The sequence below is a fragment of the Weizmannia sp. FSL K6-3076 genome (assembly GCF_038007245.1).
Lineage (GTDB): Bacteria > Bacillota > Bacilli > Bacillales > Bacillaceae_C > Weizmannia > Weizmannia faecalis.
In genome coordinates, this window is record NZ_JBBOWU010000001.1 from 115,344 (window position 1) to 173,014 (window position 57,671).

The 57,671-nt window shown below is 40.6% G+C and carries 47 protein-coding genes and 4 pseudogenes (2 of these 51 cut by a window edge); 33 read left to right on the forward strand and 18 right to left on the reverse strand.

The window, feature by feature from the left end; all coding sequences use genetic code 11:
• The 4 genes from glmS to NSS95_RS00660 all read left to right on the forward strand — a co-directional run.
• Positions 1 to 1,057, forward strand: partial view of a glutamine--fructose-6-phosphate transaminase (isomerizing) gene (glmS, locus tag NSS95_RS00645; protein WP_035182814.1) — the 3' portion only. It extends 746 nt beyond the left edge of the window; the window shows 1,057 of its 1,803 coding nt (coding positions 747-1,803); the start codon falls outside the window, past its left edge; its stop codon occupies positions 1,055 to 1,057.
• Between the two features lie 1,205 nt (positions 1,058 to 2,262).
• Complete coding sequence (locus NSS95_RS00650) at positions 2,263 to 2,688, forward strand: hypothetical protein (protein ID WP_026683805.1); 426 nt, start codon at positions 2,263 to 2,265, stop codon at positions 2,686 to 2,688.
• A gap of 92 nt (positions 2,689 to 2,780) precedes the next feature.
• The gene (locus NSS95_RS00655; RefSeq protein WP_061565106.1) at positions 2,781 to 3,302 is read left to right on the forward strand and encodes a ClbS/DfsB family four-helix bundle protein; all 522 of its coding nucleotides are present in this window, start codon (positions 2,781 to 2,783) and stop codon (positions 3,300 to 3,302) included.
• A 184-nt stretch (positions 3,303 to 3,486) separates the two neighbouring features.
• Positions 3,487 to 4,239: an acyl-[acyl-carrier-protein] thioesterase gene (locus NSS95_RS00660; protein WP_061566279.1), complete on the forward strand. Its 753-nt coding sequence runs from the start codon at positions 3,487 to 3,489 to the stop codon at positions 4,237 to 4,239.
• A 195-nt stretch (positions 4,240 to 4,434) separates the two neighbouring features.
• Here the strand turns inward: NSS95_RS00660 and NSS95_RS00665 are convergent, their stop codons facing one another.
• From NSS95_RS00665 to NSS95_RS00685, 5 genes are all read right to left on the reverse strand, one after another.
• Positions 4,435 to 5,298: a hypothetical protein gene (locus tag NSS95_RS00665; protein ID WP_035182809.1), complete on the reverse strand. Its 864-nt coding sequence runs from the start codon at positions 5,296 to 5,298 to the stop codon at positions 4,435 to 4,437.
• On the reverse strand, positions 5,295 to 6,221 hold the full coding sequence (locus NSS95_RS00670; RefSeq protein WP_104851081.1) for a WD40/YVTN/BNR-like repeat-containing protein: 927 nt from the start codon (positions 6,219 to 6,221) through the stop codon (positions 5,295 to 5,297). Before NSS95_RS00670 ends, NSS95_RS00665 begins: the two co-directional genes overlap by 4 nt.
• Positions 6,222 to 6,848: 627 nt before the next feature.
• Positions 6,849 to 8,060, reverse strand: a complete 1,212-nt coding sequence (locus NSS95_RS00675) for an MFS transporter (protein WP_014096450.1) — start codon at positions 8,058 to 8,060, stop codon at positions 6,849 to 6,851.
• A gap of 92 nt (positions 8,061 to 8,152) precedes the next feature.
• Entirely contained in the window at positions 8,153 to 8,788 is a 636-nt protein-coding gene (locus tag NSS95_RS00680) for a glycine-rich domain-containing protein-like (RefSeq protein WP_104851082.1), read from the reverse strand.
• A gap of 640 nt (positions 8,789 to 9,428) precedes the next feature.
• Complete coding sequence (locus tag NSS95_RS00685; protein ID WP_340713723.1) at positions 9,429 to 10,571, reverse strand: MFS transporter; 1,143 nt, start codon at positions 10,569 to 10,571, stop codon at positions 9,429 to 9,431.
• A 197-nt stretch (positions 10,572 to 10,768) separates the two neighbouring features.
• On the opposite strand from NSS95_RS00685, the gene NSS95_RS00690 reads away from it, so the two are divergent.
• Positions 10,769 to 11,617: a LysR family transcriptional regulator gene (locus NSS95_RS00690; RefSeq protein WP_104851083.1), complete on the forward strand. Its 849-nt coding sequence runs from the start codon at positions 10,769 to 10,771 to the stop codon at positions 11,615 to 11,617.
• 134 nt (positions 11,618 to 11,751) lie between these two features.
• On the opposite strand, the gene NSS95_RS00695 is transcribed toward NSS95_RS00690, so the two are convergent.
• Positions 11,752 to 13,437, reverse strand: coding sequence for an IS1634 family transposase (locus NSS95_RS00695; RefSeq protein WP_340713724.1), 1,686 nt, complete (start codon positions 13,435 to 13,437; stop codon positions 11,752 to 11,754).
• A gap of 228 nt (positions 13,438 to 13,665) precedes the next feature.
• Here NSS95_RS00695 and NSS95_RS00700 point away from each other — a divergent pair.
• Positions 13,666 to 13,904 (forward strand): annotated as a pseudogene (locus NSS95_RS00700) (hypothetical protein); the annotation flags it as partial.
• 127 nt (positions 13,905 to 14,031) lie between these two features.
• On the opposite strand, the gene NSS95_RS00705 reads toward NSS95_RS00700, so the two are convergent.
• Positions 14,032 to 14,763: an NAD-dependent protein deacylase gene (locus tag NSS95_RS00705; protein WP_014096447.1), complete on the reverse strand. Its 732-nt coding sequence runs from the start codon at positions 14,761 to 14,763 to the stop codon at positions 14,032 to 14,034.
• A 349-nt stretch (positions 14,764 to 15,112) separates the two neighbouring features.
• Between NSS95_RS00705 and NSS95_RS00710 the strand changes: the two genes are divergently transcribed.
• Positions 15,113 to 16,846: a methyl-accepting chemotaxis protein gene (locus NSS95_RS00710; protein ID WP_340713725.1), complete on the forward strand. Its 1,734-nt coding sequence runs from the start codon at positions 15,113 to 15,115 to the stop codon at positions 16,844 to 16,846.
• 54 nt (positions 16,847 to 16,900) lie between these two features.
• Here the strand turns inward: NSS95_RS00710 and NSS95_RS00715 are convergent.
• Positions 16,901 to 17,194: pseudogene (locus NSS95_RS00715) on the reverse strand (HAAS signaling domain-containing protein); the annotation flags it as partial.
• Positions 17,187 to 17,510: a PadR family transcriptional regulator gene (locus NSS95_RS00720; protein ID WP_014096443.1), complete on the reverse strand. Its 324-nt coding sequence runs from the start codon at positions 17,508 to 17,510 to the stop codon at positions 17,187 to 17,189. The pseudogene NSS95_RS00715 and the gene NSS95_RS00720, both read right to left, overlap by 8 nt.
• A 340-nt stretch (positions 17,511 to 17,850) precedes the next feature.
• On the opposite strand from NSS95_RS00720, the gene NSS95_RS00725 reads away from it, so the two are divergent.
• Positions 17,851 to 19,605, forward strand: a complete 1,755-nt coding sequence (locus tag NSS95_RS00725; RefSeq protein WP_340713726.1) for a methyl-accepting chemotaxis protein — start codon at positions 17,851 to 17,853, stop codon at positions 19,603 to 19,605.
• Positions 19,606 to 19,778: 173 nt separating this feature from the next.
• Here the strand turns inward: NSS95_RS00725 and NSS95_RS00730 are convergent, their stop codons facing one another.
• Together NSS95_RS00730 and NSS95_RS00735 are read right to left on the reverse strand one after the other, a co-directional pair.
• Positions 19,779 to 21,185, reverse strand: a complete 1,407-nt coding sequence (locus tag NSS95_RS00730) for an MFS transporter (protein ID WP_328229323.1) — start codon at positions 21,183 to 21,185, stop codon at positions 19,779 to 19,781.
• 66 nt (positions 21,186 to 21,251) lie between these two features.
• Complete coding sequence (locus NSS95_RS00735) at positions 21,252 to 21,821, reverse strand: cysteine hydrolase (RefSeq protein ID WP_014096440.1); 570 nt, start codon at positions 21,819 to 21,821, stop codon at positions 21,252 to 21,254.
• Positions 21,822 to 21,923: 102 nt separating this feature from the next.
• Here NSS95_RS00735 and NSS95_RS00740 point away from each other — a divergent pair, with 102 nt between their 5' ends.
• Positions 21,924 to 22,535: a TetR/AcrR family transcriptional regulator gene (locus NSS95_RS00740; RefSeq protein WP_225620934.1), complete on the forward strand. Its 612-nt coding sequence runs from the start codon at positions 21,924 to 21,926 to the stop codon at positions 22,533 to 22,535.
• 148 nt (positions 22,536 to 22,683) lie between these two features.
• Here the strand turns inward: NSS95_RS00740 and NSS95_RS00745 are convergent, their stop codons facing one another.
• Complete coding sequence (locus NSS95_RS00745) at positions 22,684 to 23,142, reverse strand: hypothetical protein (RefSeq protein WP_026104499.1); 459 nt, start codon at positions 23,140 to 23,142, stop codon at positions 22,684 to 22,686.
• Between the two features lie 5 nt (positions 23,143 to 23,147).
• Complete coding sequence (locus NSS95_RS00750) at positions 23,148 to 23,936, reverse strand: hypothetical protein (RefSeq protein WP_026104498.1); 789 nt, start codon at positions 23,934 to 23,936, stop codon at positions 23,148 to 23,150.
• A 586-nt stretch (positions 23,937 to 24,522) separates the two neighbouring features.
• Between NSS95_RS00750 and NSS95_RS00755 the strand changes: the two genes are divergently transcribed.
• The 6 genes from NSS95_RS00755 (at position 24,523) to NSS95_RS00780 (ending at position 29,480) form a co-directional block, all read left to right on the forward strand.
• On the forward strand, positions 24,523 to 25,689 hold the full coding sequence (locus NSS95_RS00755; RefSeq protein ID WP_014096437.1) for an MFS transporter: 1,167 nt from the start codon (positions 24,523 to 24,525) through the stop codon (positions 25,687 to 25,689).
• Between the two features lie 26 nt (positions 25,690 to 25,715).
• Positions 25,716 to 26,618 (forward strand): ATP-grasp domain-containing protein, encoded by a 903-nt coding sequence (locus NSS95_RS00760; protein WP_014096436.1) that lies wholly within the window; start codon positions 25,716 to 25,718, stop codon positions 26,616 to 26,618.
• A gap of 61 nt (positions 26,619 to 26,679) precedes the next feature.
• Positions 26,680 to 26,904, forward strand: a complete 225-nt coding sequence (locus NSS95_RS00765) for a hypothetical protein (protein WP_046721642.1) — start codon at positions 26,680 to 26,682, stop codon at positions 26,902 to 26,904.
• A 15-nt stretch (positions 26,905 to 26,919) separates the two neighbouring features.
• The gene (locus tag NSS95_RS00770) at positions 26,920 to 28,008 is read left to right on the forward strand and encodes an ArsR/SmtB family transcription factor (protein ID WP_014096435.1); all 1,089 of its coding nucleotides are present in this window, start codon (positions 26,920 to 26,922) and stop codon (positions 28,006 to 28,008) included.
• Positions 28,009 to 28,188: 180 nt separating this feature from the next.
• Positions 28,189 to 28,488 carry a YkvR family protein gene (locus NSS95_RS00775; protein ID WP_026104497.1) on the forward strand — a complete coding sequence of 100 codons (300 nt, stop codon included), beginning with the start codon at positions 28,189 to 28,191 and terminating at the stop codon, positions 28,486 to 28,488.
• A complete protein-coding gene (locus tag NSS95_RS00780; protein ID WP_061577476.1) occupies positions 28,485 to 29,480 on the forward strand; it encodes an LLM class flavin-dependent oxidoreductase in 996 nt (331 codons plus the stop codon). Before NSS95_RS00775 ends, NSS95_RS00780 begins: the two co-directional genes overlap by 4 nt.
• Before the next feature lie 1,254 nt (positions 29,481 to 30,734).
• On the opposite strand, the gene NSS95_RS00785 is transcribed toward NSS95_RS00780, so the two are convergent.
• Positions 30,735 to 31,964, reverse strand: a complete 1,230-nt coding sequence (locus tag NSS95_RS00785) for an MFS transporter (RefSeq protein WP_014096432.1) — start codon at positions 31,962 to 31,964, stop codon at positions 30,735 to 30,737.
• A gap of 355 nt (positions 31,965 to 32,319) precedes the next feature.
• On the opposite strand from NSS95_RS00785, the gene NSS95_RS00790 reads away from it, so the two are divergent.
• The 3 genes from NSS95_RS00790 to NSS95_RS00800 all read left to right on the forward strand — a co-directional run bounded on the left by NSS95_RS00790 (position 32,320) and on the right by NSS95_RS00800 (position 35,694).
• Entirely contained in the window at positions 32,320 to 32,859 is a 540-nt protein-coding gene (locus NSS95_RS00790; RefSeq protein ID WP_017550282.1) for a GNAT family N-acetyltransferase, read from the forward strand.
• Between the two features lie 315 nt (positions 32,860 to 33,174).
• Positions 33,175 to 33,663, forward strand: coding sequence for a GNAT family N-acetyltransferase (locus NSS95_RS00795; protein WP_014096428.1), 489 nt, complete (start codon positions 33,175 to 33,177; stop codon positions 33,661 to 33,663).
• A 720-nt stretch (positions 33,664 to 34,383) separates the two neighbouring features.
• A complete protein-coding gene (locus NSS95_RS00800) occupies positions 34,384 to 35,694 on the forward strand; it encodes a transposase family protein (protein WP_013858128.1) in 1,311 nt (436 codons plus the stop codon).
• A 164-nt stretch (positions 35,695 to 35,858) separates the two neighbouring features.
• On the opposite strand, the gene NSS95_RS00805 is transcribed toward NSS95_RS00800, so the two are convergent.
• Together NSS95_RS00805 and NSS95_RS00810 are read right to left on the reverse strand one after the other, a co-directional pair.
• A complete protein-coding gene (locus NSS95_RS00805) occupies positions 35,859 to 36,170 on the reverse strand; it encodes an NUDIX hydrolase (protein WP_237340698.1) in 312 nt (103 codons plus the stop codon).
• 618 nt (positions 36,171 to 36,788) lie between these two features.
• Positions 36,789 to 38,474, reverse strand: coding sequence for an IS1634 family transposase (locus tag NSS95_RS00810; protein ID WP_013858307.1), 1,686 nt, complete (start codon positions 38,472 to 38,474; stop codon positions 36,789 to 36,791).
• Between the two features lie 334 nt (positions 38,475 to 38,808).
• Between NSS95_RS00810 and NSS95_RS00815 the strand changes: the two genes are divergently transcribed.
• The 6 genes and pseudogenes from NSS95_RS00815 to NSS95_RS00840 all read left to right on the forward strand — a co-directional run.
• Positions 38,809 to 39,429, forward strand: a complete 621-nt coding sequence (locus tag NSS95_RS00815) for a hypothetical protein (protein ID WP_017550280.1) — start codon at positions 38,809 to 38,811, stop codon at positions 39,427 to 39,429.
• A 212-nt stretch (positions 39,430 to 39,641) separates the two neighbouring features.
• Positions 39,642 to 40,910, forward strand: a complete 1,269-nt coding sequence (locus NSS95_RS00820) for an MDR family MFS transporter (RefSeq protein ID WP_014096424.1) — start codon at positions 39,642 to 39,644, stop codon at positions 40,908 to 40,910.
• A 197-nt stretch (positions 40,911 to 41,107) separates the two neighbouring features.
• A complete protein-coding gene (locus tag NSS95_RS00825; RefSeq protein ID WP_014096423.1) occupies positions 41,108 to 41,548 on the forward strand; it encodes a GNAT family N-acetyltransferase in 441 nt (146 codons plus the stop codon).
• Positions 41,549 to 41,760: 212 nt separating this feature from the next.
• Positions 41,761 to 42,552 carry a lipid II flippase Amj family protein gene (locus NSS95_RS00830; protein ID WP_110133730.1) on the forward strand — a complete coding sequence of 264 codons (792 nt, stop codon included), beginning with the start codon at positions 41,761 to 41,763 and terminating at the stop codon, positions 42,550 to 42,552.
• Positions 42,553 to 42,747: 195 nt separating this feature from the next.
• Positions 42,748 to 43,488, forward strand: a complete 741-nt coding sequence (locus NSS95_RS00835; RefSeq protein ID WP_110133731.1) for a CPBP family intramembrane glutamic endopeptidase — start codon at positions 42,748 to 42,750, stop codon at positions 43,486 to 43,488.
• 319 nt (positions 43,489 to 43,807) lie between these two features.
• Positions 43,808 to 44,092 (forward strand): annotated as a pseudogene (locus NSS95_RS00840) (helix-turn-helix domain-containing protein); the annotation flags it as partial.
• A gap of 232 nt (positions 44,093 to 44,324) precedes the next feature.
• Here the strand turns inward: NSS95_RS00840 and NSS95_RS00845 are convergent.
• Positions 44,325 to 45,662, reverse strand: coding sequence for an IS1380 family transposase (locus NSS95_RS00845; protein ID WP_110133732.1), 1,338 nt, complete (start codon positions 45,660 to 45,662; stop codon positions 44,325 to 44,327).
• Between the two features lie 104 nt (positions 45,663 to 45,766).
• Here NSS95_RS00845 and NSS95_RS00850 point away from each other — a divergent pair.
• The 6 genes and pseudogenes from NSS95_RS00850 to ltrA form a co-directional block, all read left to right on the forward strand.
• Positions 45,767 to 46,609 (forward strand): annotated as a pseudogene (locus NSS95_RS00850) (RNA-guided endonuclease InsQ/TnpB family protein); the annotation flags it as partial.
• Between the two features lie 160 nt (positions 46,610 to 46,769).
• Positions 46,770 to 48,059: a hydroxymethylglutaryl-CoA reductase, degradative gene (locus tag NSS95_RS00855; protein ID WP_110134280.1), complete on the forward strand. Its 1,290-nt coding sequence runs from the start codon at positions 46,770 to 46,772 to the stop codon at positions 48,057 to 48,059.
• A gap of 151 nt (positions 48,060 to 48,210) precedes the next feature.
• On the forward strand, positions 48,211 to 48,405 hold the full coding sequence (locus NSS95_RS00860; RefSeq protein WP_041846703.1) for a hypothetical protein: 195 nt from the start codon (positions 48,211 to 48,213) through the stop codon (positions 48,403 to 48,405).
• The gene (gene tnpB / locus NSS95_RS00865; protein WP_328229421.1) at positions 48,402 to 48,755 is read left to right on the forward strand and encodes an IS66 family insertion sequence element accessory protein TnpB; all 354 of its coding nucleotides are present in this window, start codon (positions 48,402 to 48,404) and stop codon (positions 48,753 to 48,755) included. Before NSS95_RS00860 ends, tnpB begins: the two co-directional genes overlap by 4 nt.
• Before the next feature lie 90 nt (positions 48,756 to 48,845).
• Positions 48,846 to 50,417 (forward strand): IS66 family transposase, encoded by a 1,572-nt coding sequence (tnpC, locus tag NSS95_RS00870; protein ID WP_429890911.1) that lies wholly within the window; start codon positions 48,846 to 48,848, stop codon positions 50,415 to 50,417.
• A gap of 736 nt (positions 50,418 to 51,153) precedes the next feature.
• Positions 51,154 to 52,563 (forward strand): group II intron reverse transcriptase/maturase, encoded by a 1,410-nt coding sequence (ltrA, locus tag NSS95_RS00875; protein WP_017552042.1) that lies wholly within the window; start codon positions 51,154 to 51,156, stop codon positions 52,561 to 52,563.
• A gap of 67 nt (positions 52,564 to 52,630) precedes the next feature.
• Here the strand turns inward: ltrA and NSS95_RS00880 are convergent, their stop codons facing one another.
• On the reverse strand, positions 52,631 to 53,815 hold the full coding sequence (locus tag NSS95_RS00880; protein WP_017552043.1) for a hydroxymethylglutaryl-CoA synthase: 1,185 nt from the start codon (positions 53,813 to 53,815) through the stop codon (positions 52,631 to 52,633).
• Positions 53,816 to 53,958: 143 nt separating this feature from the next.
• On the opposite strand from NSS95_RS00880, the gene NSS95_RS00885 reads away from it, so the two are divergent.
• From NSS95_RS00885 to NSS95_RS00895, 3 genes are all read left to right on the forward strand, one after another.
• A complete protein-coding gene (locus NSS95_RS00885) occupies positions 53,959 to 55,374 on the forward strand; it encodes an ISLre2-like element ISBco6 family transposase (protein WP_048339805.1) in 1,416 nt (471 codons plus the stop codon).
• Positions 55,375 to 55,828: 454 nt separating this feature from the next.
• Entirely contained in the window at positions 55,829 to 57,349 is a 1,521-nt protein-coding gene (locus tag NSS95_RS00890) for an IS5-like element ISBco3 family transposase (protein ID WP_046722045.1), read from the forward strand.
• A gap of 146 nt (positions 57,350 to 57,495) precedes the next feature.
• On the forward strand, positions 57,496 to 57,671 hold the 5' portion of the coding sequence (locus NSS95_RS00895) for an acetyl-CoA C-acetyltransferase (RefSeq protein WP_014096414.1). The gene runs 1,003 nt beyond the window's last position; only the first 176 of its 1,179 coding nucleotides appear in the window; the start codon lies at positions 57,496 to 57,498; its stop codon lies off the right edge, out of view.

A 57,671-nucleotide genomic window follows, 5' to 3' on the forward strand; every position in this document is an offset into this window, starting at 1 on the left:
GCATTATATGCTGAAAGAAATCGATGAGCAGCCGCTCGTGATGCGGAAAATTATCCAGGCTTACCAGGATATCAACGGCAAATTGTCTGTTGACAGCCAAATTATCGATGCCGTAACCGAAGCTGACCGGCTTTATATTATCGCATGCGGCACGAGCTACCATGCCGGCCTTGTTGGCAAGCAGCTCATTGAGAAGCTGGCGAAAATTCCAGTTGAAGTCCATGTATCCAGTGAATTTGTTTACAATATGCCGCTTTTGTCAGAAAAACCGCTGTTCATTTTTATTTCGCAAAGCGGGGAGACAGCCGACAGCCGTGCCGTGCTTGTAAAAGTGAAAGAATTGGGTTACAAGACGCTGACGATGACCAATGTGCCGGGCTCGACTTTGTCCCGTGAAGCGGATTATACCCTATTGCTTCATGCAGGACCGGAAATTGCGGTTGCTTCGACAAAGGCATATACGGCGCAAATTGCCGTCCTTGCGATCCTTGCTGATGTAGCGGCAAAATCGCGTGGTTTCAGCGAAGACTTCGACCTGGTACATGAACTCGGCCTTGTGGCAAATGCGATGGAAGTGCTGTGTGGTTCAAAAGAAGAAATTGAACAAATGGCATATGACTACTTGACGGTCACCCGCAATTGCTTCTTCATCGGCCGTTCGATGGACTACTTTGTCTGCCTTGAAGGCGCACTGAAGCTGAAGGAAATCTCTTATATTCAAGCGGAAGGTTTTGCAGGGGGCGAACTCAAACACGGCACAATTGCCCTGATTGAGGACGGTACACCGGTTGTCGCGCTTGCTACGCAAAAAGACGTCAACTGGAGCATCCGCGGCAATGTCAAGGAAGTTGTCACCCGCGGGGCCAACCCTTGCGTGATCTCGATGAAAGGCCTGAATGAGGAAGGCGACCGTTTCGTCATTCCTCATGTACACGAATTATTGACACCTCTTATCTCAGTTGTACCATTGCAGTTGCTTGCGTATTACGCAGCACTGCACCGCGGCTGCGACGTCGACAAGCCGAGAAATTTGGCCAAATCGGTCACAGTCGAATAAACAAAAAAGCCCGGGGAAGCCAGAATGACTGGTTTTCCTGGGCTTTTTGTTTAATCAAATGATTGATTGAAGGGATGATACAAGGTAAAACAAGGCGATTTTATTGGCCCGGCTTCTTTGGATGAGGCCTTGTATCTCCCTGTTAAAAAGTCCGTCCCCTGCAAAAAAGTTGGTACCCGCTGTTAAATAGTTGGTACCTGACCGGCAGGAGACCAGGCCAATTCAGCAGGCAAATATGGTTGTTTTCCGGGTCATTTTCAACCCTAATTCAATAGAAAGACAAACTCGGGCTCGATCCAAAACGGGTCCAGTTTTTCTTTTGTACAGCGGCCCCAATCCTTTGTCCCGCATGGGCTCCGCCGTTCTCTAATCCTATAGCGTTAGAAGCTCCACTGTATGGAATTGGGCGATTCTCAGTCCTTTTTCATGTGGTTCCCAGCCAGCTCAGTTCCGTCATTTCTCCAATATTTTTTCTCTAATCAGGGAAGAACTTTTTGACATTTCCAGACTATGCTGAACAACTCAGCAACCTAATTTCTGGTAAAAATCAGGCGTTTTGGGAACCAACTTTTTAACATTGCCAGCGGTCATCAAAATGCGGTTGGAGCCTTGGGGGAGTAAGAGGAAAGGGGGATTTTGGCGGGGAAGGACTTTTTTACAGGGGAATAAATAGTAATATATATCTAAAATATCAAAAAATAGGTACCAATAATATTATTTTATGGTAAAATTTGTTGTGGTACTTCAAGTATCTTTTCAGGATCCGCAGCATTTGCTGCTGAGAAACCGAGTGAAACCACATCTTCTGTAGTACAACAAAGTCAGGCAACTCAAGCTCAAGCTTCATCTCTTGCAGTAGATCCTGGTATTCAATCTATTAACGGTCAGATGTCTACTCAATCAGAACCAACTTACATAAATAAGAAGGCTTTAAGATGGGCAATTGATAGTACTACTCCTATTACTAATCTAGTAGGTAAATATTTTGGTAAAACAGCTGTGAAAAAAGTAGGAAGCGTTATGCATAGTCATGTAAAACCTGCTCTACGTAAATTAGAAGCTTTAGATAAGGTAAACTAAAAGAAACTTTAATACGATGCTATGAAGGGACCACTTGGAGCTACAGCTGCAAGATTTGGTGCTAAAGCCATTGTAAAAGTGATTCAAATCTTTAGTCTCGTTTAAAAAAAGATAGGAGAATAAGTATGGATGCTAAAAATACCTCGCAAGTGATTGAAAATTTGGAGAACCAGGTAGAAAGATTAGATAAAGAAGTTTATAACTTAAATTCTAAGGTTGAACTTTTAGAAGGCCTTTTAATAAAAATTATTGAAAATCAAAAAATATCTCCTAATTTATTATTAGATATTGATTGCATTGCTGTAAAAAAAGATTTAAGTGGTGAAGAGCGAGCTGAGATTTCATTTTTCCTTCTCAAAGTTCAAAAAGAGTATATGCAAGAAGGTAAAGTTCCAAATTTAGAAGAATTTCATTCTGGATTATGTAATGTACTAGGTGTTACTCAAAATGAAAAAGAAGAATATCCAATTGAAATCTCAAAACAATTGCTTCAGAAGTATGACAAAATAGGTGAATTTCCAGTTGCAAAAGAAATTTTATCTAAAAGTTGAAATACCGAAATCTATTCTCACCCCTTGTTCTACAAGGGTTTAAAGCAAAAATAAAAGCATGAACACTCAAAACTCGGTAAGGGGTGTTACGATTGCCAAAATATGAGAGTAAAAAAGCCTTGATTGATGAAATTACTAAGAGTGCAAAGTTATTTATTGATGAATTCCGTTCTATTAATAATCTTAATAAAGATGTATTTGTAAACGGAGTGGATAGAACGCCATCCCAGATGATTGCTTACCAACTGGGATGGTTAAATTTAATATTATCATGGGAACAAGATAACAAAGAGGGAAAAAATGTAATAACACCTGCGCCAGATTATAAATGGAATAACCTAGGGGGGCTTTATCAGAGCTTTTATGATAAATATGCAAATGATTCGATTGAAACGTTAATTGAACTGTTTAATCAGGATGTTCATAAAATCATTCAATTGGTTGAAAGCTATAATGACCAAGAATTATTTGAGCAAGGCGGCAGACAGTGGGCGTCTTCAACACCATCCAATTGGCCAATTTGGAAGTGGATTCATATCAATACAGTAGCGCCATTTAAAACGTTTAGAACTAAAATTAGAAAATGGAAAAAGATAAAGGGATATAATTTTTAATGGATTTGCAGGATCAAATAAATTTAGAGACCTTTCGCAGCCGAAAGGGTACAAAAGGAGTGACTTGAAGTAGCCGGTATAACCTATCGAGAAAAATTTTCCACATACGGTAAAGCGCTGTCTCTGCTCGTTTTCGAACGAATATGGTAAAATAAGGGCAGCTTATTTTAAGGGAGTTTTCAATATGGCGAACGGATCATCTCTATATAAAGGACAGTATCATATAGAACTTAGGGATGTTGACTTTACAAAGAAGTTAAAGCTAAGTGCATTGTTCAGCTTGTTTCAAGACATTGCCAGTCTCGCTGCCGAGGATCTTGGTTATGGTATTGAAACATTGGAGAAGAAGTATAAGGTGGCATGGATTTTAACCCGCATTCGCGTGGATATCCTGCGCCATCCTACTTGGGATGAAAACATCACGATTGAAACTTGGCCGCTTCAACCAAGCAAGATTGATTTTGACCGCGACTTTCTTGTCAAAGATCACACCGGAGCGGTCATCATAAAAGCGGCATCAAAATGGGTCGTCATGGGTTTAAACGATCGGAAAATTAAACGAACAGAATCAATTAACATCCACTACCCTGAAAACCGTACGGAACGCGCTATTGAAGGGAAATTTGGGAAGTTCAAAGATTTTGGCGGATTAGAACCCGCTTATCAAAAAGTCATTGGATACAGTGATATCGATTTTAACGGCCATCTCAATAACTCCAAATATGTCGATTACATCATGGATTGCTTTCTTCCGGATTTTCACAAAAGGCACCCCATTCATACAATAGAGATCAATTTCAATCAAGAAGCCTTGCCGGGAGATTCCATTACACTATACAAAGATATTTCCAAAATGGACGAGCACGAGCTTTATGTTGAGGGGATCAATCAAACCGATCATCATACCATTTTTAAATCGCACATCACGATTCATTAAGGGGCTCTCAATCAGGGTCCAAGTACAGAAATTCCTTTAGATCATGGTGTCTGTGTTGTCTTATTTTTCAAAAGGATGAACCAATTGGCCATAACCAAGTTAATTAAGTCTGGCAGAACGAGTTTTATTGTTAAAGTTTGGTTTCAGAAATGACCGAATCCTATTGAGATTCGGTTATAATCGTTAGCCATATCATCACTTTTGCGATTGATCATGCAGAATGATTGGTTTATTATCTCGCATCGTCGCTTGATATAAACTTATGTCGCCGGTTTTCGGCACTCCAGATAATGCGGGAACGACAAAATTATCATTGAGTGAAATCGTCCAAACCGCCTGCTTTTGTTTCTCTAAAACGATGGCAAGCGTACCAAATTGTTTGATATGGCGCCAATCAAAAAATTCTGTACGCCCGCCCACAATAACCGTTATCCCTTTTGTATCGCTTACCACTTTGGTATTTTTTCCTTGCCACTTGCCTTGGATTTCCGACCCGACATAATAATAGGAACGACCATCTGACCGGTCACCGTATGTCGCAATGAATTGCTCGATCTTTCCGTCAGCTGTCTTATAAGTCACTGCGGCGATATCGTTGGCGAGCCATTTGACCTTAAACACCCCGTCTGTCTTATAGGGCAGTCTTTCTTTTGGCCGCGCAAGGATACCGAAATAAGACCTTAGATAGACGGCGTCGCCGGACTTCGTCTTTTCTTTGATCGACACCACATGTTTGTAATCGGGCGAGAGGCTTGTGATATTTTTTATTTCCTTGTTACTCGCAACAAGCAAGCCTCCACTTGCAAGGATGAAGACGACAGCCAAGCCACTGATAGCCCAAAGCCATATTTTTGAAGGTTTCAGGAGAAGTATAATGGCCAGCGCTAAAAAGATGAAGCAAAGGATATTGATGAAGTAAAAGAGCCTGTCATCGACATACTCCGCTTGAAATCTTTCATGCGCATATAGGCAGCCCATTTGCAAACAAAAGAAACCAACGGCGAAAAGAAGCAGCATCCACCCGGTCACTTTGATATATAATCCTTTTACCTGGCTCATTCGCCTACCTCCGTCGAAAACTCCCATGTCAACCCATTATCTTTTGATATGAACTTGCCTTTAACTTTTCCACCCTTATAATCGCCATTGGGACCTTGATTAACAAGTAGGACCAGGTGATCGCCTTCTTTTTTGGGGATTTCAGCCGTCACAAAGATCTTATGATACTTTGCCGGTATATTTATTTCCGCCCTCTTCCACGATTTTCCGCCGTCTTGCGTCACATGGAAATCCGGTTCCTCAGGATCAATCGTCCCATAAGACATAAATCCGGTTGATTCATCGATAAATCCACCGTCAGAAAGCAGCCGCGAATCCCCTGTAAAGCCGGTGATATGCCAAGTCTTACCGCCATCATAGGTTAAATAAGCATTTGAACCTTCTTGTGACATGGTCCGATAGCCGGTAAGAATCACATAACCGAAACGATCATTCAGAAACGCGACTTTTCGAATTCGTATGCCGGGAAAGTCTTTTTCAACAACCGCGCGCTGCCACGTTTTGCCTTGGTCAAGCGTATAAATGAGTAACGTTTCCTTATCTTCTGATTCATCTGAATAGAGGAATGCCGCCCGTTTTGCCGTGAGAACATAGCTATTTTCGATGAGTTCTTGTTCATTGCCGTTATATTCCCCCTTAAATAACTGATCTTTTTTTACCGGGACGGTGACCCAATGGCCGCCCTTATCAAACGTAATCTTAAGCTGATTGTTTGTTAACGCATAGCCATTCTTTTCATCCATATAATGCGGCTGAAGTGGCGTTGTTTGTTTAGGCTTTAATGGCGCGCCGTCGCCGTATTGTTCATCAATCGTTTGATCAAATGGAGGAGAGGGCAATCGCTGGGACTTATAGAACGAGATTGTCATGATGATGAAACCAATGATGATCACTCCGGCCACCATAAAGACGAATTTTTTCATCTTATACACCTTCATTTTTTAATAGTCCGAAGGCTTAAAAAGCGTCAAACATAAGAACGCTTTGTAAGTGTTTAGTACTTAAAATAAGCGGCCGAATTCGGTTAATCGCGGTCACTTATTCTTGGTATCAGATAAACAAAAATACGATCATTTTCAAACCGCGCCTGCAATTTTCAATCGGGTCAATTCGGTAGAAAAGAATTTGTATGTTAAGCCTTTGCCAGTTTTTTTCTTCTGAATTACGAAAGTAAAATAGAAGCTTAAAATAAAAAGGTGCCTCGAACCTCTGGTATAATTAGGTTTGACAAAAACTACTAAACCAGAAAGAGGAACCTTTAAGGTGAATTATATCACTTCTGTCTTGAAAATCAAATGTGTTTTTTATTTAAAGAAGAATACAAATTTTAGTCGGTTTCCCTCAATTTTGTAGTTTTTGAAAAAATGGAGTTGCGGAATATAGTCAAGAAAAAAGAAACTCTGCCCAAAATTAACCCTGGATCCTCTTTAGAGTAATAAGGGGGATGGCAACGATTCGTAAAATATATGGTCATTTTGGTGTTTTCTGCCGATAACCATGTTACCGGCAGCGTTTTTGGTGGCTTTCTCCAAAGAGTTTGACATATTCTCCTAAAGGTTTTTTGTTATATTCTCTATCGGGATATCTGATTTTATCTTAAATGAAGAATAAAACAAGGTAATCCGTAAGATGGCCATAACGGCGATTATCATACAAGTTATAAATATCCCAAAGGTTTCTATTAATCCCCAAGAAATGATCATAAAAGAAAGGGTGCCTAGATCTGCTGATGCCTCCATCACGCCCATTACTTTACCTTTTTCATATTGGGGGATCGCTTTAAAGGTTTCAGCTGAGAGCAAATTATTTATTACGGGGTTTCCCATCGTCATAATGGCAAATCCAACTATAAAGAATATCCAGTTTAAGGAGGCTCCCATCATAACAATGCCCCCACATACCAAAAAGACAGTTAGAAAATACAAAAATACCTTTGAAGCGAATAAAAGACTGGATCTTGATAATATCATATTGGATAAAATCACAAAAACACCACCAACGAGCCAAAAAATCGATATTTCAAAGTCAGCTACTTTAAAATGTCCTTCCAAAATATACACCGAAAGGCTCGTCATTACGGGACCAATCATGCCACCTAGTAAATGTGAGAAAAAGTAAATCCGCAGTATTTTATCTTTTAAAGTCCTTTTCAAATATGCTAAGGAAAACCATGCAGTATCATGCGAGTGTTCGATTTGAATTTTTTCATCAAACCTCATGATTAAAAACGCGCACACGAGAAAAGAAGCAGAGTCTATGAGAATGGCGTACGAACTTAAAATACCAAAAATGAGTGGCCCGATAGTAAAACCTACAGTCTTACAAGTTGTAGTAAACGTGTTTTTCTTGCTTATTGCCCTTGCTAATCCTATGTTTGGATCTTTAATTGTCAAATCTCTAAACCATACTTCAAGACACAGATTAGCAAAATGCCCAAGTGATTGGGATAAGATCATCAAAGGGAATAAAAAAATAATAAAATGTTTAAATGATAGTAATGAAAATAATGTTATCATAACAAAGCAATTAAGAAAAAAGGAAGTAAATATCATCTTTTTAGAAGATACTTTGTCTATAAAATGTCCGCTTACAATGGTAGATATTATTCCCGCAATCGTTTCTGTAAGGTACAAACTTCCGGCATAAAGGAATGAGCCTGTTAGATTGAGGGCAAAAATGGGAAGACCGGTCCATGTTATTGCGGTACCTAGCGTATTAATGGTATCAACAAGTATTAATCTGTTTACTGCGTTGTTTAACATATTGGCACCCCCAAAAAATGCTTTTATGGCCAAAGGCAAGCCTAAATTAAAATAGGCTTGCCTTATAAACAATCGTTTGCTGACTTTTCACCTTAAATCTGAACCTTGGCTTGTTCAGTTTTTAATGGTTCGTTTAAGCAAGTCTTTTTTTCTTGTTCACCTTTCAACGGTTCATTATAGCAGGTTGCAGCTTTCAACGGTTCATTATAGCAGGTTCCAGCTTTCAATGGTTCATTGTAGCAGGTCGCAGCTTTCAACGGTTCATTGTAGCAGGTTCCAGCTTTCAATGGTTCATTATAGCAAGTCTTTACTTCAGCATTCGTGCTATTTTTGGCTAGTTCTTTAACTTTATCTGATAACGGTATATTATAGTCTTCTTTAAATTCAACGGACCATTTTTTCAAAGACTCCCTATATATATTCAATAAATGAGGAAGCTCAGATTCTTCTTTGCCATAACCAGGATTATGATCTAAAATACAACCAAAGTAATCCATGCAATCATTATAATATTTCTGTGGATGAAGAATATGAAGGTGCCACATTTCGTCAATATCATACGTAGGGCAGATTGAGGTGTAAGGATATTTTTTCACTAAATATAGGAATTTCAAGTATCTGTTTTTTATACATGTAAGTTCCTCTTCTGATAACCTACTTAAAACCCCATCACTCCTCCTAGCCGCCTCGATTAAGTCCACGCTCACATTTGGAAAATGTTTGCTCATATACTTTACCTCCCATATTTTATTTCCTACATCACTATAACTATGAGGGCTTACCGAAATTTATGTGTATGTTCATCAAATAAATGTCAACCTTATAGGACTTGCCTTAAAGGGAGATACTTATCTGCTCAAAAGTAACGGAGAGCTTTTTGTACCAAATAATTCCAATGGTCTCCGTGTCCCATTTTACATATTGAAACTATTTGCCGACAGCTTTCCTTACACATTATATTCGCGAAAAGTAGCCGAAATCCTTCTTTAATCTGTAATTTTTGCTTATTCAACAGGTCCTAAATAGCCAGTCCCGGATTCAACAGGAAAACAGTCCGATTTGGCAGGCAAAATTCAATTGAAAACCAAATTCAAACTGGATCCAAAACGGGTTCAGTTTTTCTTTTGACCAGTGTAATTTCTATCCTCGATGCAGATTAGGAGGGGAATTGAAAAAGTTTTTTAAGACTGTCGGTGAATGACATTGCATTGGCATTCATCATGATCTGGACCCAAGAAAAAGGTCATTTACGACATAAGACCATTTTATTAAGAAAGGTTGCGGGGTTGATCCTTTTCTAAGAGGAGGCAAGAAAGACCATCCTTTTTCGTTTTCAAGATGGTCTTTTTTAATCAAAATTCAATTTTTCTATCCCTTTCTTTTTGTTGATAAAATCACCAATTGTCCTAGTAAAGCCACTAGCACAAGACAGCCGGCTGCAAATGGAAGTTGGGAAGGTGTCAATCCAGCTACCATAACAACCCCTCCAAGCGCAGACCCTACTGAGCTCCCTAAATAATTGGCGGAACTGTTTAAAGCGACAACAGCGGGTCCGTGTTTAGGCTGTAGCTCGAGTAATACATGCTGTTGAGGGGCTAGTGAAGCCCATCCCATTGCACCCCAAATAAAGAAGGGTAGAAACATTAGAATAGGAACTCTAAGACCTAACGGCAGACTGAACATGGCTAATGCTAATAGAATTAATATACCGCCCGTAATCCAGCCTGGACGTCCTATTCGATCAATAAGAGTACCAATGAATAAGCTGCCGACAACACCACCAATGCCCCACGCCCAAAGATATGGTGTAACAGAATGGATTCCATCCAAGTTCTGCAAGATTGGAGCGATATACGTATAAAGCCCCAAACTTGCAATGCCTGTCACAAAAGTAATGCCAACCGTTGCTGTTACTCTTCCATTGGCCAGCATTGCAAGACGTTGCCGTAATGACGGTGGGGGCGAAGCTGGAATGTTTGGAAACCAGATGACAATCCCAATCATAGCAATGAGACCAAGTATCGTAATGAGCCATAACGTCCCATCCCAACCTGCATGCGCAGCAACTATCAATCCGAGTGGAACCCCCACGACCGTCCCCATGCTCATACCGCCTAATGTCATACCTAAGGCACGTCCGCGCTTCTTATCGGAAACAAGAGATGAAGCGGTTGCCGTGGCAAGCGGAGAATAAAGACCAGCTCCGATCCCTGCAATGGCACGAGCAATAAGCAGAAAGAGAAAATTCGGTGCCAGTGCACTGCCCGCATTGCCTAATGAGAACACCGCAAGTGCCAGTACCAATATGCTACGTGTTGGTTTTCCGGCCAATAATGTTGCGAAAATCGGAGCGGCGAGCGCAAAGCAAAGTGTGAAGATGGTCACAGCCTGTCCCGTCTGCGAATCGATGATTTTAAATGTTGCCCCGATATCGGGTAACAAACCAGCCATTACATAGGCATCAAACCCAAGCGTAAACATCCCTATGGTAAGAAGAAATACCCTCCTCATGTTACCCCTCCTCAAATCTTCTATTATATACTTGTTAAATATTTAACTATTTGGATATTTCTTCGTATAGGATAAACCAATATGTTACAATGAATGGGTCCCTATATGTGCAAGATTACTACAAGGACAGGATAAAAGGAATAATCATTGTGTTAGATGGATATAACAAATAGTTATAACGGAATAAGGTGAAGTGAATGAATACGGAGTGGCTGCAAAGTTTTGTGGAGGCTGCGAAACAAAAAAGTTTATCTAAAGCCGCAAAATCCAACAACATCTCTCAACCAGCATTGAGCAAGCATATACGAAATTTGGAAAATGAACTTGGCGTCGTGTTGTTTCATAGAACGTCAACCGGCATTGAACTAACGGAGGCTGGTCAACATTTCCGCACCCGGATTTTACCAGTCATAGATGAGCTAGCTTCGATTCGTCAAGAATTACGACAGTTTTCCCGGACGGCACCAATAGCGATAGGAAGTCTACCTAGTTTGGCCACTTATTATTTACCCTCGAGAATTAAGGAGTTACGTTCTTTGGATCAGCCAACAACATTAATGATTCAAAACACTTCAGATGAACTTGTACAATCATTAGAGGAAGGAAGACTTGACGTTGTCTTAATCGATACCCTGAGTACAAAGGAATCGTTGTGGAGTTGGGAATTGTTTACGGAGCCTTATTATGCGGTGTTTCCCATAGACCACCGTCTTCGATCACGAAAAACGGTTCAGCTTGTTGATCTATGCAAAGAACCCCTCATTGTTCATCAAGCTCCTTGTGATACAAGAAGGCGGATTAAAGAACAAATGGATTCGCTGGGTTACAAGCCTAATATCATTAGTGAAGTAGCTTTTGGTGATTTTATTTTTGGAGCCGTAATGGCTGGAATGGGCATCACAATTGTTCCTGAAATAAGTGCTAAACATATCGATCATCAACAACTTTTCGCTTTGCCGATTATAGATTTTGGGAAAAAGAGGTCAATTTCACTGGCTACTAAAAATGCTAAACTTGGATTAAAACCCACATTTCGCATGTCTTAAATAAAATTCATTCTAATTTTTGAATGAACTATATTTAAATGGTTTGGTGGGATGATATCTTCTTATTTTTGAGGAATTTTCGATAAAGTTCTATTGAATTCGACATTCTTTTCATGAATTCCTCCTGTTGTGTGTTATTCGCCTTTGTTTTCGACATTTTTTGACACGTATATTGATACATCATACCCGCATAATTCAATGATTTTTTTGGCTTGTGAATCAATATTATCGGGTAAGAGCCTTATTTTTTGTTGATTTTGATTTATAAGGATCACGGTAATATCTTCTAATTGCTCTAACAATGCTTGGCCTGTGGGTTGATAGAGTTTCCTTTTTCCTTTCAAGATTAGAGATAGGTTCTTTTCTTTCAGTTCTTTTCTAACTCGATATTCTAAAATTCCATAGATTAATAAAGCCATCACATACACAATACCTAAGGCCTCAACCCTTTCTGGGGTTTTCAAGTAAATGGCATCAATCATTTGTGAATCTTTGATTAATCGGAAACGGGTCTCAGCGGCCGACTGTCCTTTATAAACCCTCAAAACTTCTTGATTGGATAGTGTCTCCTCGTCTAATTTATTTGTGATTAAAACAAAAGTGCTGAGCATTTTTTTCTTATTTTCGATAAAATCATGATCTTTTTCAAACGATTCCAGTTGTATTTGATAGATTTGTTCTTGTTTTGTCTGTTCGTCCTTTTTAGGTCTTCCTCTCTTTTTTCGTTTGATAGGTTGATCACTCATCTGGACGTTTAGTTTATAACAGAAATATGAAGCCTTTTGTTTTTTCTTAAAAGATTGAATTGCTTCTAGTGCGTCCTCTTTACAATGAAAGATAACTTTACTCAGTTTTTCTATCTCTTTTTTTAATTGTATTTCTTCCTTTTCGATCGCCCGATTTAGGGTTTTCTCTTTTCGTTGATCTAAATTGTTTGAGTGGACAACAAGAAACCGGTAAGGAAGGTTTTGAATTTGTCTTTCAAAAGCTTGAATTTGGTAAATAGCTGCGTCTTTTTTATTGCTAAGTGAGCCTACCCTTTCCCAGTTATTGAGCAACCATGCCTCTTTCTTTAGTTCTGTGCTTAAACCGAATGTATCAGGTAAACGGGAAATAAACGATAAATTTTGTTGTTGAATTTCCGCTAGATTTTCCGTTGTGATTAATGCAGAATCGGCTTGATAAATGAGATTTTTCCAATCTTCATGGGAAAGGATTTTTCTCATCTTTTGAATAAATTCCACATTCCAAGATTTATCCGAAGTATTCCCATTTTCTACTTTTGCAAGAATAGGAATTCGTTCAGGTGTGACCCCCATCCCCAGAACGATTTGTTTTAAGTCAGGCCTATGGGCCTTACTATACCCGTACGTAATTTGCAGTCCATCTTTCTTCGGTTGTTTATATTCACCGTAAACAGAAATTGATGTTGTATCGTTATGGAGTACACCAATAGGAAGATTCAATTTTTTTAATGCTTTTAATGCAAGGGTGGAATATACTTTCCATGCTTCGGCTTTATACAAGTAATCTAATGCTCTTCCTAATGCATCATCATTTAATTGATCGGGTGAAATCGATGTATCGAAAAGCATCTCAGAATCTAGGTTTTGATAGAATTCATGAACCTTATAAAGGGGCTTGCCGCTGCATAAAATGTTTAAGACAAGGGCTTTAATCCTTGTTCCAGGTGAGATATGACAACGGACAGAATCCCATTTAACTAAATCATTAATGGTCTTTTCGAGTTCTATTTCATCACACAGTTTAGATAAAAGTTGAGACGGCCCCACATGTAAGGTTAAAATTTGATCTGACATAAAAATTCCCTCGTCTTCCCCTAGTTTAGATAATCATTCAATTCTACAAAGAAGGGGAAAATTCCTTTAAAAAAATCATAAAATGGAAAAATTTACGTGCGGAATATGCGTTAAAACTTTATCAATTTTTGGCGAAGCATGCTAATGAGAAGATCTAGGTATAGTCGTCTTAAATTGATGAATACTTGTTCTATTAACTACACGATTGTGGAATACCAGAAGTAAAAAATGATCAAACTTTTTTTAAAAAATTTATTTGAGATCTTTAAAAAAGAATACTGTACGCCAGCGTATCGCTCTTATACGATCAATCGTTTCCAAAGGGAATTTATCTATGCGGCTGGCGTACGAATGTCATCTTGAACATTTGTGAAATATACGCTCATAAAAAGGCATTCCGGCAAATATTTCAAAGTATACGGCTGATTGACTGGGTGTCGAAGCTGAAACGGAATACTGGAAATTGAAACGCCTGCAAATGTGGGGAGGGGGGAGTATGGCCATAACAACCCGAAAACAGGCAATTATAATTCCACTTTTAGCAATACCTTCAAACATATAATTCTAATTACTAAATATTTACCTATCGAATTTTCACACTTTTTTAATTGGGGATGATATCTTTTTATCCAGTTCTATAAGTAATTGACCGATCTTTTTATCATGAATCACTTGATCGGCATACCGATCAAATTGGGTCGGTTCCATGTTCACAATCACTAATTTTGCACCGTTCTCTTTGGCGATTAAAGGAAATTGGTTGGCAGGTGTAACGGATAAAGAGGAACCTAAGACGATAAAAAGGTCTGCTTTCTCTGCTTCCTCCAGAGCAAATTGAAAAGCTTCTTGTGGCAGCGCTTCACCAAATAATACGATATTTGGTCGTAGCACCCCGCCGCATTCACAGTAGAAATCGTTATTGACATAGTTTTCACTACTATATTCTCTTCCACACGTTTGGCAATGGACTTTTTGAAGGGTCCCATGCAATTCAGCGACCCGCTTACTGCCCGCTTCCTGATGAAAGCCGTCCACGTTTTGAGTAATAATTGAGCGAATGAACCCTTGCTGTTCCCATTTGGCTAAAATATAATGACCTTGATGCGGTCCAAATTCTTTTACACCTAATACGCGTTCCCGATAAAACGCGATAAATGCTTCGACATTTTCATTCAGGGCTTTCGTACTGGCAATTTGACTTGGATCTTTCTTTTTCCACAGTCCGTTATGTCTTGAACGAAAATCCGGTAGTCCGCTTTCGGTTGACATCCCTGCTCCGGTAAAGACGACCGTATGACGGGATGACTTTAACCAATCTTCTAACATGAAATCCGCTCTCCTTATTTATGTTAGATAAGTTTCCCTACAAATCATTGTACGCTACCTGCCAGAAAACTTCAAAAAGCGAATGCTCTCTCTACATTTTCATTTCAAAGTGTACATTTAGATGTCAGAGTGCCCTCCCATTTTTTTGCTCATCTACCCCTTCGAGTAATATACAGAGTTTCTACTTTTTTAGCGAACCTTGCGTCATATTTTTAGCATACAATAGGACTTTAAATTCATTTCTATTCGCCAAATATAGCCGGAATATTGAATGGAAACGCTTGACTTGTGACTTTTTTCCTGTGAAAATAGTAATAATGTGGAAATCAATGGAAAGAGGGAGAGTGTTATGGGGATCTTTTTAAAAAAGTTAAAATCATGGGACCAGTACATGCATTATTGCGATGATACGGATATAACGGAAATTGGAGGAAGGGCACGGGAAAAATTAAATTACCTCGGTGTGGATCAGGAAACATTACAAAATGTTCGGGAAGCGGCAGCGATTATAGAGCCTTATAAGGAAAAGATGGTTCAAATTTTTTATGAAAGGCTTACTTCAGTTGAACAATTTCATAAACTCATTATGCGATATTCCACCCTCGACAGGCTGTATGAAACTTTAAAAACATATGTGGAGCAGTTTTTTCAAGCAGAAGTGGATCAAACCTATGTGCTTACAAGAATTAAAATTGGCAAAGTCCATAGCAGGATTAATTTAACGGCTGATAATTTTATTGCAGCCCACCATTTTTTGATTCAATCGATGGGATCTATACTCATGAAGCATTTACATCATACGCCCGACAAAATGACAAAGGTTGTCCTTGCTGTTCAGAAGTTAGCTGCGTTTGACCAACAATTAATTGTGGAAGTTTATATGGAAGAAACGTTCAGAACTTTTTTGTTTGGTATGTCAGATATGCTGAATGAGACAACGAAAATTAATGAAACCAAACAATTAATTGAATCGATGAACAGGCAAATAGAAGAGACGGATAATGTTTCGGCGGCAACGGAAGAAATGAGCGCATCCATTCAGGAAGTGGCCCAATATGCAACCAAAGTTGCGGAAGGGACCGACCAGGCAGTCCAGTCTGTGTTCACAAGCAAAAGAGTAGTAGATCATGCGCTTGGAGATATTCAAATGGTCGGGCAAGTATATGAAAACGTGTTTGAAAAAGTAGAGCTGCTGGATAAAGAAATTCATAATACGAAAGATGTTATAAATGTGATCAGGGGGATAGCTGACCAAATCAATCTTCTTGCTTTAAATGCCAGCATTGAAGCTGCAAGGGCTGGAGAAAACGGGCTTGGCTTTGCCGTTGTTGCCTCAGAAATCCGGGAGCTGTCAGAACATACGAAAGTTCAAATTTCCAGTATTACATCGAACATGGAAGCGCTGCAAAAAGTGGCCAATGAGGTCATCCAAGAAATACAGCAAACAGGCAAAATTGTAAAGGAAAGTGTCGGCCATGCCGAACTTGCCGGTACAGAAATTATGGAAATTGTAAAAATGATGGAAAACATCAATGAATCGATTACACAAATTGCCTCAATGAGTGAAGAACAGTCCGCAACCATTAACGAAATTGCAAATTTAAATAGTACGATAAGAAATCACAGTCAGCAGTCCCAGGAGATTGCACGAAAAACAGCAAAATTAGTATTTGATTTAAGCAAAAAAATGGATCACTTTAGGAAAAACTTTTTTACGATTAACATTAAGTTTAGCTCAAAAGATATTGTAAGAATCACGAAAACGGATCACCTGCTTTGGAAGTGGAAAGTATATAACATGCTGATGGGACTGGGAAATATTGATGAAAACGAGTTGACTTCTCACGAAACTTGCCGGTTAGGCCAATGGTATTACGGAAATTTGCCTGAAAATATCAGGAAAATAGATGCTTTTAAACAATTGGAAAAGCCGCATAAAGAAGTCCATCATTATGCAAGACAGGCAGTGGAAAGTTTTAAAAGGGGAGAGGTGAAAACTGGAGAAGGTGCGCTAAAACAGTTGGAAAAATCCTCCAACCATGTCTTAGAATTACTGTCCAATATTGAATCACAGCTCGGATAGCTTGCGTCGGGGTTTAATAAATGCCTATAGAAAAAGCGGGACATTACGAACGTCCCCCAGTACAATGGCCAAGTTGAAAAATCCCAATCCAATCGTGGCCCATACTGCGCGCAAAATATTTCCGAACGTTGCCTTTGTCTCCACTCTTTCCAGATGGTAGGCCGCAACCATGTCTTTTGCAATCTGGTGCGGGGAACCAAGGGAAGTTGAAATTTGTTCTTCTGTTTTTCCCTCCTGCAAGCCAATGGTGAAATGTTCTTCAAAATCCTGCAAAATATCCTGGCGTTCATTGGCAGGAAGGCTTTTCAACGAAGATTCCAATTTGGATAAAAATTGTTTTTTATTCATGAGTCACACCTTCTTTTATCAGTTGATTCACCCCATCAGAGAATGCCTTCCATTCCAGGAGCAGTTCGTGGAGAAAAGTCCTCCCACTGTCTGTTAGTTTGTAATATTTGCGCGGTGGCCCCTCCGTAGATTCCTTTAAATACGTTGTAGAGTAACCTTCTTTTGTTAACCGCCTCAGCAGGGGGTAGATAGAGCCTTCGGAAATGTCAATCTGCTCCGAAATTTTTTGGACAAGTTCATATCCGTAGCGGTCCTGTTTATCTAATAAAACGAGCACACAGAGGTCCAAAACCCCCTTTTTAAACTGGACATTCAAACTTTCTTCACATCCTTCCCGTTGCACACCGGCCAGTACTGTTTAATATTCAGTACTGCCTTTAACGAGAGAATAACACACAGTATTAATTATTGCAAGGTACCGGAATCATTTTTTTCAAAAATCCGGAAAAAATTTTGGCAGTTGGTGCCGGGGAAGAAAGCGGCAGTGTAAAAACCCATTTTTGGAAAACATCCACTAGGACGAGGTTGGAACGATGGTCAGAAAATTATAAAAGTAAAGGATTTCAAACTTTATCCGATAAAACAGGGTAGAAAACCGAATATTCTTGACCAAACGCGAGGTCTAAGAATGATTCTGAAAAAAGAGGGATAGCAAAATGAAGATTGCCAAATTGAAAGACTTTCACTCCATCCGGCAAAAGCTTATGGCCATTTCCATTGTTCTTTTGGTGGTGCCAATGCTTATTTTAGGTTTCTTAAGCTATAACCGCAGTGCCGCCAGTTTAAATGAACTGGGAAAAACCAATCTAAAAAATAATGTCAATGAAACAATCCGGTTGATAGCTGTACTGGATGAGGAAGTGAAAAGCGGGAAAATTTCTTTAAGTGACGCACAAGAAAAAGTAAAAATTGCCATTCTCGGTGAAAAGAAAAAGGATGGCACACGTCCGGTTAATAAAAGCATTGATTTGGGAAAAAACGGATACATGTTTATTTTGGATGATACAGGAACTGAAGTGGCGCATCCTTTTATAGAAGGAAAAAATATTTCAAATGAAAAAGATGCTGACGGGAATCATTATGCCAATAAAGTCCTTGGAGCCGGGAAAACAGGCGGATTTACCTATTTCTCATACAGTTACCCGAATGATCAACACAAAGTCGGCAAAAAAGTGGTGTATGCAAAAAAGGATCCTTACTGGGGATGGACGGTTTGTGCAGGCGCCTATATGTCAGATTTTAACCAGCCGGCCGAACAAATCCTTCACTCACTTTTAATCGTTATGGGCATCACACTTCTCGTCGGGCTGTTCATCATATGGCTGTTCACGAGAAGTATTGCAGCCCCGCTTGGAATGGTAATGGATCATATCAGAAAAATTTCGGGCCATGATTTAACGGCCGGGCACATCAAGGTCAAGACGAAAGATGAGATCCGCAAGCTGTCGGACGGCATTAACCATATGCAGGATGAACTGAAGGGCCTGATCCATGAGATTGCAGATTCTTCAGGGCTGTTGTCAAATTCCAGCGAGGAGCTTGCGCAAGCGGCAAATGAAGTAAAAACAGGGTCGCAGCAAATCACCGCAACGATGGAAGAACTGGCATCCGGAGCTGAAGAACAGGCAGATCAATCCGGAAAGCTGTCTGAAAATATGAAGCAGTTCACATCCAATGTGCAGGAGGCGAATGCACAGGCGGATGAGGTTCATCAATCTACAAATGAAATTATGACATTGGCGCATAAAGGGAATGAACTAATGGACCGCTCTTCGGGCCAAATGGAAAAAATTGATCAGGTCATCCAATCAGTTACCGGGAAGCTGCAGTCTTTGAATGAGCATTCGGAAAAGATTCCCAAACTGGTGACGGTCATTAAGGAGATTTCCGATCAAACAAATTTACTTGCTTTAAACGCAGCAATTGAAGCAGCGCGGGCAGGAGAAAGCGGAAGAGGATTTGCCGTTGTCGCAGAAGAAGTCCGGAAGCTGGCTGAACAAGTTGCAAGTTCCATTAGTGAAATTAGCGGGATTGTTGCAGGAACCCAAAAAGATGTGAAAGAAGTAACGGATTCTTTGCATGAAAGCTATGAGGAAGTACAGCAAGGCACAGAAACCGTTCGCGTAACAAAGGAAACCTTTACGCAGATCAATGAGCGGATTTCAGACATGGTTGCCCATATTCGAAAAGTGGCTGCCAATTTGTCAGGAATTTCCGGCACAACCGAAAAAATGAATGGTTCTATACAAGAAATCGCAGCGATTACTGAACAATCAGCAGCAGGTGTTGAGGAAACGTCAGCAGCAACCGAGCAAATTGGAAGTTCTATGGAGGAAGTGGCTGAAAGCGCGCATAAACTGGTGGAAATTGCGGAGCATCTCCATTCCCTTGTTTCAAAATTTAAGTTATAAGTGAACTGGTTTTTAAATAGCAAGCGGCATAGGCATTTAAGCGAAGGAAAGCAGACAACATCCGGCCAAAAGTTCACGCGGAAGGATTCTACATATCCCGCTGCACATGGCCAGAAAGAAACGGCATTTGCCCGGTTTAATCAAACGTTTGATTAAACCGGGCATTTTTAACTTTACCTTTTCACTCCGGCTTTATCGTTTACGATGCTTAACGAATGATCCAGCACGGTAATCAGGATGAGGAGCAAGGTGACGCCGCCGCAAAATAAGCCGATATGATGAATTCCCGGCGTATTTGCCCCGGATTTTAAAAACAGCCCGTTTGCCGCCGAAGCAAGAATGGCACCCAAGTACATAAATGTTCGGAGCAAACCGGCTGAAGCCCCGATTTGTTGTGGATTCGCCTGATAATAGACGGCATTCTGGTTGCCCAGATTCAAAAGACCCTGTGGAATCCCCAGCAGAAGGACAATAAAGGCGATCAAAACAACACTCGTTGTATGATGAGTAAAAAGCAGCAATGAGACGGCGATAAACTGAACAATACTGCCAGCTATTAATTTTAAACGGATGGCGGGGCTTTTCCCTGTCACCCGGGTTACGGCAATGGCGGTTAAAGACATCGGCAACATCAGCAGCCCGCCGCTAGATGCGGATAAACCCCTTCCGTCTTCCAGCCATTGTGGAAACCCATAAATGAAGGAATAAGCAACCAGACCTGAAAGCAACCCTCTTGCATAAGTGAGAACCAGAGGGATATTCCCGCTGAATACCCGAATATCGATAAAAGGATTTTTTATTTTTAACTCGGCCGCAGCAAAAATGGCCCCTGCAATCCCTGCTACTATCAAAAAAGCAATCTTCGACAAGCTTGGATGCATGAGAAACAGCAAAAGGGAAGTTAATGTGATGCCAAATAAGGCAATGCCCGTAAAATCAATGGCAAGAAGCTTTTTCCCTTCCACCGCTTCTGGCGGGACTTTAGGAAATCGGAAGTATCCCAATAAAATGCAAGCAAGCGATAATGGAGTATTGACGATAAAAATGCTTTTCCAACCCCCGGCACCGATGAGTACACCGCCTAGGGCAGGCCCGATCACGGCAATCGTTTGGCTTGCAATTCCGAGTGTCGCCAGGATGCTTCCCGGGCTTGCTTCGCCTGTTCGTTCAGCTTCACTGCGAATCAGGTACATAGATGCGGGATACCCGGCGCACGTACCCAATCCGAGCAAAATTCTTGCTGCAACAAGCCACCAAAAATCCAGGGCAAAAATGGCAATGAAACTTGAAATTCCGACCAATGAAGTCGCTGTTAAAAAAAGGGAACGGGGTCCGAACAGATCGATCAGCTTCCCAACTACCGGCTGCCCAATGGCAGTAGCAAGATATAAAGCGGCAACAAGCCATGCGGTTTCTGAAGGCGGAACATGAAATGCCTGTCCGATTGGAATTAGCGCCACTGACATAATAGAAGAGTTGATGGGGTTGAGAATGGAACCCAAAATCATTGGCAATATCAGTTTTTGATTAAAGTGATTTTCAATTGCAGCTTCGTTTTTCTTTTTACCAGTGTGGAACAAGTTTCATTCCTTCCTTCGACTTGGTTGGCAGGGCCTGTTCTGCTGATTTCAAAACAGGCCCTTTTTTTAATCCAAAGTGCCGGCCCAGGTACTGACCGTCATTACTTTTGCCTGGACAGGGAATAATTTTTCCATCAGCATGTGGTGAATGTCGGGATTGCCATCATGGCAGGCATCCCGGAGTACGATTAAGGAATAATCTTTATCAGCGGCCTCCCGCAATGTCGATAAAACGACACCGCTTGTGGTAATGCCGCTAAGAATGAGTGTGTCAATTTCCTGGGCTTTCAAGATCATTTCGAGATTGCTGCCGGAAAAGGCGCTTATCCGGTATTTTGTAACAACCGGTTCATTTTCTAAAGGTTGAACGGATGGGTGGATCTGTGTCGCTTCATCGAAAATGGTCATGTCGCCGTATTCAGCAACTCGGGCATAAGTTGGATGGCCTTGGTTAATTTCAGGGTAACCTTTACTAAATCCAAGACGGACGAAAATAACCGGGATATGATGTGCACGGGCGCTTTCGATTGCTTTTTGATTCGGGCGCAGCATTGTTTCATTTCCGGCAAAACGGGATACCATGCCGTTTTGCATATCCAAGACCAACAATGCAGCTTTACTGGATTGATTTTGCATGAATTGTCAACTCCTGTTCATTTGGTTAATATTAAGAAGTGGAGAGCTCTCCAGTTCATATTAAACGGAGATGTCTCCGCTTGTCAACGATTTTTTCCGGGAGTGATAAAGTTGAAGGATGAAAAACCAGGCTCCGCACGGGCGGAACGGCGTGATGCAGCTGAGAATCGCCAACGTATATTGGCTACCGCAATCCGGCTGTTTGAGCAGTTCGGGGTTGAACAAGTCAGCATGAATCAAATTGCCACAGAAGCCGGGATTGGGCCGGGAACGCTGTACCGCCGTTATCGAAATAAAGGAGAATTATGTCTGGATTTGATAAAAGGCAATGTGGTTTCGTGTTTCAAAGACATTCAAACGTATTTGGAACACAATCGGAAAGAGCCGCCGGAACAGCGATTAAAAGGCGCTCTCCGTATATTTCTCCGTTTCAGGGAAAGCAAAATGCAATTGCTTAAAGGTGTGGAGGACGCCGGTACAACAAATCGAAAAAAGGCAGGAACACGCAGCCCTTTATATGATGAATTGCACCGGTTGCTGGTAGAACTGTATCATGAGATGAATAATGAAAAAGAAGCCGTTCGAAACAATGTCTTCAAAGCGGACATGCTGCTCGAGGCATTAAAAAGTGATGCCTACTTGTATCAACGGGAAGTGCGCGGATATTCCCCCGAGGAAATATTGGACCTGCTCTATATCACATTTGTTTCATGACGGATAAATTTATGGTCACTCGCCATGCATGTACACTTGTTGAGAGAATGGCAAGGGGAAGGGAAAACACTGCGGAATGTTTTTCACGATGTAAAGAGAGGCCATCCCCTTGGCAATGAGTATGGCCTGTTTGTACTTACAAAACCCATTATTTTAATTTTGCTACCCCTAATGCAAAATGGCTCCAAAGTATATTTTCAACCGATTCTGCTTGTGACAAATCACATTCAACAATTAAAATGATTTCAGCGTGTTTCCCTTTTAAAACACGCTTCTTTTTCTTTATGAACAGCTCCATTACAAGCCGGATGGCAAAACCCACAATAAACCCGGCAAATGCACTAATCAGCCCCCAGTAAATGGGCCCCCAGGCGAGTTTAAAGCCGATGCTTGCGCCGATTACAGAAAATGCAGTGGCGATCCCCATGCCGATATCAATTAGGCTTGTACCGTCCGAGCGGTGGAGCGTATCAAAAATTTTCCGTTCTTCTTTTCGGTTATCCAGCGGGACCGCAAATATATTTTCTTTCGGAATCCCTTTCTTTTCCAGTGTTGAAATGGCCATTTCCAAAAATCCGTTACTTTCGAATGTAGAAAAAAGCTGCAAACCAATCACTTCACTTTTTGTCCTTTTCGTATCCGGAAACCGTCCGGCTGGTAATGCCGGGTTAAATATTGTCGTAATTCTTTATCGAAAAGTTTGTTGTTTTCGACTGTATTCATATACGAATCATAAGCGGCAAACCCAAAGTGTGAAGGGATGAAAAGAAGCCATTCCGGGTTTATAACCGAAGTTGCTTCTTTTATTTTGCCCCAAAATAAAAGTATAACCGCTTCCTGGAAATGGGACTGGTAATAAAACACCACCAGCCATACAATGACAAAAATTGCTGTTAAAACTCTGTGTATATAGAGCTGCCCCAATCCTGGGACAAATAATGACCACATAACGGAAAGTAGGGGGTTGCGCTTATCCAGGTAGTTAATCTCCAATGCGCCCAATGAAAAAGAATTAAAACGGTGTTCCTCCCGCTCTGCTAACAGATAAATTTTATTCATATCCACGGTTGTGCGATAACTGTCCCAAATGCCAAAAAGGTAAACAGGAATATACATGAGAAGCCATCTTGTGTCCAGTACGGCTTTTGCCATGTCAATATTTCCTTGAAACGAGTAAATCATGGAAAGGTTCACATTTGCTTTCAAATTAACGACAACTTCCCAGATAAATAAAGCATATCCCCTGATATATTTGGATAACAGCAAATGCCCGAATCCGGGAAACGCGGCGGACCACCATGCAATGATATAAGGATTTCTTAAATGCAATTGCGTAGTCCCTAAAATACTAACATGTGCTTTATATCGCCTGGCTGTATTATCGTTACGATAATTGTCCATCTTATCCACCTTTAAAAAGCCCATTTAAGTTAGCTTGCCGAATACGGAGGACATTTATACGCGCGGTATTCTGACCGGGGTAATGGGATGAAACGGATTTGATTCTTAACATAACGGCATCCCCATAATGAAATGGTTGCTGTTCTTTACTGGTAAAAAGGGAAACCCCAAAAGCGGCCGCGCTTCATTGACAGTAATTTAACGGTTTTTGTACGTTTTATGGTTGACGTGTTGTTTCACGCTTTATATAATTGATTGTGTAATTGTACAATTGCGCAATCATGAAAATAAAGGAGATGACATGTTATGACTATGCCCTTAGAAAACCGGCGGAAATGGATGAGGCGCATTGAAACAGAAGCCCTCTTATTGCCGGAAAAAAAGCGTATGTCCTCCAGTGCAAATGATAGTGGGATTTCCTTATACAATTTAATCGAATTGGGTAAGAAAAAAGGGCTCCTATTATTTCCCCGGTTACCCGACATTGTACGGATTGTTGTTCACCGAAACATATCGGAGGAGCAAGTTGAACAAGCAGCCCGCATCATAAAAGATGTTTATGCAAGTTTTAAGAGGAGCGCCTTATATGTTTAGAAAAGTGAACGAAGGATGGATGTCCTTTTTAGTAAGATTTTTCAATTCCCTGGGGTTCTATATCTTTACCCCGCTTTTGGCACTATGGCTAACCGAAACCAAGTCCTTGGATTTGTCCAAAGCCAGTATCATTGTTGCCAGTCTGACTTTGTTTTCAAAAGCCGGGGGTGCATTCGTTGGCGGGTTGATCGACCGGCTGGGGGTGCGTTTAAGCCTCATCCTTGGATTATGGTCCAGCGGTGGTATACTGATGCTTATTCCCATCGTTCCATATTTTCCGTTATTCATTGCCCTGTCCGCATTGCTCGGTACTACCATCTCTTTATACAATGTCGCCTTGAAAACGCAAATATCGTTTATGAATGAGCATAAGCGCCTGCGCGCATTTGCGTTATTAAATATAGCCGTAAACCTCGGAGCTTCGATTGGGCCTTTGGCAGGCGGCTGGATCTTGGATTTAAAATCATTGTGGCTAATGTTTTTAGCCGCTGGCAGTTACTTTATAGCGGGAGGAGTGGCCTGTCTACTTCCTGAACCACCCATGGAAAAAGAAGAGAATCGTTTAAATCTATTTAAATACCTGTATTTAGAGAGATATCATTTGCTGAAAAGTCCGTTTTTCCGTTTTTTATTCGGATCAGGCTTACTCTGGTTCTTTTATATTCAAATGTTTTCCACTCTGCCTGTATATGTATCGGGTGAAATCAGCGGCAAGACAACGGGGCTTGTCTTCACACTGAATGCTGTAACGGTTATTGCCTTCCAAGGAATCTTTCCTTCCGTTCAGCCAAAGCTGAAAAAGGAACAATGGTATGCGTTGTCTTTTTTGTTGTTTGGTAGCTCCTTCTTTCTTCTTTGGATTGACCGAACAGTGTTTTCTATCTTTTTATCTATGTTCTTGTTCAGCCTGAGTGAAATCATTTGGACACCATTGATAGATACAGAGGTTTTACAAAAACATGGGAATTTGAGCTCTTCATGGGCCTTTGGCATTGCCGGCGTTGTATGGGGGCTATGGGAGTCCTTTGGAAGTTATGCAGGGTTAAGTTTGTTGAAATTCTTTCCGGGGAGATTATACTTGCTGTTGACTGTCATGACTGTGATAATCGGTTTAAGTTTGATTTTGCGATCACTGTCCATGAGAAAAGGTGAAAATTAAGAAATTGCGATGGGGGGTTGGAAACATTGAAGCGGCTCATCTTATTGGGCGCGAGTGAGGAGGGAATTTCAGCTGCTCACGCATGCGGGTATCATGTTATCGTAATTGAGCGTCCAAAGAAAAGCATTTCTGAAAAAGTAACTGCATTAGCGGAGGCCATCTATTTTGCGGATATTTGGGATACCGATGCCGCGCATAAAGTGGTCGAAAAAATTTTTTCCCAGTATGAAGATATTAAACTCATCCTTAGTTTTACGGAACTGGGACTTGAAACAGCAGCTTACTTGAGTGAGCGATACAATTTAAAAACCAATCCGTTTGAAACAGTAAGGCGGACAAGAAACAAAAATCTGATGAGAAATGCTTTTGCATCTCATGATGATTTGAAACTGCAAACTTTTTGCGGAAAGGCAGACAGACTCCCCGAAAAAATTTCCGGTCTGTTGCCGATGATCATCAAGCCCAATGACGGATTTGGCAGTCAAAATGTTGCTTATATAAAAAACCAATCGGATTGGGAAAAATGGCTGCGGACTCATGCCCAAAGTAAACTTGAGTGGATTTTGGAACCTTTTATTGAAGGCCCGGAGTTTAGCGTAGAAACAGTTTCATCTGAAGGGACGCATACGGTACTTGGCATTACGGAAAAGGAAACGAGTGGTATGCCAAATTTTATCGAAACCGGGCATATTGTGCCTGCGCTCCTGGAAACTGAGCAAAAACAGCAAATAGAAAAGATCGTCAAAAAAGCACTGACTGTTCTGGGCGTTCAATACGGTCCCGGGCATGTTGAAGTAAAATGGGATGTTGTCAACAAACGCCCGGTTGTAATTGAAGCACATACGAGACCGGGGCGGGGACTTTATTCCGTTTCTGCACTTTCTGTCCAGCGGTCTCAACCAATACGAACTTGGCATATTAAGCTTTGAAGGGAAACACAATCTTGATATGCAGCCACAGCATACAAAATTTTCACAAGTGAAGTTTTTTATGCTTGAAGAAGGGCGATTGAGTGCTTTGGAGCTGAGGTCCTCTGTCCCGGAGCCTGTTGTGGAATGGAAAATTGCTTATCAAGTAGGGGAGCACATCCCCGGAAGCCGTGACTCGTTTACAAGAGGCGGGTACATCATTGCTTCATCCGATTCCAAAGCACTTGTCGCTAAAGCCATCGATGATTTTTATTCTCGTATTGTATGGAAAATAGATAAAATATAAGAAAGTTGTGGTCATATGGCAGTATTAACCCCTGATTCAAATGAATTTCAAATTAAATTGGAGTTTTTAACCTCTCCTGTCTTTGAAATGATGGCATCTTTAAGAAAATGCTATCTCATGCAAGGGCGGTTGGAATGGGAAGATATAAACTTGCAAAATTTTTATACGGAAAATCAAGGATTACTCAAAAGGTACTACGGCGGTTTTGAGATGGGGGCCCAGCTTGCTGAGCTTGTGATTGGGCTAAGCCAGCCCCATTCTATTCAGGATTTTATCCATTGGGTTCAACAGATGGATCGTCCCCGTTTTCTTTATTACTTATTGGGCCGGTATCTGGAGGTGGAGGAAATTGAAACCATTTTTGAAAACTCGCCCGAACCGTCAAATGAAATAAAGCAAAGAATTGAAAAAAAGGGCGGATTCGTGCACCAGGAACAGTTGGCTTTTGCGGAAAATTGGCCTGTTTGGCATCAAGAGTTGGTCGATTTATGGTCTGCATACTATGAGGAATATTTTTTTAAAATAGCAAGGCATGTGGCGTCTTTTTGGGAGCAAGCGAATGACAAACTGGCAAGGGACCTGAATACGAAAGGGCTAAATGAGGTTTTGAGAAGGCTGCTGAAGGGAAAAACGATTCCTGAACAATTTCCTGAGAATAAGCAAACAGAAGTGGTTCGCTTTTTTCCTTCTTACTTTGTTTCACCAAAGTTCATCCTGATTTGGGGATGGGGCGAATTAAATCTCGTTTATGATCTTACAGCATATGTGGACCAGCCATTGCCCGCTCCTTCCCCTTTTGAGATCAATGACACGCCGGCCACATTGGATGAAATCTCCTTTTTTGGCAAAGCGTTATCAGAGCCGATGCGTATACGGATTTTGTCTTTGATTGCAAGAAAGGAAGGAATCAAAGCCCAGGAGATGGCCGAAAAATTAGACCTGAACCCTGCCACGATCTCCAGGCACCTGAACATTTTGAAAAGTTGCAAGCTCATCACGGAAACCAAGCAAAAAAGCCATAATATTTACTTTATCAATCATAGCGAGTTCAGGCGCTGGGCAAAACAACTAGAAGGGGAGCAATTTTTAAAGGCTTTCGATTGATGCTTGATTCGGCCGGTTTGTTTTAGAAAGCAGCTAAGGTGCATTTCAAGCGCAACGGGTTGCTTTAGTCTGGGCACGTCCCTCGAGAAACACCGGCCGCACGGGCAAGCCTCTCTCCTGTACTTGGTGCAGCCGTGCATGTAGACTAAAAGGAGACAAAAGGTGAAAGCAGGTGTTGTTTTGGTATCCTATATCGTATTAAACAAACGGAAGATTGATGTGGAACGTTATCGGGAAGAGGACGTACAGGGGCTGAAGCAGATCGTGGTTGACTTCAAGGTCACAAGCGATGATTATCATGATATTGCCACCTTGCTGTATCAGGGAAAATTTGATGTGGAAGTGCCTGAAAAGGGGCTTGCTTTCAGGGGTGCGATCCGGGAATATTCTACTTCCATTACGAATCTATATGAAAAAGGCCAGGTCGGCGACTACCATTTAGCATTGCTGGAAGTGAAAGAAGGAGAGAACAAAGCGTGAAACTCAGTATTTTAGACCAGGCGCCTATTTCTTCCGGTCAAACAGCGAAAGACGCCCTGAACAACGCGATGGAACTGGCCCGTGCAGGAGAGTCATTCGGATACACGCGGTACTGGATTGCGGAACATCATGATTTGCCGGGTCTTGCCAGCAGTGCGCCCGAAGTGATGCTTGGATTTATCGGCGCGCATACGAGCACAATCCGGATCGGCTCCGGGGCCGTGCTTTTGCCGCATTATAAACCGTACAAAGTCGCGGAAGTGTTCAATTTGCTCTCCGTATTGTTTCCAGGCCGCATTGACCTCGGCATTGGCCGGGCGCCGGGTGGTTCTGCCGAAGCAACCAGCGCATTATCCGATCAATTTTTGCAAAAAGTGTACAAGATGCCGGAACTGGTGGAAGAATTGCTTCATTTTCTCCATCACGATTTTCCGGAAGACAATATTTTTTCCCGCGTCAAGGCTGCCCCTGTCCCGGCCGATCCGCCGCGTGCCTGGCTGCTTGGCACAAGTGGCAAAAGTGCCGTGTTGGCTGCCCGGTACGGCATGTCGTATGCGTTTGGCCAGTTCATGAGCGAACAGGATGGCACGGCAATTTTAAAGCAATATGAGCAGGCTTTTACGCCCCGTAAGCCGGGGGATGTGCCACAAACTTTGTTAACCGTTTCCGCAGTATGTGCCGAAACAGCTGAGAAAGCGGAAGAAGTGGCATGGAGTTCCCTGATATGGCAGCTGCAGGCGGAAAAAGGGGGACAAGCATCCGTGCCGTCTATTGAAGAAGCAAAATCTTATCCATTAACCGGAAAAGACAAAGAGAAATTGGCAAAAATGAAGCAAAACATGGTGATCGGGAATCCGCGGCAAGTACACGCGGCATTCACTAAGTTGCAGGAAAAATACGGAACGGATGAAATCATGATTTTGACGATTGCCCATTCTCCCCAGGACCGGATACATTCTTACAGGCTTATTGCGGAAGAAGTGCTGGGGTGAAGCAAAGTACTGAATGGCCTTTAGCGGCAATAAAAGCCCACTTTTCCTAATTGATGGAAGATGTGGGCTTTTATCTATATGCTCCCCTAACTCGCCAAATGTCTAATGAAGGCTTGCTGAACGAATCCGATTCTAGTTTTCACCCAATTTATCAGCAAGCTCTAGAACTTTTTGCCAAAGCTGTCAGCATACTGTAAAAATCTGGGGATTTTGGTTATTCAGTAAGCCCTATGTTAAGGAAGCGCGGAAAAATGACATTGTTCCTTTACATAGAGGCTGTCTATGTTAAGGAAGTGTGGAAAAAAGACGTCCTTTCTTTACATAGAGTGCGTCTACGTTAAGAAAGCGTGAAAAAAAGACGTCCTTTCTTTACATAGAGCGCGTCTATGTTAAGGAAGCACGAAAAAACGACGTCCTTTCTTCACATAGGGCGCGTTTCAAAGTGTAAGCTTTTCCCTTCATTTTTTATAAAACCCTTGCATTAATTCTTGCCAAAGCTGCCAGCATCCTTGCCAAATCTAGAAATTTTGCTTATTCAATTCAGCAAGCCCTAATTAGAGGTTTTATCGAGACAGTTCTATCTAACCAGCGGATTGTCAATTAAACGCTCTCGTGCTTCAAGGTAATTTAATATTCGGGAAAAGTTCTAAGCATGTAAAGGAAGTATGGGATAAACCAAGTCAAGAGAAAGTCAAAGTACATTACGTGAAAGGCACAGATGTTTACTATTATTGGGGATATTCTCATGAAAATAACGAAATATCTTGTTTCATCATTATTTTTAGTAGTATTATAGCCGAAAAAATAAATGGATCCAAAGAAGCATTGTTTAATAAAAAATACACTACAACTATAACCCGTCTTTAGAAACAGAGGCAGTGCCTTTTCTCGTAGATCCATCCATTTCATGACAAAATCGGAATTGGGAGAGGTGAAAAGGGTCTAATATCCCCAGCGTTGTTAACCCAAGTATGAACAGAACAACGCATGCAAAGAAAGGAATCGGCCAGGTTATTCCCGTCACCAAGTCAATGTTTTCCAATGAGTTTGGAAATCCTAAGACAACTGGTTAGGAGTGTGATCAAGTGGGATTGATGCAAATGGTTTTAATACTTGAACACCTAGCAATCCAAATACCACTTCAATAACCGCAAATTTTTTCAACCAGATCTCCTCCTGATCCAATCTTCCCGCCTTCCCGCTTTATCACCCGAATTGGCAAAAACCTGCTCGAAGTGAGAGCAGGTTTCTATTTTACTGTACATCTGAGGTGGTTTCATGCTGTTCCGTGATTAAAGTATTTTTCTTTTTTAAAAGAATAACAAAAGAAATCATCAAAAGCACGGATGCACCGATGAATGTAAAAATAATGTTGAACCGGTCTGAGACTGCCCCGGCCGCCACGGTAGAAAGCCCGAAAACGAGTGTGACCAAAGCATTTTGGGTGGAATAGATTTTCGGCAGCATCCGGTCGTCTGCAGTAGTTTGCAAGATCACTTGTAAAGAGATACCTTTAAGCTGGTCGAATATCCCGTTGGCCGCAATGAGCAGCAATGCTACCCATGGAACGGTATTGAAACCGAAAAACAGTGTGGTCAGGCACACCATCCCACTACCGGTGACCACAGTCAGGATCGGCCGGTTTTTGATGAGGGCGGACCTGTAGCCGACAAAGCCGGCCAGCAACATGCCGATAAAAAAGGCCGTGTTTAAGTACCCCCACCACGCAACCCCTGTTTTCAAGCGTTCCCGAATAAAAACATACAGGACGGCAGACAGCCAGGCCGTACTCGCAACTGTTTCAAAAACCATCAGCAAGTGAATCGTTCTTAACGCCCTGTTTTTAAAAATGATCTGCCATCCTTCCACCATTGCTTTCCTCAAAGCATTACCCTGTTTTTCCTGCCAGTTTGCGTGCTTCCTGTCCACAATGAAACCCATCATCAAGGTGGAAAGCATATACACACTAAAGGTGATCCAAAACATCCCGGTTGAACCGAATGAGGACAGGATGATCCCGCCAAGCGCCCAACCCCCTAATTGGATGGATTGGTCTGTAATAGAGACAAGGCTGTTTGCTTTTACGAGCTGATCCCGTGGAACAAGCCGGGGGATCATGGAACTCCTGGCAGGTGAAGCCCACCCGTCAAAAAATGAAATCAGCCCAACGAGCAGAAACAGCAAGGTAATTGTAGCAGGCTGAATGAAAACCATTGCGTAAACAGCTAATGCCATTAAGAGCAATGTTTTGATCAACTGCGAATACACCAGCACCTTTTTGAGCGAAAAACGGTCCAACAATATCGGTGCAATCAAGCCGCTGACAAACATCGTCAACGTGTTGGTGAATGGAACAAGCGACACAAACAGCGTCGATCCCGTGACAGAATAGACAAGGGAAATCAATGCGACAATATAAAACACATCCCCTGCATTCGCCAGGCACTGGCCAAACACCAGACATCCGAATGAGCGTTGCTTCACTGTGATCAAGCCCCTTTATTCAGTTTTTATAGCTGTTTAAGAGGCTTACATCACATTGGACAACGGCTCCTTTGGAAAGAATTTTTTGATAATAAATATTATAAAGTGTTTGGCGTTTGGCATCAATGCCAAAGTTGCCGCCTTTTAAATGTTTTAAGTCATGCATTGTACGGGATGTTAAGGATAAATCATAGTAATAAAGTTGGTGTATCTGAATGATTTTTTCCCTGTAGGAAAAGGGGGGTAATTTTCTCAATGGGTAATATTTTACACAACAACAATGTCTTATCATTCGTTCTTGTGTCACCTTTTCATTATAATAGACTCAAATATTTAAAAAATGAGGGATCATATTATGCCATTATTAGCAAATAATAAAATTATATTGAGGAGCATATCTGAAAAAGACTTAGACGGTTTATTCAGTTTATATGCTAATGAAGAAGTCATGAGATTTTTTGGAAGAATGGCTGCTAAAAACAAGCAGGAGGTTTTAAAAATTATAGAACAAAATATTCAAATGAAAAAAGAAGGAACCGGCATAAGATATGCAGCTTATTTAAAAGCTACAGACGATTTTGTCGGAATCATCACGCTCAAAAGATACAATGCAAGAAATATGCGAGCTGAAATTGATTATATTGTAGCGCCTGAGCATCAGAGAAAAGGGTTGGCTACTGAAATGCTAGGGCTGTTTCTGAATGAAATATTTAACAAGTGGAATCTGGAACGAATCTCGGCATATGTTTTTTTGGAGAATCCTGCATCATGTAAGCTACTGGAAAAGTTCAACTTCACAAGAGAAGGAATATTGCGCCATTGGACTTGTGTAAATGGTACATTTTACGATTCTTACTCTTATAGTTTACTTTCTTCTGACCGGACACAAAAATAGTAAAAAAGAGTTGGGCGGTAACATGGAACTAAATTGGGGACTTCTGTCATGCATGGAACTGGGAAACGCGAAAGCCCTGAAGTATTCATTTGTTTTTTACTCCAAAACGAAAGAATTTCCGCAATTTGTCAGCGCAAATTCGCACTAGAAAATGCTTATGATTTTTTTAGGAGAGAAAAAGCAATTTCGTTTGACAAGTGATGATTTATTCAAGGTTCGATGGGAATATGAGGCATACGTCGTGCTGCAACCGGGCGGTTCAGTTTTTTAGAAAGCCCGGCCGGTTTAATAACTGTATATTGTGAGGTTTTTACAATGGAAGAAATTCATTTAGAAAAGTTCGGATCTGATGATTTTGATGATTATTTAAAACTTTACTCTAACCCGGATGTAATGGCAATGATAACGGAACGGGCGTTGTCAATAGAGGAAGCAATGCAAAAATATCAAAAAGTATTAGATCGAAACCAAAAGTTTAAACAGTTTGGGACATTTAAAGTTTATGTCGGCTTAAAAAAATTCATCGGGCTCGGAAGCCTGGTTTTAAATGAAGAAGTGCCGAGTGAGGCTGAAATTGGATATATGTTACTCCCTGAATATTGGGGAAAAGGTTACGGCGGTCAAATTGCCAGTAAATTAATCAACGCAGCCAATCATGCCGGTCTGCATAAGCTTACTGCAATCATAGATCCAAATAACACTGCTTCAAAAAAGATTCTGTTAAAAAATGGTTTCTGTACTGTAAAGATTTGTGAGATGGATGGGCTTCCGGGAGAGATATTAGAAAAGCAGCTTAGTCAATAACAGGTAGTATTAACGGCCTTTCTCCCTTTTCTTTTTTTAATGCTTCAACAGGGTCACCCGGTATAAGACGAAGCCGGTCTGAATCTCCAAGACCTTGCACGTAAACAGGCCCATTTGTGTTATTAAGAATGGGCCTAAAACTATTTTAACTCACTGATGGTGCAGGCTCTCCAGCTTTTATTGTATTGGGGTGGGGGCTTTGTCCAACCTCATTTTTGTAGATCTCGATTGTTTTCGTCTGGTCACTTCTATTTCAAATCCTTGGGCTACAAGGAGCCTGTAACATCGTAAATACTCTCATATAAAATCGAAAACAGCATGCTGACAAACCGGATACAATCCAAAATTAGATTCGTTTAGCAAGCCCAAATTATAAGGGTTTGCTGACTATCCTTTTTTTTCGTAAACCAATTTTGCCGCCGCTGTTATTGAATGCCTGTATCCTTCTGGTATAAGTTCGTTTTCTAAATGGTTTATTTTAATCCATTTGTATTCTATATGTTCCTCGCTTATCTGAATATCAGCTCTGAGGAGTAAAAATTTTTCGTGATAATTTAAATATACCTCCCAAAAAAGCGGCCAAATATGTAATAATTTAAATAATTAGAGCTTGCTGAACGAATATTTTGGCATGGCTTAGTGACAAGTCGAATACAAGCTAAAATTTGATTCGTTCAGCAAGCCCTAATTAAACTTGGCTGTTTTGAGGGGGTTTTTATTTTGGTTACTAGAAAAGAAAAAAGAAATCGTGAAAAAGAAGCAAATTATTTTTTCGAGTTCCTTAAAATTCAGAAGCATTTTTTCAAAGACCTGATGAATAACCTAAAAAAGGTAGCAGACCACCGACATCAAAGCTATATCACTTATGGTCCAGAGGTCCTTTTATTTACGATGATGTTGAAAAATATGACCGGCCTAAAATCCATGAGAAACATGAGTGAGAGTTTTAATAAAGAAGAATGTATTAAAAATGTAGGGAAGGTGTTAGGCTTAGATTCTCTTGAAGAACTTCCACATTATGATACAATTAACGACTTTTTATCTGGCTTAGATGTAAATGAATTAGAAAAAATTAGAACGTATATGATTAAAGAATTATTGAAAAAAAGGTCTCTCGAGTCTTATCGAATTGAAGGAAAGTACTGGGGTGTCATCATTGATGGAACTGGATTACACACCTTTCATGAGAAACATTGTAAACACTGCCTGAGACGGGCATATACAAATAAAGAAACAGGAGAAACGAACGTACTTTATATGCACCATGTACTTGAAGCCAAGCTTGTCGTGGGGGATATGGTCTTCAGTATTGCCTCCGAATTTATCGAAAATGAATCAGAAAATGTTTCTAAGCAAGATTGTGAATTAAAAGCCTTCGACAGGCTGGCAAAGAAAATAAAAAAAATATTTAAAAGACTACCGATTTGTATCTTGGGAGATAGTCTCTATGCATGTGAAACGGTATTTAATCTGTGCAGGGCGCACAAATGGAAATATATATGCAGATTTAAGGAAGGGAGAATTAAAAGTATCTCGACGGAGTTTAAGGCAATAAAAGAGCTGGAACAAAGTAAGGATCAGAATTCATTAGTTTGGGTGAATGATATTGCCTACAAAGACAGAACGGTCAATCTGATGGAGGCCACAATGAAAACAGAGGATGGGAAATCGAAAGAGTATGTATTTATAACGGATATTAAAATCACGAAAAAGAACGTGGAACGACTCATCGCTGCAGGAAGAAGCCGCTGGAAGATTGAAAATCAAGGATTTAACGAACAAAAAAATAATCGTTACAATATAGAACATGCCAATAGCCAAAACTACACAGCCATGAAAAATCATTATTTATTAGTTCAAATAACAGATATTATTAGACAGCTGTTTGAAAAAGGTTCGTCAATCTTAAAAGCACTCAAAAAAACGGCAAAAGAAAAATCCTCAAATCTGTTGGAATCGTTTCGGACACGCATTTTAACAGACGAGGATTTCACCCATTTAAGTAAGCCAATACAAGTAAGGTTTACTTAATGGTTATATTATAGCAAAGGATGTGATGTAAAAAAAGGTTTTTTTGAAGTTATCCACAATTTTAAAAAAGAAATTTGCAAATTCGGCTCTTTTTGACTTTGAAAGCAGAAAAAATAGATGGAAAAATTTTCTAAATGTGGATAAGTCATTTTATCATAAAACATCTAAAAATTGATGAATTTACTCTTCAGAGCTGTCTGAATATGTGACAAATTGTCGCATACACAGAAATATGTTACAATAAACACAAATTTATTTGGAAGGACCTCATATACCCACGAATCAATAATATTTTCAACGCTGCACTTTAAATTCAGTTCTTCTTTGATTTCACGTTTCACGCATGTTTCTGGACTTTCGTTTTTCTCGAGTCTTCCTCCCGGCAACTCCCATTCATTGCGTTCGTTTTTTAGCAGTAATACGTGACCGTTATGTATGATAATGCCTTTAACGGAAACAGGCAAAACAAAACTCATGTTATACCTCCAGTGGCAGTCATCTGTTTTTTATGCTCATTTTACTGCCAGGATTTTCACGTTCTTATTGTCTTTCCTGCTGCAAAAATAACACTGTTGTGGATGTAAATCAAGATTTGGAAAAACCAATAAGGAAAAAGTAGTTACGAGCCTGATAAGCGGTTTTCATTGCCTTTAAGCCAGTTCGGCCGTCATATGGCGGTCAAAAGCGTCATCTACAAAAATCAAGCAGGCAAGTCCATTGTGTAAGCCGGTATGCACCAGACATGATCAAACGAGTTTTATTTGCTAAAGATCTTTTTGACTGGTGTTTCAGCTTACCACCATTAAGTTTTTTTCTTTCGCCTTCGTTTTCCATATCGCAATCCTTCGTTCCACAGCCAATATACAATACTTTTCATTCTTCTATTCCTTGTCGAGGGAACAAGATTTAAGTTGAAAAATTTCTTAATAATATTTAGAACCCACATTTCGCACGTCTTAAATATAGTTCATTCTAATTTTTGAATGAACTATATTTAAATGGCTTGGTGGGATGATATCTTCTTATTTTTGAGGAATTTTCGATAAAATTCTTTTCAATTCGACATTCTTTTCATGAATTCCTCCTATTGTGTGTTATTCGCCTTTGTTTTCGACATTTTTTGACACGTATATTGATACATCATACCCGCATAATTCAATGATTTTTTTGGCTTGTGAATCAATATTATCGGGTAAGAGCCTTATTTTTTGTTGATTTTGATTTATAAGGATCACGGTAATATCTTCTAATTGCTCTAACAATGCTTGGCCTGTGGGTTGATAGAGTTTCCTTTTTCCTTTCAAGATTAGAGATAGGTTCTTTTCTTTCAGTTCTTTTCTAACTCGATATTCTAAAATTCCATAGATTAATAAAGCCATCACATACACAATACCTAAGGCCTCAACCCTTTCTGGGGTTTTCAAGTAAATGGCATCAATCATTTGTGAATCTTTGATTAATCGGAAACGGGTCTCAGCGGCCGACTGTCCTTTATAAACCCTCAAAACTTCTTGATTGGATAGTGTCTCCTCGTCTAATTTATTTGTGATTAAAACAAAAGTGCTGAGCATTTTTTTCTTATTTTCGATAAAATCATGATCTTTTTCAAACGATTCCAGTTGTATTTGATAGATTTGTTCTTGTTTTGTCTGTTCGTCCTTTTTAGGTCTTCCTCTCTTTTTTCGTTTGATAGGTTGATCACTCATCTGGACGTTTAGTTTATAACAGAAATATGAAGCCTTTTGTTTTTTCTTAAAAGATTGAATTGCTTCTAGTGCGTCCTCTTTACAATGAAAGATAACTTTACTCAGTTTTTCTATCTCTTTTTTTAATTGTATTTCTTCCTTTTCGATCGCCCGATTTAGGGTTTTCTCTTTTCGTTGATCTAAATTGTTTGAGTGGACAACAAGAAACCGGTAAGGAAGGTTTTGAATTTGTCTTTCAAAAGCTTGAATTTGGTAAATAGCTGCGTCTTTTTTATTGCTAAGTGAGCCTACCCTTTCCCAGTTATTGAGCAACCATGCCTCTTTCTTTAGTTCTGTGCTTAAACCGAATGTATCAGGTAAACGGGAAATAAACGATAAATTTTGTTGTTGAATTTCCGCTAGATTTTCCGTTGTGATTAATGCAGAATCGGCTTGATAAATGAGATTTTTCCAATCTTCATGGGAAAGGATTTTTCTCATCTTTTGAATAAATTCCACATTCCAAGATTTATCCGAAGTATTCCCATTTTCTACTTTTGCAAGGATAGGAATTCGTTCAGGTGTGACCCCCATCCCCAGAACGATTTGTTTTAAGTCAGGCCTATGGGCCTTACTATACCCGTACGTAATTTGCAGTCCATCTTCCTTCGGTTGCTTATATTCGCCGTAAACAGAAATTGAGGTTGTATCGTTATGCAGTACACCAATAGGAAGATTCAATTTTTTTAGTGCTTTTAATGCAAGGGTGGAATAGACTTTCCATGCTTCGGCTTCATACAAGTAATCTAATGCTCTTCCTAATGCATCATCATTTAATTGATCGGGTGAAACCGATGTATCGAAAAGCATCTCAGAATCTAGGTTTTGATAGAATTCATGAACCTTATAAAGGGGCTTGCCACTGCATAAAATGTTTAAGACAAGGGCTTTAATCCTTGTTCCGGGTGAGATATGACAACGGACAGAATCCCATTTGACTAAATCATTAATGGTCTTTTCGAGTTCTATTTCATCACACAGTTTAGATAAAAGTTGAGACGGCCCCACATGTAAGGTTAAAATTTGATCTGACATAAAAATTTCCTCATCTTCCTCTAGTTAGATAATCATTCAATTCTACAAAGAAGGAGAAAATTCCTTTAAAAAAATCACAAAATGGAAAAATTTACGTGCGGAATATGCGTTAGAATATATGATAAAATGAATACAAAAAACAGGATTTAATGAATAATCCGGCCATAGTGTTTAACGAAAAAGGGGACTGTTTTGCAGAATCTTTTACCAAAGGAGTTCTTGGTTCATTTAAGCGTACCGGGAAATACATACAAATCCAGCCTGCCCTGCCAGCTCAGTGTTAGAATCTGTACTTGATTTTAGAGTAATTTGGGAAAACTTGAGGAGGGTTCATATGCTGCTATTCCATTATCATTTTTGGACACCTCATTTAGAGGAAACAGAAAAATTCTATGTAGAGAATGGTTTTCGAACTTCACTTCGGACGGGGAAATACCAAGGAGAATATCAAACTTTCAATCCTCCTTTGGAATGGGATGATTTCCGGAACAAACCTATTACTTTCAGGATAATTGAAGTCAGGAGAGGTGCAATGAACATCACTTTTGGATTTGGGAAAAAGGTTATGTTTGATCACATTGGATTTTTAGTAACAAAAAAAGAACTCGATAAAATTTGTCACAATGCCCGGAGCATGAACTGGCCAGTTAACACGAATGATAGAAGAACTTTTATAGGAACGCCCTATGGTTTTAGAATTGAGCTTCAAAGTAATGCCGACTCAATAGATGGAACACGATCCAGTGAAAAAATGGAGGGATTGGAGTTAATTTTAAAAAAAGAGGGATTCGAAAGAGATTTATCTAAATTATTAAACAGTCCAGTTCATTTTATTCGCTCAAAAATAGGAGAAACCCCTACAATAAGTAAAGCAGTGATGAGTGGTATCCTTATTTCAAATCAAAAAGATCCCAATGGTGTAAATGTGATTGGGAAGGTTGGAGAAACGAATTAACAATAGCAGTACCCTGAAATGCAGCACAAAGCATTTAAAACAAAGCTATTAAAGAATAAGTGGGGAAGAAAAAGCGGAGGCCAAACTGATTATACGCTGTACCATCCCGGATGTGCACGATGTGATGCTGGTTGAAGACATATGAATCATTCGCTTAGGAATCATTTATAAACTTACCGAATCAGATTTTATGGCCTTGAGAGGATCAAATTATGAAATTTAGAGATTTTCACGTTAATATAAAAGTAAGAATTTTCGAATTATTTGCCAGCAGGTTAGTGGGTAACATGGTACTTCCCTTTATGTCTATATACTTGGCTGATCATTTTGGAACGAAAATTACCGGCTTACTGATCCTCATCAATGTATTTACCGGTATTACAATGTCACTTTTAAGTGGGTATATTGCGGATCAGTATGGCCGAAGAAATGTAATGATCACAGCTGAGTCTTTAAGACTTTGTTCATTTTTTATAATGACAGTGAGTAATTCCCCTTGGTTTGAATCTTATGGATTAACATTTATCGCAATGTGTATGAATAGTGTTTGCTGGGGACTTGCCGGACCTGCAAATCAGGCCATGCTTATTGATGTCAGTACGCCTGATCAGCGCAAGACGATTTATTCTATTATGTACTGGGCAAATAATATCTCTATGTCTATAGGCGGGATTATCGGAGCCTTTTTCTTCAAACGGTATCTGTTTCAGCTATTTTTAATTCTTACACTTATGACAGCGATCATCCTTATCGTCATTTTCTTGTTTATAAAAGAGACCCACAAACCTAGCAAATCGATAGCAACACCAAAAATGACGCCTAGAAAACATATTTTAGAAGTCTACTACACCTACAAGAAAGTAGTCCAGGACAGACTTTTTATAAGTTTTTTAACTGCAGCTGTCCTTTTGTTATCATTAGAAAACCAATTGACCAATTACATTGGAATAAAGCTGGATAAACATATGCCTATACAAGATTTTTTATTGTGGAAGATTGATGGATCCACCATGATGGGGCTATTAAGAAGTGAAAACACGATATTAGTAGCATTAATCGCTTTGTTTTCGGCCAAATTAACACAAAAATATAAAGATAAGAATATATTAGTAGTCAATTGTTTTATATATACAATTGGATTTTCCGGGATTGCGTTTTCAAATAATATTTGGGTTTTATTTATCATGATGGCGCTTCATACTTTAGGAGAAGTACTATTGGCTCCTGTTCAAGAATCTTACATGGCAACCATTCCTCCTGAAAACGCCAGAGGTGCATATTTAGCATTTTATAATTTACAATACGACTTATGTATGATCATAGTCGGAATAACTGTCTCGTTAAGTGGATTCCTGTCACCCTTCGTTATGGCTTGGATATTAACTGTAATCGGACTTTTAGGGACCTTTATTTTCTATTTCATCACGCCTAAGTTAGATATTTTAAAAGATAAAGCTATCAAAGAAGAAATGAGGATTTAGAGATTAATCATTGTAAAACAGTATAAGTGCAAGCAAGATACGTCTGTGGTATTTTCTTTCATTATGGTAAAGATGAAAAGCAGTTTTAGCGAATTTCTCGTGGAGAAAACGATGTACCAAGAAAAATATCGAGAGGATTAAAAATGGCCCTCAAGATTGGGGGATTTCAGTTCTATTGATCCGAGGGAGAGGGATAAATGGAAATAAGATTGCCGAATCAATTGGAAATGAAACAAATTCAACGTCTTACTTCGCAGGCGATTTATGAGGGGACAATGGGCGAAACAAAGCCAAATCTTGAAAAAGCAAAGGAAATCGTTGCATCCCTTTTAAAAAAGGGATGCAGCTACTTTGTTGCGGTTGAGGATCAGCAAGTTTTGGGATGGATACTAACCGGTATAAGCAAAGATTCTTTTACGGAGAAATCAGTCGGGTTTATTTATGAATTGTTTGTAAAGGAAGAGTTTAGAGGAAAAGGGATAGCGAAAGAATTAATGCTATACGCAAAACATTCCTTAAAAGAAGAAGGACTTACGGAGATACGCTTAAATGTATATGAGGGTAATCCGGCTATAAGATTATATGAAAAATTGGGGTTTCAAGTTAGAAGTGTTTCAATGGCTTTGAAATTGGAATAGCCAGCACTATTCTAAAACGTCCATTGGCGCTTAACCGGGTAAGATTTTGAGCAATGATAGAGGGAGAAATCATGGTTTTAAGTTGTTGGTAGCTAAATTGGTTTAGTAAAATGAAAGTTGAGCTTTGTGGCACCAAAGACTATGGAACAGAAGATAGAAGGGCTTGAATGGGAAGGATTGTCCGACGATCATTTACCCCAGGAGGTGGAAATATGGCCTTACAGATGATCATTGTGTTCATCTTGAATTTCATCATATCCTTGATTGGAACCCTAGCTTATTCGGTCAGAATGGTAGGGGTAAGAACAGGGAAGATTGCAGTATCTTTTGCCGTCTTCAATATTTTAACCTTGATTTCCAGGATTGCAGTGACATTTCAAGTACCGCTGCTGACGAAATATGTTGAAGGTCATACGGAGACAAACGGCTTATTACATATTTTTAACCTTATCATCGTTATTTCCGGAGTAGCCACTGCGGTTGGCGCTTTGCTCATTCCAACTTTCCAAAGACTATTTTACCGGGGCGTTTTGTACTTCTCGGCTGACCGGTCTATTCCTAAGCTGGTTCTGCACAGTTTTTCCAAGGCAGGTCTTCATTATATGAAGGACTGCGTTGCTGTACCTGTAAAAGAAAATATTTTACAGCTCAACTTTAGAAAGCTGCCGGTGAAAATTATTATTTACAATCTGGTAACAGTTGCTTTATTAACAGTTGGTTCTTTGGCGCCGATTTATGCGGGCAGTCTTGAACCGGATTTAAGGGCAACATGCATCACTTTATCTTCCATTATTAATGGAGTTGCAACCATTTTGATGTCGATCTTCATTGATCCGCAGCTATCCATCATGACCGATGATGTGATCGATGGCAAATGCAGTGAAGAGGATTTTAGAAAAGTGGTTGTTGCAATGGTAGGTAGCAAAACAGTGGGCACATTCGCATCGCTATTCCTGCTTATTCCTTCTGCCTATGCCATCGTTTTTGTAGCTAAAATGATTTGAAAATGGCCAAAAAGGGGCTTCCTAAATGTTCATTACAGCGGGATGCTAGAGGGTTGCTAGCATTTAAGAATGTTTCTTTTTTCCTTGATCAGCCATATGACACAGCTTATAAAAAGCGAACGCCGGAATACAGCCTGAGATTATGTTAAAATCATATTTGGTTTGAAAAATGATACGAATGGCTGGTGGGCGTTCATGAGAAAAACGCGTGATTGTTGGGTGATGATTTGTTCGATGGCATGGGTTGCCTTTGTTCTAATTTGTTTAAGATTCACCTTTGTCGCAAATTTTGGAGACATCACGAAAGTATTTGTTGAAGAATTGGTACTGCTTGTAAGTGTTTTCTTTTTAAATGTGTTGTTTTTAAAACAAAAAGTAACATGGCGGATAAAGTCTTCTTTTAAAGAAACACTGCTGATCATGATACCCGTTTTCTTTTTCTTTATGATTGATATATTGGTATCTTCCGGTCATGCATTGCTAAATATATTAAAGGCCGGCGGGATTTCAGTGATTGTCGCGCTCTTCGAAGAATATTATTTCAGGGGAATTATTTTTTCTAAAATCAATTTCTATTTAAACGAGGGAAAAGCGGCTTATGCAGGGAGAATAAAAGCCTGCCTGTATTCCGGGTTGATTTTTGGCGGATTTCATTTTATTAACCTTTTTCATCAATCATTTTATATTACAACGTTGCAGGTCATCCAGGTTACTTGTTTAGGCCTAGTTTTATGTGCCTTATATCTTCGCTCGGGAAGTTTAATACTCCCGATCATGCTTCATGCTACAATCGATTTTATTAGTTTTATCAGTAGCGGGCCGGAAGTGGATGCCCATCTCACATTAAGAGGATGCCTTACGGGGGCAGTGGTTTATATTGTTATTGCATTTCTACTGTTAATTGGAGGCAGAAGGCGTATAGCTGCAGAGGCATAACCTGCAAATAATGAAGGCATACTCCTCGCTTTATCTGTCTGCTGATCCCATATAGTGAATCAGCAGCCAGAAGGGACTCCCAATAGCCGAATGATTGAAAAGAAATTAACTGCATGGCTGTTAAGATAAAAAAATGTACGCAGGAAGATGGCAAGCTGAAAAACTGGATGGCTGGTTTTCCCCCTGAAATGCGTTAAAATAAATGTATGCACTTTATCGCGCACAGAGGAGGCGAGAACCTGTTAAAATAAAATTATAAACATTTATAAATAACTATTGACTTATTACACATTTTCAATTGTCAAGGAGTGAAAGGATGATGTTTTTAACAAAAAAAATAAGACTTAAACCAGATGAATATCAAGAAAAACAATTATGGAAATCAGCAGGAACTGCTCGATGGGTATTCAATTGGACACTTGCTAGACAAAATGAAAATTATAAACAAGGAAATAAATTTTTATCTGATAATGTACTAAGAAAAGAAATTACACAGTTAAGGAAACAAGAGGATTTTAAATGGTTAAATGATGTATCTAATAACGTTGCTAAACAAGCTGTAAAAGATGCTTGTAACGCGTACAAGAATTTTTTCAAAGGTTTAACCTGAATCCGTGACGAAAATCTAACAAACATCGGTAATAGGTAGTTTTCCCAAGTGTGGATTTCTAGATGTAACTGATTATTCATAAAATATATCTTTGTAACTTTGGTAGGTAAATTTTTTCCTATTTCATTTATTTTAGGCACGAAAAATAAACCTGCAAATTTCCATTTTTTTGCAAGTTTTCTGGTTTATTTCGGCTTTTCTTCTTATCGCTTATTACCCTGGTTGTCTAGTAAAAGGCATCGTATAAGCGAGCAAAAGTCGGCAACCATTTGTTGGTCGCCGTCACTTTTAATTTCCATTGCCGACCTTGGTAAACAAGCTTTGAAGCCAGTGTAATCATATTCTGGATGACAGTTCGGATTCTTCTTCGTGTTGCTTTCTTTTTCAATGGTGCATCTTGTTTTTTCAAACTTTCTTGTCCGATCAAACGAAGTAAATTATACGCAAATACACCAAAATGGAGCACAAGGCCATTCGTTTCATATTTGCCCGATGGCAACCGTTCCAGATCCAGTTCTGATTTAATTTCACTGTGAAACTGTTCGCATGTGCCATGGTCATGATAGAGAGAGATCACCACATGAGGCGGCACTTCAAGATCTGTCCAGTAGGTTTCAAATTCATATTCGGGAATCAAAAAAATCTGGCCGTCTCTTGAGATGGTTCTTTCGATCACTTTAAAGACTTTTCGGATGGTTCGTATCTGGTCTTTTAATTGAATGGTTTCGGGGATGGATCCAAGGTAAACCTTCTTTCCTTCCCGTTCTTCACAGCAGATCCCATATTTTTGGGCAATATGAAGCCAGTCTTCTGCTTTTTCCTTACGAGGATTGCGTTTGATAACAAAGCTTGCATGTTCTTCCAAGAAAATGATGAGATTATCCCGGCTGTCATTTCCGGAATCAAGCCTGAAAAGCAATGGCTGATCCGTTAATCTCCTGGCAGATTGGATGGTTTCCTTGATAAAATTCGGCGTACCTTTTTGGCAGTGGTCATTTCCCTTTCGCATCTCAACATGCAGGCAGTAGCCTTCCTGCCTAATGTAAGCGAACATAGGTGCATAACCGTCGCAGCCTTTATAGGTTCTTTCCACTCCTTCTTTTTTTGTTTTGGAGTTATCAAAAGGGGAGACATCCAGATCAACCGGGATATACGGCTTGTCTTTGGCGTAAACTGGGCTAATTTCCGCATTTGTATTGCGGATCAGATTCAGCGATTCTTCATGCAAGATCGCTTTCCATTTTTCCGTCAAGGCAGCTTGGTCCAGTCGCTGCCTTAAAGTCGGGCTGGAAGGAACCCTTTGGATATCCAAAGCCAGTGCAAAAAAGGCATCTTCGCGGAAGGTTTCAATATTGTCATAATCACTTTTTCCTTGGCAAAGCAGGCCAATATAGGATTTGGCTACATCAGCATTGGAACAGACGGGATTTCGGGAAATATCAGGGAGTCGATAGGCATTTAACCTGGAAGCTAAATTCGTTAGATTTAGTAAATTTCCTACTATCGCTAAACCGCTTTGGGCAACAATTCGTTCTTTCGTGGCTTCTATCACTAACTTTTTCATTAGATCACCTGAATGTGGAATGAGTTAAATTTAATGGATATGCTTATTATACTAGATTTCATGCGAATGGGTTAACGTTAAGTGAAAATTTCGTCACGGATTCAGGTTTAAGTAAATACCCTAAATTTAAATCAAGAAAGAAAAGTAAACCGTCATTCTATAACGATAATGTGAAATTAAAAATTAAGAATTACTTGGTTTTAATTGAGAAAGTTGGATGGGTTAAAACTTCAGAACAATTACCAATGAATGTAAAATATAATAATCCAAGAATAACTTTTGATGGGAAGTACTGGTATATATCTGTTGGAATTGAACAAGAACTTGATAAGATTGAATTAAGCAGTAATATTACAGGAATTGATTTAGGAGTTAAAGAACTAGCTGTATGTTCTGATGGAAAAGTATTCAAAAATATCAATAGGACAGTAGAAGTAAAGAAGATCGAGAAACGACTTCGGAGGTTGCAGAGAAGAGTTTCTCGAAAATATGAAATAAATAAGGAGGGAAGCCGTTTTGTCAAAACAAGCAACATTATAAAAACCGAAAAGCAAATACGACTTATACACAGACGATTATCAAACATTCGAAGAAATCACCTTCATCAAACAACAAATGCAATCGTGAAAACCAAACCTTGCAAAGTTGTAATGGAGGATTTGAATGTAACTGGAATGATGAAAAATCGTCATTTATCAAAAGCAATAGCCAAACAAGGATTCTACGAATTTACTAGACAAATGGAATACAAATGTGAGAAGTATGGGATTGAATTTGTCAAAGTCGACCGTTTCTTCCCGTCATCGAAAACTTGTTCATCATGTGGAAAGATTAAGCGTGACCTTAAACTTTCTGATAGAGTTTATCGATGTGAATGTGGAAATGAAATAGATAGAGACCTAAATGCGGCTATCAATTTAGCTAATTATGATAAATTAACTGCTTAACCACTTACAAGGTGCAGTTGATGTGTAGGAGTCGTTGTATCCGAATTTACGCCTTTGGAGTGTTATGACAAACGAAAGTAGCTTCGGCAAAATCGGACACGATGAAGAAGGAATTAAACAAATGCTTATAGGTTTTTATAAGTTTTTGGCAACGGAAAACATGGACAAGCAACCTTTGCATAAATTTTACGAAAAGAATCGGCTTGAAAGAATTCAGGCACTGGAACAGGCGAAGGCCATTTCAGCCGAAGATGCCGCGCTGCTTGAAAAAGGGCTTATGCTGCCGGATGAAACGGCGGACCATATGATTGAAAACCAGATTGCCAAATATGAATTGCCATATGGTACGGCATTGAACTTTCTGATTGACGGAAAAGAGTATGTCGTCCCGATGGCGATTGAGGAGCCTTCTGTTGTGGCGGCGGCAAGTTCGGCGGCAAAAATCATCAACAAGGCAGGCGGTTTCCGAACGACAGTGAGAAGCCGTATGATGATCGGGCAGGTGGCGTTAATGGACGTTCCGGATCCGATCCGTGCGAAAACGGTGGTGATGGCCCATGAGGAAGATCTTTTGCAAACGGCAAATGAGGCCAAGCCTTCGATTGTGAAGCGGGGCGGCGGGGCCCGGAAATTGGAAGTCCGCCTGATCCCGGCTGATGAAAAAGCCGGCACGCCTGCTTTTTTTGTTGTCCATCTCCATATTAATACGCTGGAAGCAATGGGTGCGAATATCATCGATACCATGGCGGAGGCGATCAAACCGCATTTGGAAGAGTGGACAGGAGGACGAGCATTAATGGGCATTCTCTCCAATTATGCCACTGAGTGCCTGGCAACGGCCGAATGCCGGATTCCCGTGTCATTGCTTGAAAAAAACGGCATGTCCGGTGAAGAAGTCCGCGACCGGATCATTGAAGCCGCCCAATTTGCATACGCGGATCCTTACCGGGCTGCAACGCATAACAAAGGCATTATGAACGGCGTTGATGCCGTTGTGATCGCAACTGGGAACGACTGGCGCGCGATTGAAGCGGGCGCCCATGCCTATGCAGCAAGGTCCGGCAAGTATCGTTCCCTTTCTACTTGGAGCAAAGCAGAAAACGGAGACCTGCTTGGCAGCCTCACCCTTCCGCTTCCGGTCGGGACAGTCGGCGGCCAGATCAGCATCCACCCTGCTGCCGGTTTCAGCAAGCGGTTGCTGGGTTACCAAAATGCAAAAGAACTGGAATCGATCATTGTCTCCGCTGGGCTTGGCCAGAACTTTTCCGCCATCAAAGCCCTTGTAACAGACGGCATTCAAAAAGGGCATATGGCACTGCACGCCAAATCGCTCGCTATCACAGCAGGTGCCTCCGGAAGCGAAATTGACCGGGTTGCAGAAAAACTAAAACAAAGCGGGACCATTGATCTTGCTACGGCAAAGGAAATTTTAAAAGAAATCAGAGGATGACAGGCGGGGCACTGAACAAGATATAGGGAAAAAACACGCGGGTATGAAAAACGGCGCCAAGAATACCGTAAGCCCCCATTCAAACAACGCATATAAATCAACAGCACCTCTTGTTAAAATTGACATATCAATCAAAGGAGGTGCTTTTCATATGCCAGAACAAAAATTAACAATTGTCCCCGTAACATTACATTCCGATACAGAAAATATTTCGAACATAAAACCAACTGTTTCCTCTTCAAATTCAACTTGTACGATTAAGTTTGGAAAAGTTGAAATCTCCTTTTTCAACGGTATAGATGAGCACATCATTCAAACGATCATGAGGGAGTTGAAAGATTTATGAGACACGATTATTCGAGTGTAAAAAATATCTATATCATTTGTGGAAAAACGGATATGAGAAAAGGAATAGATGGATTAGCAACACTCATTCAAGATTCCTTTGAACTGGATCCTTATGGTGATTCCATTTTCTTATTTTCTGGATGGAGTAAAGATCGTTATAAATGTTTATATTTTGACGGTGACGGCTTCGCCATGCTTTATAAGCGATTAGATAATGGAAAACTTCAATGGCTAAGAAACGAAAAGGAAGTACGAAATCTGTCACAACAAGAACTCCGCTGGTTATTAGAAGGATTATCCATTCAGCAGCCAAAAGCTATTCAACCTTCTCAAAAAGGGCAATTTTAAATCTATCAAAAAGTTGATTTAAAGCTGTATTTACTATGCTTAAAATGCTATATTAGAACTATCTTATTTGAATGAATGGTGGTGAATCTTTTGGTTAATGCTTCATCTAATAATCAGAATCAAAACGAGAAATTAATTCGACTTCTTAAAGAACAATTGGCTCATTCTAATCAACAGAATGAAGCATTGTCCAAACAGATTAAATCACTAACTGAGCAAGTTCGCTATTTAACAAAACTTTTATATGGATCGAAAACAGAGAAATCTAAATACAATACACTTGATGGACAAATATCATTATTTGACGATGACCCGTCTTTTAATGATTCTGAGCACACAGAAGAACAAAGCCAACAGACGATTTCTTATACTGTTGTACGCAAAGTTCAAAATAAAAAACGAAATGATTCATTACATGAAAATGTTGAAGTAAAGGCCATTCATTATCATCCGGAAAATACGATTTGTGATTGTTGTCAATGCCAAATGACTGAAATAGGTACGACAATCGTACGTGAAGAGGCTGAATTTATACCTGCAAGAATGGAAAAAGTTCAACATATTGAACATGCATATGAATGTAAAAACTGCAAAGCGGATTTATCTCAAAAGGCCCAAATTAAACGTGGCAAATCACCTCAACCTCCGATTCAACGAAGCATTGCTGGTCCGAGTGTACTTGCCAAAGTAATTTATGATAAATTTGTGCAATACTTGCCCCTTTACCGGCAGGTAAAGGAGTGGGAACGTTATGGCTTGAATACGAATGATAAAAACCTTTCTAATTGGGTTATTCGAGCATCACATGACTGGCTTTTGCCCGTATATGAGCGAATGAAGAATATAATGTTGGAGAAGTCCATTTTACACGTCGATGAGACTTATGGACAAATTATCAATCGGTCGGATGGAAAATCTGGCCAATCTAATGCTTATAACTGGGTTTTTCGAAGTGTGCCCTGTCAAGGTCCGGCTATCGTTCTGTTTCACAGCTCATTATCACGATCACGATCCGTTCTTGAAGGATTCATTGAAGATTATTCGGGAACGATTGTCTGTGATGGGTATTCAGCCTATGACAAAATTGACGGGATTACCTTCGCTAATTGCTGGGCCCATGTAAGACGTTATTGGTTAAAAGCAGACAGTAAAAACGGACGAATTGGTGTAAAATATTGCGATGAATTATTTCGTCTTGAAAGGGAATTTAAACACTTATCCCCAAGTAAACGAAGAAAAAAACGCCAAAAGCACTCGAAACCGTTAGTTGATGAATTTCTTGCCTGGGTTGAAAACTCACCATTCTACGGAAAAAATGCGCTCGCTAAAGCTGCTGAATACACGCTAAATCGAGCGAATGGACTAAAAGCATTCTTGGATGATGGACGAATAGAAATTGATAACAATCCCGCTGAGAATGCCATCCGTCCGAATGTAATTGGTCGAAAAAATTGGTTATTTTCCGTAAGTGAAGCTGGTGCGAAAGCAAACGCAATCTGTCTAAGTATCGCAGAAACAGCTAAAGCGAATGGAGTAGATTTCTACCAGTATCTAGTGAAGTTACTGAGAGACCTACCAAATTTAGATATTCATAGAAACCCAGAAATTATAAACAACTATTTGCCTTGGTCAAAAACGATCCAAGCAGAATGTGTAAAATAACCGTAAATCTGATTAAAAAATCATGGTTTTACGGTTATTTGTAGTACGTACCGTGAAGGTACGTTTATTTTTTTATTTCGGGCTTACAGAATACCGAGGCACTGAACAAAATATAGGAAAAAAACGGTGAGACACGATTATGGTGATGTCCCACCGTTTTTTTGTTTTTTGGAGCTTTAGCTTTTAAGCGGCTTCTGGCAGGCAGGTTTTCCTAAAGCAGGATGAACCACTGGGATCCGGGCTTACAGTGCAACTCTCCGTTTTTGAAAAGTGGCCTGCGCTTCCTTTTGTAAAAACGAAAGGCACGCTTTAAGCATGCCTTTCGTTTTTACAGTGCGCCGTGCATGGCGATTCGCTAGGCGGTGTAAGTCCGCTATGGGGGTAGATAGCGACCAACCATTAGCCAAGAGCAAGGGTGTCCATCGTGAGATGGAATCTGAAGGAAGCTGGAGGCAAAATTCTGACCCGAGGAACACGAACATCATTAGGCGTACTCTCACAGGGTAAGGCTGCTGAACAAGTCAAAGCCCAAAAGCTATCCGGATGTGGAAACGTAAATGGTGCGGGTACATGGAATGAAAGTGAATCACCTTACCACGGGAGGTCTCATGGACAGGTGGAAACAGAGTATGAAACCTGGTTGAAACAAGATTTGCCGTGAGAAGTCAGCAGAAGCCATAGTACGGAGATGCCTGGAGCATCGAAGGAAGGGCTGAACTAAAGGAAGTGGAAGTCAATGAAAGTTACCGAAGAAACGAACAAATGCAGAAAACAGGAAGAAACCTGCTGTCAAAAAGATACTGCGGAACAGGAAGGATATGGCAGAGGGCATAGTTTCAAGAGGATAACTGAAAACAACACCACTAACACCAACAGACAGAACGAATGGATGCTCGAACGAATCCTTTCAAGTAATAACCTGCACCGTGCCTATAAAAAGGTAAAGAAAAACAAAGGTGCGGGCGGTGTCGATGGAATGAAAACAGGTGAACTTTTGGCATACCTAACTGAACATCAGAGGGAACTCGTCCTCTCCATTCGAAATGGGACATACAAGCCCCAACCCGTTAGAAGGGTAGAAATTCCAAAAGACAACGGGAAAACAAGGAAACTTGGAATACCAACGGTAGTAGACCGAGTCATCCAACAAGCCATTTCGCAGGTCCTAGTCCCTATATATGAAAGAAAGTTCTCAGACAATAGCTACGGTTTCCGACCACATAGAAGTACACATCAGGCACTTCTCAAGTGCCAAAAGAATGTAAATGAAGGATACCAGTATGTAGTAGACCTGGACTTAGAACAGTACTTTGACACGGTAAACCATAGTAAGCTTATCCAGATATTGAGTGAAACAATTCACGACGGACGTGTAATCTCCTTAATCCATAAATTCCTAAATGCAGGTGTTATGATCAAAGGAATAAGGACAACAAATGATTTCGGTGTTCCACAAGGAGGACCACTAAGTCCGCTTCTTGCCAATGTAATGTTAAACGAATTGGATAAAGAAATGGAAGCAAGAAATCACCGATTTGTCCGTTACGCTGATGATGTGATCATATTCTGTAAGAGCCGAAGAAGCTGCGAAAGAACATACCATAACATTCTCCCATTCATTGAGAGGAAATTGCGACTCAAAGTGAATCGAGAGAAGACGATGATCACACATATTAGAAACATCAAGTTCCTGAGTTATGGATTCTACCTTTATGAAGGAAAATGCAAATTCCGGGTACACCCGAAGGGTGTTCAAAAATTAAAGGAGAAAATTCGCAGAATCACAGGAAGAAGCAACGGATTAAGCGTAGAGGAAAGAAAGAAAAGGCTAAACGACACTGTCCGAGGATGGGTAAATTACTACAAGCTAGCGGATATGAAAAGTCTGGTAACCAGACTGGATCAATGGACACGAAGAAGAATGCGAATGGTAACTTGGAAAAGATGGAAGAGAGTACGCACAAGATTTTATTGGCTCGTGAAATTAGGGATCAATAAAAGAAAGGCGTGGGAATGGGCTAACACAAGAAAAGGCTACTGGAGAATCTCCGGCAGCCATATATTAGCCAGAACCCTTACAAACGAACTCTTCCGAAGAGCAAGATATATAAGTTTTCTGGATTATTATCTGTCTGTACGGTCGTAAACTTTAGAACCGCCGTGTACGGAACCGTACGCACGGTGGTGTGAGAGGTCGGCTAATCAAATAATGATTAGCCTCCTACTCGATTGTTTTTATTAACGTATTGCCGCTTGTGCCCTTCGATTCCGGCAAGGCAAACGGTGGCCGGATCCTCGTTCACCGGCAAGGTAACGGCCGACCCGTCGTTTGGAAGCGATGTGGTAAAAATGGCTTCGTATTCGGCAACGCTAATTTCTTTTCGTGCCTCGAGCATTTGCTGATGGCGGGCCGGCTGCAAGGCTTTACGGTAGCCCGGCTGCAGGATCCCTGAGAAAAATTCCCCGACTGCGCCGGAACCGTAGCTGTACAGGCCGATCCTCGCACCTGCTTCTATATTTGTATTTTGTTCGAGCAGGGAAAGCAGGCTCAAATACAAAGCGCCGGTATAAATGTTCCCGACTATTTTGTTATAACTTTTGCTTGTTTCATAATGGGCCAGGAGTCTTTCGCGCCCGTCTTCATCCGTTTCATCCAACACCGTTCTCAGCGCTTTTAAGCCCATTTTTGTATACGGCATATGGAAGCAAATGGCTTTGAAATCACTTAGCGTAAAGCCGGTTTTTTCTCTGTACTGCTTCCAGACATTTTGGAAGAAACTGATGTATTTTTCATTGGAAAACTTGCCATCCACATAAGCGGAATCCGAATAGACCGGCCGCCAAAAGTCCATGATGTCTTCCGTATGATACACACTCGGTTCTTCAATCGCAAGAATTTTCGGATGGGCGCTTACGACCATAGCGACGGCGCCCGCCCCTTGGGTAACCTCTCCTGAAGTATTCAATCCGTATCTTGAAATATCGGACCCGAGCACGAGCACTTTGCTTTCCGGATGCAGGGCGATATGCCCTCTTGCCATTTGCAGCCCTGCCGTAGCACCGAAGCATGCTTCTTTCACTTCAACGGCCCGCACTTCCGGTTTTAAACCGAGCAGGCGGTGCACATAAATTGCAGCTGCCTTCGAGTGGTCGACGCCGGATTCCGTGCCGAAAATAACAAAATCGATCTTTTCTTTATCTTCGTCTGTTAAAATTTCGAGCGCCGCATTGGCTGCGAGCGTCACCGCATCCTGGGTCACCGGGGCGACGGCCATTTTTTCCTGGCCGATTCCGATTAAAAATTTTCCAGGGTCCTCATTCCGGGCAAGTGCCAGTTTTTCCATGTCAACATATAAATGCGGGGTATAAAACCCGATCTTGTCTATTCCGATTTGCAACTGCTATTCACACCTTTTTTACAGGAATTGTTAGTATGTGTAAAATTTTACTCGAAGGGGCAAATGAGTGGAAAAAAATGGGAAGACGCTCTATCATCTAATTGTACACTTCAAGATGAACATCTAGAGAGAGAGGTCTTCCCATGGATATTATATCAATAATTGCTGGATTATTAAAGGATACAAAGAGTCTTATCGAATTTGAAGAACAGCTTAAACTTCTGATGCAGAAGGCTTTTACACAATGGGTTGGGGAAATATTTGAAGAGTTAGATAAAATAATTAAACAGGAGAAGTTAGAGGAGGGCTGGGTGTACTGCCGGAGTGATAACAGAAACATTCAGTTTCTATTTGGAAGTGTGACCTTTAAACGCTCATTAATGCATGACAAGAGAGGAAATTCCCATTATCCTCTGGATGAATGGTTAGGGCTGGTACCACACCAACGATACAGCCCGTTAGTGGAATTAAAGGTGGCAGAGTTGGCAAGTGAGAACACCTATCGGGAAGTAGCTGATATTTTAAAAGAGTGGACAGCAGTGAGTCTTAGTCACACAACTGTAGGGAACATGGTAAAACACGTAGGGAAAACTCAGGCGGAAGCCGATAAGGCACTTGTAGAAGAGCTAGAAATAGCTGTTTCCCTGCCTGAGGGGAAGAAGGTAGACTACCTGTTTTCTGAAGCAGATGGTGTATTCGTTCGGGGACTAAAAAAGAAACAGAGTATGGAAGTCCACCACGCCATTCTCTATGAGGGATGGGAAACCAATGGAAAAAGGGTCTCCCTGCGTCAGCCCACAGTCATCATGACGACGGAAGACATTCAGACATTTTGGGATGAAGTCCAAGCCACAGCTGCCAACACCTATTCCCTCGAAAAAGCGCAAGTCATTACAAACAGTGATGGAGGTGCTGGGTACACAGCTGAACGGTTTCAAACAGCATTCTCACAGTCGGAATTTCCGGTGCTCAACCAGCTGGATACCTACCACGTTGCACAAGCCATCATAAGGACATTTGGGGGCGGAAAGAGCGAGATCAAGGAGCAAATTAGAAAAGCGATTAGAACGCATGACCTGGACCAATTCACGTTATATTTGGATACGCACGAAAGCACCTTGACGGATAAAAAGGCCCTCAAGAAAATCAAGGAATTCCGTTCGTATATCTTGAAAAACTGGGACCGCATTTTTGACTGGAGGGACAGGGTGAAAAACGTGCCGGAAGGTGCGAGAGGCCTAGGAGCGATGGAATCGAATCAAAGGCATATCTCCTTCAGGATGAAAAAAAGGGGCATGCATTGGAGTGAACTTGGCGCAGAAGCCATGGTGAAAATCAAACAAGGCATACTCAATGGGACATTGAGAGAAGCCTATCTGAAACACCGTTCAAGAAGCGAGAGAAAGCAACGGAACTTGAAACAATCCATCAGGATGTCTCAACTACTCAAGCAGCCTGTACGCCCGTCAGTGGGCGTAAAGCACGGATCAGTTGCCCTGCATTCAAGCAGTTCATCGGCAATGGGACATTTAAGCAAAATATTAGAGCTTTCGTTTTAAGCCTGGCTCAGTGGGGACTGATCGTTGAGGCGCGCGAAATTTACGAGACTCCTGCGGGAAAAGCGAGCCAGGAGAGACCCCGCAGCGAGGTACGAGCGAGGAGGCTCGCCGGCCGCCCGCGGAAAGCGAGTGAATTTCGCGCGCCTCAACATCCCCGTTATCCATCTTTATACGGAAATATTACATCTTTTCCGAAAATTACACCGAGCAAGTAAAGCACGGTAGCCGAAAGTGTACAAAAAGAGTGTCTTGGAATACCCGATATTTAAACCTTGTCGAGAAAAACTTGACACATACGAATTGTTATTGAAATTTGAGAAACTGTACTAAATAGGGTTTGCTGAATAAACAAAAATTCCAGATTTGACAAGGATTTTGGCCACTTTTGTCGAATATAAAGTGTAAGGATTTTATAGGAAACGTATAAAAAACCTTGCACTTGGAGGCCGTTACGATGTACAAAAAGACCGAACATCAATTAACTTTTGTAGAAGATTTTTTTCTACCATTCGGTGGAAAATTAAATAAAGAAAATCGCTGGGTCCGTCTTGCTGAATTAATCCCTTGGTGGAAGGCTGAAGAAAAGTATGCCAAGTCCTTCAAGAAAAAATTCAAAGGTGAAAAGGCTTATTCTGTCAGAGTTGCTCTTGGGGCTCTCTATATCAAAGAACGGCTTGGGCTATCTGACCGGGAAACAGTCGAACAGATCACGGAAAACCCGTATCTTCAGTATTTTATTGGGTTGCCTGAATTCCAGGAAAAAGCCCCATTCGATCATTCTCTGATGACTCGTTTTAGAAAACGTTTGGGTGCAAACATCATCAATGAACTGAATGAATGGATTGTTCTGGAAGAACAAGAACGCCAATCGGAAGAAGCATCTAAGGAAAATGGCAACGATGATGATCACCATGATGATGACGATCATAGTAGTGGTGATCATCAACCTTCCGGTCCTGCTTCGGAAGAGAATTCAACTGGATCGGCTTCTCCTAAAACGAAGAACAAAGGAAAGCTCATTCTGGACGCAACCTGTGCACCGGCTGATATTGCTTACCCTACTGACCTGGGGCTTTTGAACGAAGCCCGTGAGAAACTGGAGCATATCATTGATGTACTGCATGAACCGCACAAAGGAAAATTACGAAAGCCAAGGACCTACAGAAAAAGAGCCCGCAGGGACTATCTTTCTGTCGCTAAGCAACGCAAAGCTGGAGCCCGGAAAATCCGGAAAGCTGTCGGCAAACAACTTGGATATGTGAAACGGAATCTGGAGATCATTGGAAATCTCATTTCCCAAAGCTCCCTGTCTCTTTTGAGCAAAGATGAATACCGACAACTCCTCGTGATTCATGAACTTTACCGCCAACAGGCAGAAATGTACAAAAAGAAAACACATCGGATTGACCACCGGATTGTGAGCATTTCCCAGCCGCATGTCCGTCCAATTGTGCGTGGCAAGGCAAAAGCGAACGTGGAATTCGGCTCAAAAGTCGCCATTAGCGTTGTAGATGGCTATGCCTTGATTGAGCAACTCGACTGGGAAAATTACAATGAAGGGATCACCCTTAGAGAATCTATTGAGAACTACTACAACCGGTTCGGATTTTATCCAGAAGCGATTTTAGCAGATAAAATCTACCGAAACCGTCACAACCTGGCATACTGCAAATCTCTTGGCATTCGTCTGAGTGGGCCAAGGTTGGGACGCCCATCCAAAACGGAAGACAAAACCTTAGAACGCGTGGCAAGGCAGGATGCCTCTGAACGTAATGCCGTTGAAAGCAAATTTGGCGAAGGCAAGCGCAAGTATGGGCTAGGCCTTATTCGAGCACGCCTTCAGGAGACCAGTGAAACAGTAGTAGCCCTTCAATTCCTTATAATGAATCTGGAGCGGAAGCTCAGGGTTCTTTTTTTGAAATTTTTACACAACACTATTTTATATTTTTTTAACCGTAATTTGGCTTGTATCTGACAGAATCTCATTCGTTCAGCAAACCCTAAATAATTTAATATAAACGGTGTCGAAATACAACTTATCACGATGCACGGACACCTTCCCATTATAGTACAAGTTGCTAGGATTGTGGATGGGAAATGACAGAGAGGGAGTAAACGTATATGCATGAAGTTGCGATTATCAGCGCCGTCCGGACCCCGATCGGGAAATTCGGCGGCAGTTTAAAAGATATATCTGCTGTGGAACTGGGTGCGATTGCCGCAGAAGAAGCGATCCGGCGCACCGGCGTTTCTGCACAGGAGGTCGATTATGCCGTTTTTGGCAATGTTCTGTCGGC

What these genes read in the sequence shown, in the direction of transcription:
- NSS95_RS00835 (WP_110133731.1), top strand. Translation starts at nt 42,748, where the DNA reads ATGAGAAAAACGCGTGATTGTTGGGTGATGATTTGTTCGATGGCATGG.
- NSS95_RS00685 (WP_340713723.1), bottom strand. Translation starts at nt 10,571, where the DNA reads ATGAGGAGGGTATTTCTTCTTACCATAGGGATGTTTACGCTTGGGTTT.
- NSS95_RS00790 (WP_017550282.1), top strand. Translation starts at nt 32,320, where the DNA reads ATGCCATTATTAGCAAATAATAAAATTATATTGAGGAGCATATCTGAA.
- tnpB (WP_328229421.1), top strand. Translation starts at nt 48,402, where the DNA reads ATGAGACACGATTATTCGAGTGTAAAAAATATCTATATCATTTGTGGA.
- NSS95_RS00735 (WP_014096440.1), bottom strand. Translation starts at nt 21,821, where the DNA reads ATGCAAAATCAATCCAGTAAAGCTGCATTGTTGGTCTTGGATATGCAA.
- NSS95_RS00845 (WP_110133732.1), bottom strand. Translation starts at nt 45,662, where the DNA reads ATGAAAAAGTTAGTGATAGAAGCCACGAAAGAACGAATTGTTGCCCAA.
- NSS95_RS00660 (WP_061566279.1), top strand. Translation starts at nt 3,487, where the DNA reads ATGGCGAACGGATCATCTCTATATAAAGGACAGTATCATATAGAACTT.
- NSS95_RS00755 (WP_014096437.1), top strand. Translation starts at nt 24,523, where the DNA reads ATGTTTAGAAAAGTGAACGAAGGATGGATGTCCTTTTTAGTAAGATTT.
- NSS95_RS00820 (WP_014096424.1), top strand. Translation starts at nt 39,642, where the DNA reads ATGAAATTTAGAGATTTTCACGTTAATATAAAAGTAAGAATTTTCGAA.
- NSS95_RS00650 (WP_026683805.1), top strand. Translation starts at nt 2,263, where the DNA reads ATGGATGCTAAAAATACCTCGCAAGTGATTGAAAATTTGGAGAACCAG.
- ltrA (WP_017552042.1), top strand. Translation starts at nt 51,154, where the DNA reads ATGAAAGTTACCGAAGAAACGAACAAATGCAGAAAACAGGAAGAAACC.
- NSS95_RS00675 (WP_014096450.1), bottom strand. Translation starts at nt 8,060, where the DNA reads ATGTTAAACAACGCAGTAAACAGATTAATACTTGTTGATACCATTAAT.
- NSS95_RS00765 (WP_046721642.1), top strand. Translation starts at nt 26,680, where the DNA reads ATGCTTGAAGAAGGGCGATTGAGTGCTTTGGAGCTGAGGTCCTCTGTC.
- NSS95_RS00810 (WP_013858307.1), bottom strand. Translation starts at nt 38,474, where the DNA reads ATGTCAGATCAAATTTTAACCTTACATGTGGGGCCGTCTCAACTTTTA.
- NSS95_RS00805 (WP_237340698.1), bottom strand. Translation starts at nt 36,170, where the DNA reads ATGAGTTTTGTTTTGCCTGTTTCCGTTAAAGGCATTATCATACATAAC.
- NSS95_RS00855 (WP_110134280.1), top strand. Translation starts at nt 46,770, where the DNA reads ATGGACAAGCAACCTTTGCATAAATTTTACGAAAAGAATCGGCTTGAA.
- NSS95_RS00825 (WP_014096423.1), top strand. Translation starts at nt 41,108, where the DNA reads ATGGAAATAAGATTGCCGAATCAATTGGAAATGAAACAAATTCAACGT.
- NSS95_RS00705 (WP_014096447.1), bottom strand. Translation starts at nt 14,763, where the DNA reads ATGTTAGAAGATTGGTTAAAGTCATCCCGTCATACGGTCGTCTTTACC.
- NSS95_RS00690 (WP_104851083.1), top strand. Translation starts at nt 10,769, where the DNA reads ATGAATACGGAGTGGCTGCAAAGTTTTGTGGAGGCTGCGAAACAAAAA.
- NSS95_RS00770 (WP_014096435.1), top strand. Translation starts at nt 26,920, where the DNA reads ATGGCAGTATTAACCCCTGATTCAAATGAATTTCAAATTAAATTGGAG.
- NSS95_RS00680 (WP_104851082.1), bottom strand. Translation starts at nt 8,788, where the DNA reads ATGAGCAAACATTTTCCAAATGTGAGCGTGGACTTAATCGAGGCGGCT.
- NSS95_RS00830 (WP_110133730.1), top strand. Translation starts at nt 41,761, where the DNA reads ATGGCCTTACAGATGATCATTGTGTTCATCTTGAATTTCATCATATCC.
- NSS95_RS00695 (WP_340713724.1), bottom strand. Translation starts at nt 13,437, where the DNA reads ATGTCAGATCAAATTTTAACCTTACATGTGGGGCCGTCTCAACTTTTA.
- NSS95_RS00890 (WP_046722045.1), top strand. Translation starts at nt 55,829, where the DNA reads ATGTACAAAAAGACCGAACATCAATTAACTTTTGTAGAAGATTTTTTT.
- NSS95_RS00885 (WP_048339805.1), top strand. Translation starts at nt 53,959, where the DNA reads ATGGATATTATATCAATAATTGCTGGATTATTAAAGGATACAAAGAGT.
- NSS95_RS00815 (WP_017550280.1), top strand. Translation starts at nt 38,809, where the DNA reads ATGCTGCTATTCCATTATCATTTTTGGACACCTCATTTAGAGGAAACA.
- NSS95_RS00665 (WP_035182809.1), bottom strand. Translation starts at nt 5,298, where the DNA reads ATGAGCCAGGTAAAAGGATTATATATCAAAGTGACCGGGTGGATGCTG.
- NSS95_RS00670 (WP_104851081.1), bottom strand. Translation starts at nt 6,221, where the DNA reads ATGAAAAAATTCGTCTTTATGGTGGCCGGAGTGATCATCATTGGTTTC.
- NSS95_RS00750 (WP_026104498.1), bottom strand. Translation starts at nt 23,936, where the DNA reads ATGGACAATTATCGTAACGATAATACAGCCAGGCGATATAAAGCACAT.
- NSS95_RS00710 (WP_340713725.1), top strand. Translation starts at nt 15,113, where the DNA reads ATGGGGATCTTTTTAAAAAAGTTAAAATCATGGGACCAGTACATGCAT.
- NSS95_RS00725 (WP_340713726.1), top strand. Translation starts at nt 17,851, where the DNA reads ATGAAGATTGCCAAATTGAAAGACTTTCACTCCATCCGGCAAAAGCTT.
- NSS95_RS00860 (WP_041846703.1), top strand. Translation starts at nt 48,211, where the DNA reads ATGCCAGAACAAAAATTAACAATTGTCCCCGTAACATTACATTCCGAT.
- NSS95_RS00795 (WP_014096428.1), top strand. Translation starts at nt 33,175, where the DNA reads ATGGAAGAAATTCATTTAGAAAAGTTCGGATCTGATGATTTTGATGAT.